The following is a 54,112-nucleotide window of genomic DNA, read 5'->3' as shown; positions in this document are numbered from 1 at the left end:
CGCGCCACCTGCTGGCATGTATCTAATTTCAGGGTCTTGGCCTAAGTGACCAATGAGAATTACCTTGTTTACACCTTTACTTGCCATTTATGCCGCCTTTTTAAGTTCGCTAATTCTTATTCCAGTTAGTCGCTTGCACTCTTCTTGGTGAGTACCGCTTAATTCATTCCATACTTTTTTGTACTCATTCATGATCGCAAGTTCGCTAGTTGCTTCATGCAAAAAGCCTGTGTAATCACTTAATATTTGCTCTGGTGTTCTCGGTGCTACGTTATGCACCTCTGCGTCAGCATCAACCGCTGTTTCCTCTGTCGGTATGCAAAACGCTTGAAAGGCTGCGTATTTATATGCAATAGACATTGCTTTGTTTGTGGCCTTATCTCCGCTATCCATAGCTTCACCATAAGTCATGACTGTGTGTTTGCTGCCATCCGTGACAGATACAAAATCAAACTCAGCTTTGACGGTTACGTAAAATAATGGAGTTCCTTTTTGGCTAAGGCGTTCACATACCGACCGCTCAGTACAGCGAGTTAAGATAAGTAATCCGTGCTTAACTAATGCAGGAGCTAAGGCGTTATAAACCGCATCAATACCCCTAAACGCATAATTTACACCGCCGCCTTTGGGTTTTTCCTTGCTAATGCCTTTTTCTGCCAGCTCCTTGGCAACATTACTTATTGCTTGTATACCTCACTCATAATTACCTCCGAAAATTAGTCACCCACAACCCTACCACCTAATGGCAACTCTGTGACGCCACGATAAGGGTCAAAGTTATCTTTGAATAAATGCCTTGCGTATCGCTCCAAGTCAGCCTGTCTTCGTTGCGCTTGAATGTGTTCAGGTAGAGGAGGGTAGAATTGAGACATTTCTAAGTTTTGACTTTTAACTAGTGCGGCATGAGCTAATTCTAGTGTTGAAATCCTTTCAACTGGTTGAATTTCATTGCCCGTTAAGTCACGTACTCTTCGCCTTTCGATATCTTCATCAATCATTGATGAAGCATATTTCAGGGCAGCATCCTTGCTTTTATGACTAGGGAATGCCGGTGTTAAATACTTACCCATATTCACCTCTCATCCACTTGTTAGGCACTGATTGAGGCTGAATACCAAGGCTTTCCATGCGATAGTATTCAGCTTCTTCCTCACGCTCCCTGCGTCGTTTCTCGGCATCCTGCCTTTGCTTGAGTTCATAATCTGAAATTCTCATGCCGCGTCCTTACGTGAATGCATACGCTCCACGAGTATCAACTTGACGTAAAATGCGATTTGTCTTTTCGCATTGCTGTTTAAATTTCCAATCAGCAAACAGTAATTCGACTTGTTGCTCAGTCATTTCAGACTCGCGAAGTAGGGTGAATATTTTCTGTTTTGCGTGTTTCTGCTTTGCGTTCATGTTGTACTCCGTATGCTGTTTTTAGTGTTTCGTTTGCTTCGCTCCATCCGTTCTCATCCTTGAGATAACGTGCAATTCCAGCTTGCTGTTGAGCTAAACAAAGTTTGTATTTATCAATATTCATGCTTACCTCTGGATGTGCGAAATCATCACTTATCGATTGATAGCGATTGTTATTGAAAGTGTTCTGGTGTTGGTGCGGTGGGTTACTGCTGACCGAGGGCTTTTGCGATGACGGCGTCAGTGATGTCTAAATTGTCGCCACTGTCCTGTTTGTAGCTTGCAACTATGTTTCGTAGTCGAATGAGCTCACTTAATAACTCTGGTGCTGCTGCGATTAGATGGGCGTTGGCTTCATGTTCATCCTCGTAAACATCATTTGGAAGCCCATGATGGGAATAATTAACTAAGGCAACATGTTTACTTTCAGAATTAATGCCGGTCATACTCCATTCATCAATCACCCACGGCCCTGGCGTTCCTTTAAATTCCATATCACCCCCTAGCCTTTAATATTGCATATGCTTCATTAAAAACATCTTTATCTACCCACAAAACCAAAGCTTCTTCATCTAAATCAGCATCAGTAACAAAAGAGACTGTCGTGTTATCAGTGCTTTCTTTTATAGCAGTTATAGTCTTTGATAAAAGCTGGAAAGATATATTTTCACTTCCGATTTCATTAATTAAGTCAGATATAGAAATCATTTATTACTCCTAGCCTTTAACATTGCATCTGCCATTTGGTAAGCATCATGAGCTAAATCATCAAAGTCATATCCACAATTAGGATTAGATTTAGCAGCTTGCATATACTTAGCAGCGAAATAGTCTCGCAAATTCATACCTTCCTGCGCTACAAACTGCATATCTGGATGCCCGCTTGCAGGAAAAGCCGCGCCACCTGCTTTATCTGTCATACTCCCTCCGTTATTAACTAAACACGATGCTACTTGCTGTTTGATAGGTCGTAAAACACGCCGTAGGTTATCTCTTCAAAGCAGTCTGGAATACTTGGTTGTTTATCCATACCTCTTTCATGATTTGGTATGGCGCAAATAAGAAAGCTTTTATCTGTTTGTGGATATCCGACAATCGTCTCTAGCATTCTCATGCCAGCGCCGCTTCCATGTTGACTAATAGAACAGCATTGAATATCGAACTTATTGATGATGTAGTCTCTAAAAGATAGTAAATCTTTGAGCTTCTTATTGAGTTCATCTTTCGCTGAGTCTAGTGCGGCGTTAAACTCTTTACCTTTCTTCGAGTTAGCTTTGGCTCGAATAACTTTTAACTCGCTAGTTCGCTGAGATTCTTTAACTGCAAAATCGAATTCTTTATCTACTGCAAAAGCAAATGCGCGAATTGTTGTTCCATTTTCACCCCATGAATTACTAAAGCTAACTCCTTTAGCCCCAACGCTTTCAATGGCTTCATTGAGAAGCACCTGCCGTTTAGCTTGGATTTCGTCGGTTTCTTTTTTGATTTGCTCGGTAGCTTCTTTGCTAATTTTATAAAATCGATAATCCCTTGCTTCCATCTCTATCTCCTATCTATTAATCAACTCACCACAGCCCACCTTGATGGACTGTAATTAGTTAACTGTGCCTGCTTTTAACCACGTCAGGCGAGGTGGTTTCCTTCCTTTCCACAGTCAAGGAAAATTGATATATTGATTATTCCACAGTCAAAATAAGGAATGTTTTAAATGGCAAATTACTTCATAAGAATTGAAATTTATGATGCAGGAATTGAGCAATACGAAGGGCTTCATGAATCAATGCAAACGCTAAATATGCTTAAGTACGTAAATGGCTCAAGTATACTTGATGCAAGAGCGCTTCCTGATGGGTGTTATTTTGGTTCCTCAGCTCTTACCACTGAAGATATTCGCAATACAGTTGTGACAATAGCTAGAGTTTTTTCCTCTAAGGAACCATCCGTGTTCGTTGCTCAAGTTAGTAACTGGGCTGCTAATCTGCACCGATTAAGTGACCCGAATTATCAGTAGGGCTTATGCCAACCTGACCACTTCCACATAGTTCAGGTTTAGGTTCTTCACTTTCCAAGGTCACAAATGCTTTTCTAACTCTGTGACCTAATTCTAAAATTTCATCACGAGTTAATTTAAAGTTGTGTCGATAGCTGTCTATCAGCATGGTGGACAGAACCTCACGAGCTGCCCGTTGCGATTCTTCGGTTAGGTTGGCGAATGTTGGATTAAAGATGCTATCCGTTGCCAATTTAGCAGCATCCAGCGCTCTAATTTCTTCCGTTTTTACCTTTAGCACATCAGCAAGACCTTTCATTGCTGAGATTGTTTCTTTTTCTACCTGTTCGATATTCATTTTCTATCTCCTATTTAACGTGCCGTAACACTTCCATCACTCATAATCGGCTTGCGTAGCCGTGGTTGCTTGCGTGTGTCTATGCTCTAGCCGTTACTTCGCCAGACTCTAATAACGTTCCTGACTTACGATATTTAGCCGAGTAAATACTAGAATTTGGTAAGCAGGTATTATCTGCTGAGTCATAAACTTTAGTGCTGCGAATTGAAATTGCTTTTTCAACTCGGTTTACCTTTACTGTCTCAATAGCTGGTAATATTGAATTCAGTTTCAATTCAATTTCCTGCCTTGCTAAAGCTTCAGCTTTTCTTCTTGCGTGACGTCTATTTGCAGAAGTGCCGCGCAAAAACTCAGGCTTGCGTGATTTTTTCACTGTGATAGTTGCCATATATCCTCCAAACAATCGGTTTTAGTGAGCACAGGGAATCGAAACCCTATATTATTTCTGCTTATACATGGATTAATCCCCATGTCGGGGCGGGACTCTCTGGTGTGAGTGAACACCCTGCGCTCATTAAAACCTTCTGAGAAGGTTGTCGCTTTATCAGCGACTCCATTCTGATAGCTAAACTAAATTGCTATCAACGTTGTTAAAGAACTAGGCGTATATTTCATGTTGCTTGCCTTCGATGTGATAATAATATGCATTTTACGCAAATGCGTCAAGCGCATATTTGAAAATAAATATATGCGCATATAGCGTTTTCACGCATACTCATGATTTTGTTTATAAATTAATTTTATTTATTTTCTTGATGAGTGAGGAAAATCACACTGGCGGGGAATTGCGGGCACAAAAAAGCCCTCGCGGGGAGGGTTGGGTGTAGGTAATTTTTGAGTTTTTTTCAATTAAAGGTTAAACTTAATAGTATTATTTGGTGGGTACATTGGTTAACTTATTTATATTATTATGAAAAATGCAACAGAAATTAAAATTTTATTAAGGAATTGGATTGCTACTAGCGGGTATTTCGATTTTCATGATAATGACGTCTTAATTGACGAGTTGTGTTTTTATGAGAAAAAAAATAGAGCTGACGTTGTTTATGCTAATGGTAAGCTTACAGGGTTTGAAATAAAATCAGAATCAGATTCATTGGCTCGGTGGGGTAATCAGCATGATGCCTATTTGAGGTTATTTGATTCTGTATGGTTATGCTGCCATCATAAGCACGCATTAAAAGCTATCGAGTTATCAGAAAAAAATGTAGGCATATTAATCTTAGATAATTATGGACAAAATATAACCATACTTAGGGAGGCTAAGGTAAATAAATTTATTGATAAGTTTGAGGTTATATCTCTTTTGTGGCGAGCTGAGCTTGATGAGCTTTGTGCCGAGAACAATCTAAAAATAAACAGAAAAGAAAGAATAAATGAAGCTAGGCATAGGGTTTTATCCGAGCTTCATTTTGATCTTATTAAGAATAAAGCTTTATCTTGTATAAAAAATAGATACAGAGAAAAGGATTATTCTTCATCATCATAATCACCACGGGGAGATTCACTATCTGCGCTTAGGTTTAGTATTCTAAGTATTTCCTCAATGTGTATGTTTGTTTTATATCCATTCCAAGTTCCGCTGTGCCCGTATCCATCACTCGATGCTGATATTTTAACAATATTTTTTGTTCCCCAGCAAAAATCATCAAAAAAAGCATTGGATACTATATTTCTAGCTATATCTTTATAGACAGAATATTCTTTATCTCCGCCGGATTTTATTTGATGCCAAATTCCGTCATTAAAATATGTGGCGCTAGGGATTATTTTCATACCTAAAATGAATTCACTGGGTGCCTGCGGAGAGCTAGCGGAGAAATCACCATAGATTAAATTGATAGGTGTTTTATTTTGATTGATAGCATTTAATTGCCATACCAGATCAGTACATGAAGAAGTTATCCATGTATCTTTTTCTGTTGGCTTCGTGTGTGGGAAAGATGAACTCAACAGTATAACTCGCTTCACCCCTCTTTTGTTTATTGTATCTAGCGCGCTATCAATAACCTCACTGTTTGGTAGTGGTAGGTTGTATATTGATCCATAGTTAAGAACGACAATAATATTTTCATTGTCAGCAAATAAACATAGCAAAATATCAAGGATACTTAGATTATTTTCGATTCTTGGGTCTAAAACAATGGCGACAGTTTTGTAAGATGATTTTAGATTCATTAGTAGCTGTATGATATTCTTAAGATCATCATTTCTATTCCAGCTTACCGAGGGGATGAGATTTTCGTTAATTTCATATATCTTTCTATAGAAATCTATTTTCCTACTAAAGCTATCCGATTGGTCAGTTAACCCATGATATTCATTATATTCCGATACAGAATCAGCCTCTACCCTTGAGGCATCAACAATAAATTCATCCCCATCCCAATTAGGGATAAAGCCATCGACTAACTGGTCTCTTTTTACCTCTCCAGTTTTTGGTGAAAAAACCGTTCCAGTAGTTAGTATTATTGGAATAACGCGTTTTTTACTTTCAGGATATAACTCAGCTAAAGCCTTCAAGTCATTTAGCCCATTTTTTATACATGGTGCATATATCTTATTCATAACATCTTCCTTTTTTACATAAAAATCACATTCCCTAGTTGTTTAATTTCATTATTATTTTTCTTGTTATTAGCTTTGGTTGACAAAATCGCGTCAACCAAATTTCAATTTTACTGTTGTTTTGTCAACCACACCCTAAAACGTGTCGTCAGGCCACTGAGACTTCACTTAATCAATGGCGGCACTAAGCTTAGCTTTGTTTCACGTTCCCATTTATCAATATACTTAGTGGGCTTAACAATAGCGGCTACATAATGCATCTTATCAATTTGGCTCGGATCTAGTGTTATAGGCTTATGTGCATTGTTTATACTAGTGAATTGATAATCACCATCTCGAGTTTTATTGAATATCTTGATCATATTGTGCCCTTCGAAGGTACGAACAAAAACTTCATCGCCAGGCCTTACGCCGGTATTAGGCTCAACCACTACATATTCACCAGATTGAATTCTAGGCCACATGCTATCGCCTTTAACCTTCAATCCATAAGCATCCTTATCATCGCTGTAAATCTTTAGCCAGCCGTTGTGCTCTTCCATCATGTCTACTGCGCCATCGATACCTAAAATAGCCTCACCGATAACCTTAACTATGCCAGATGGCATTTCACCGATGTATTCAATTTCGTCTGGTTTTACTGGATCTTCAGTAAATAAATCAGCAACCGTGACTCCTAGGGCTGACGCTATTTTCACTAGCGTGTTTTCTGAATAGCCTTGCTTATTGGTTTCTAGGCGAGAGATATTGCCCACATCACTACCAATAGCTGTGGCTAGTTCAAGGATTGTCATCCCTTTGCTTTTTCGTATTTCGCGAATTCTAGTTCCTATTTTCATGCCTTAATTCAACTTTATTTATGCGTATTACACAAAGCGTATTGCGCATATTTTTACTTGTGATAATATGCGTGTAGCGCATCTAAAAGGAGTGAGATATGCAAACACCATTAAGAAAAATTCGCTTAGAAGAGCAGCTAACAATTTCTGAAGTTGCCAACGCCATCAATTGTGATGTTGGCAACTTGAGCAGATTAGAGCGAGGAACTCAGGCTGCTTCATTAGAATTAGCAGAAAGATTAGCGAGATTCTACGGCGATAAAATTACAGAAATGCAAATTCTGTATCCAAAAAGATATATGTAAAAAAACTGTTCTTTAACAATCGCAGGGTTATTTACTGCTACGGAGTCGCTGATAAAGCGACAGATTTACCAAGCAATACACACTCACAGGATCGTGAGCAACGGACTAACTACGTCAAAAGGAATTTAACAAATGGACACAACAAAAAATATCAAAATCACATGTAAACCAGAAACACTCGAAACCTATTTCTTTCAAATGATGTTTAAAGATGGAAATGACGGGTTCGCTAAAGCAATGGGCATTCACCCGAGTTCAGCAAGTAGAGAGAAGAGTCGCATATTCAGCTTGGCTTGTAAGGCTATAGCTCGTTATGGCTTACCTACTGAAGCTGTATCAATGCCTGAGAATTCTAGAAGCGTAGTGATTGAAGGTGACTATGCAGAACGGTTAATTCAGGCGCTGGAAAGAAAGGGGAAGGTAAAAAGAAATGCCTCAAATCTGGCACAAGATGAGGCTCAATTGAATCTAATTTAAAAAAACTAATTATCGGGAGTAATTATACATGAGAAACAAATTTAATTACAGCGCTGTGCATAAAAACGTCATGCGTGATCGGGCTAATCGCTCGGTCACTGAGCAGGGAGCTAAGGCGCTCAGGTCAGCATTGGAAGATGCAAAATTACGGCTTGAGCATCGTCAGGAAGTAATCGGAGGGAAACGGCATGAGTAACGTTGCATACGCTGATTTTAGCAACCAACGACAGCAAGAGAGGCCGAAAGTGGCAAACCTTGAAGATGGCTATACCAGAATTGCGAATGACCTTCTTGAGGCTGCTATGTCGTCTGATTTGACAGCTAGGCAATTAAAAGTATTTCTGGCGATAGTTAGAAAAACATACGGGTTTAGTAAAAAACTGGACCGCATAACAAATACTCAAATAGCATCAATGACAGGCATTCATCACACTCATGTATGCAAGGCCAAAAATGAAATGATAGCTATGAATATTGTTATTTCATCTGGTAATCAAATAGGAATTAATAAGTCGTTCAATGAGTGGAAATTTGATATTAGCCAAGTTAGCGAAACATTAGCTAAATCAGCTAATGAAAGATTAGCTAAAGTAGCTAACGAGGATAAGCCAAGTCAGCTAAACACAAAAGAAACTCTTTCAAAAGAAAAGAAAGAAAGTAATACACCCCTTACCCCTCAAGAGGTGAAAGGGGGAGAATTGACTAAGCCTTCTAAACGAAAATCTCAACCAGTTAACTACGACGAATATCTCAATGCCTACAACGAGGAAGTTGGAGATAGATTACCTCATGCTGTTGAGGCCAACGAGAAACGTAAAACTCGGATCAGGAAAATAATCAAAAACCTCGCAACGCAAAATGTTGATGGGTGGCGGGCCTATGTTCGAGCCTTTGTGAGAATGGCTAAGCCATTTTATTTTGGTGAAAACAATACAGGATGGACCGCAGACATTGATTATTTACTGAGAGACACAACCCTGACAGGGGTTCGTGAAGGGAAATTTGCTGACAGGGGATTCTAATGGTCAACAATCAAATCGAAGCAAGCGTAATTGGTGGCTTGCTGAAAGACGGATTAACACTCAACGCATCAGATGTACTCGCCACTTTAAAACCAGAAGCATTCGGTTCTCATTTCTACCGAGAAACCTACAAAGTTATTCAGAAGCAAGCCAAAACTCGCGGTATGATTGATTTAATGATGGTTGCCGAGGCAATGGGTGACAAACATTTCGCTGACATCATGGAAGCCGCCAAGAACTGCCCAAGCGCAGCAAACTTGAAAGGCTACGCTACGATGGTGACTGATAACCACAATCGACGTGAAATGATTAGCTTGATGGACCAACACCGTCACATTATCGAATCTGGCACGATTGACGCAGCCGCTGAAGCAATGGACCAGCTCATCAAAAAGGCCAATGAACTACGGGCCGCTAACGATGAAATTAAACCAGTACACACCAAGGACCTGATAGCCGATTTTACGGAAGTGTTAGAACAGCGCTTAACCAATGGCGATGAATCCGACACGCTGAAAACTGGTATCCCTGAACTTGATGAAATTACTGGCGGTATCAACACAGTGGATCTCGTTATCGTTGCGGCCCGTCCTGCAATGGGTAAAACCGAGTTTGCATTACGAGTAACCGAAGGCGTGGCTTCACAAGTCGATAAAAAAACGGGCCATAAGAAGGGCGTTCTGATTTTCTCAATGGAAATGAGTTCACGCCAAATCATGGAGCGTCAAATTGCTGGGGCATCGGGCCTATCAGTTTCATCACTGAGAAACCCTGCAAAAATGGATGATGAAGGATGGGCCAGAGTTTCAAATGGTATCGGTAGGGTCCAAGATTTGGATGTATGGGTTGTCGATGCAAGTAAACTCGACGTGGACCAAATAAGGGCCATAGCAAAACGCCACAAACAACAATATCCATCACTAGCATTAATTCTTGTTGATTACTTGGGCCTGATAGAGAAACCGAAAGCAGAGCGTAACGACTTGGCGATTGGTTATATCTCATCAAACCTCAAGGGAATGGCTAAAGAGCTACTAACCCCAGTTATCTCACTCAGCCAACTCTCACGCGATGTTGAGAGGCGACCAAACAAACGGCCCGTTAATGGTGACTTGCGCGACTCAGGAAGCATTGAGCAGGACGCAGACTCTATCATCATGCTTTACCGTGATGCGGTTTATAACGAGAACTCATCAGCGTCCCCATATGCTGAAATTATCGTGACAAAAAACCGATTCGGCAAAACAGGGACCGTATACCAGCGATTTAAGAATGGTCACTTTATGGATGTGGACCAGATGGAAGCCGCTAACGCTTGCCTACAAAGCAGCGAACCTCAACAACGCCGATTCCAAGGCGCAGACGTGTAACACACCAAATCATAAGGACTTCTAGATGAGATGGAGAAGGAAAATTTATTCACCAAGTGCAAGCAGCTAACCGAGGAAAACAGGGAGCTAAAAACCGAAAGGATTATCTCAAGAATTAAAATATCAAACCAACGATTAGAAATTGAATCACTCCAGCGAGAACTGGAAATTAAAAACTTCGATGTTTCTTGCATCCCACCGATACAAATCACCTCACAAGTTACTGAATGGCTTTCTGAGTACGGAATGCCGTGGGAAGTGTTTTATTGCGACAAATGCAAAAGTTGGTTTACTGAGCTAGATACTTTATTTCCTTGGGGTATTGATAACAGCGGTTGCAAGTGTGACCAACAAGAGGATTGAGTGATGAAAGGAACAACGTTAACAGAGCTGAATGACGCATACGAAAATCAAGCGATGACATTAGCTCAAAGAACATACAGCGCAGCAGGCTGGAAAGGGTATGACATATTCTTTTGTGAGCTAGCAATTAACAAAAAGAAGCTAATTCCACGCGGCAAGACATTCATTCGATTATTAACTTTATGCAAACAGGCTGATTTTTATGACTAAAGGAACAGACTATAAAACTCTGATGTGGGCTTATGTGAATGAGTCTAGAAATCGCAAGAGAAAATATCTTAAGCAATGCAAAGATTATAACCGCAAATTTAACAGCAACTATCGCAGTGAAAAAGTATTGAAAAAGTTGCTACGTCTTGATTTTCAGAGCTTAACGGGAGGCATCTAATGCAGGGAACTAATTGGGTTAAGTGTAGTGATTCACTGCCAAATATGGATACGCCAGTATTCGCTGGATGGTTTTGGAATGGCAAGTTTGTATTTGGTAGATTCGTCAGATGTGAAGAACACGGTGATGAAGGCTGGATTTGGCTATGGTCTATTTGCACAGGGGATTATTTAAGTGATGAAGGTGATTGGCTGTTAGACGATGATTACTCAATGATAACGCACTGGATGCCCTTGCCACTCCCACCAATGCCAGAGGGTGAATGATGGAATCACCACTTGCACGAATGATTAAGCAGCAGGTATTCGACGCTAACGTTGACAGGCTAGTAGAACTCAATGATGAGCAATGGGATTTCATACTGAATGACCAAGACGAACGCGCATGGTCTGGCGGTAACTACTACGGTCACGATTATGACGAATGGGAAATTTACATCGCCTACGATATCAAATATGTGAAAACAGGATTACGGGAGCCGTTGTTATGAGCGAACTCAAGAAATGCCCGTTTTGCGGGGACGCAGCATACATTCAAAACTGGAGCATAAAAGCTCTTGGGCGCGATAGGTTTTCGGTTGCATGTAACCGATGTGAAGTGGCAACTTCAGTATATAGCACAAAACAGGAAGCAATCGCAGCATGGAACAGGAGAGCTAACAGTGAGTGATGGAATCATACATATCAGCCGCTATCGAATGTATCGGCTCAGATTAAATGACGGTCGATATATTTACATGTCATGGCATCCGTATTGCGGTCCTACTATTTTCAAAGACAAATACGAAACACGATGGATTGAAAATTGGTACGAAGATGAGCAAATTGTTGATGCTGTAAACTGGTTCGTTAGCCGAGGTAAGAAAGCATAGGAGGTTAACTTGGAAATAGAAATGGTCAAATGCGCCAATGGCATATTTGCACCAGCATTCGAACACGACCTACCACGTTTAACAAAATTCAAAAATGGCGAGATGTACACCTTCAGCGCCAAGCTCACAAGAAACCCCGCTTTTCATCGAAAGATGTTCGTATTCTTCAAGTTCTGTTTCGACCACTGGTGCGCAAATAAAGCGGGACTCGACTGTATGGACGAGCATAGCCAATTTGAGCGCTTCAGGAAGGATTTGACGATACTTGCAGGATTTTATGAGCAAACGGTAAGGCTAAACTGCGATGTGCGTACAGAGGCTAAGAGCCTGTCATTTGCCAATATGGATTCAGATGAATTCGAACGCTGTTACAAAGCCATGATTAACGCAGCAATAAAACACATTTTCAGAGGATGCAATGAAATCACTGAGAATCGGTTACTGACATTCTTTTGAGGAGCAGCAAGAGAGATGAACAAACACAAAATTGCATTGACTGGGCTTGCTCTGTTAATGGTTTCAATGGCAGCACAAACGGCATCATGGGCTATCAATCATAGCCGAAGTTGGTACAGCTACCCCACATCAACCAAGCACATCACAGGTCACGCAAAGATAAACAGAGCAGCCAAGAAGCGGAGGGCGAGAAAGTGAGTAAATGGAAGAAGCTAAAACTCAACTGGAAAAGTTATCTAATAGCCTACTCAGTCACCACATTATGGATTTTGTTTGTACTCCCGTTTTATGGGTTGATTATTTTGCTGGCTCAAACCTTCTCACGGATTGGTGATTTTTTCTGGAGCCTAGATTCTAGATATAGGTCAGTGCTTAAAATGGTTGATAAATGGTTAATTAAAGTAACTAAATTAAGGGGGTGTGATGATTAGAACTCGACACGTAATTCTATTCTTTTCGATTGTTACTTTAGCGATGGGGTTTATGTATGGCTAACTTACGCAAAGAAGCAAAAGGCAGAGAATGCCAAGTCAGAATACCTGGAGTGTGTAACGGCAATTCTGAAACCGTAGTGGGCGCTCATTATCGAATGTCTGGATTATGTGGCACAGGATGCAAGCCTAGCGATTTATTTATAGCGTGGGCATGTGGCGCTTGTCATGACGAAATAGACCGCAGAACGCGAATCACGGACGCTGAATACGCAAAGCAATGTCACCTAGAGGGGGTTATTCGAACTCAGGCCATATTGCAAAGTGAGGGGAAGATTAAGGCATGAATGAATATCACCTCAAATTACCGTGGCCACCGAGCAATAATACCTACTGGCGACACTGTAGAGGCAGGCACTACATATCACCAAAAGGCACAAGCTACCGAAAACAAGTAACAGATTACATAGAGCAGCAAAACCTAGATATCAAAACCACTTCCCGCATCAAAATAGTCATCACAGCAAATCCCCCAGACAAACGAAAAAGAGACCTCGATAACTTGCCTAAAGCTGTTTTCGATTCGCTTACTCACGCCAATTTTTGGGATGACGACGAGCAGATAGATGATTTCCGAATAAGGCGCGGAGAGAGAATTAAAGACGGCTCCTTGGATATCACAATATGGGAGATAGGCGATGCAGACTGAAATAACAACTATTCCAGCGTTACTTGTCAAGACGCACGGAAATATGAGCGAAGTAGCAAGACGACTCAATTGCAATAGGGCAACAGTCAAGAAATATTCTGGTGATGTATTTAGTTTTGACCACGCGATTATAAATGGTCGACTGATGACTAAGTATAAACATGCGAAGGGGGCTAAATGAGAAACGATGAACCGTTTTATTTACTCGCTCATTATTCAAGTAAAAACGAACTGCGGCGCGTGTGGGGCTCTGGAAGAAAGAATGCACTAGAAAGCAAAAGAGCATGGGTTCGTTATATGTTGATGACTTGGGGTAAGGTTTATGGTGGCGATGATTATGCAGAAGGTGGTGAGTGTAGTGTAATCGGTCGACTCATGATCCGTTCTGATTGGAGTGAAAACGAAGGGAAAAGGATTATTGGTGTTGTTAATGATTTACATAAGATGGGGTACAGGGGGGATGAGTTATTTAAAAAATCACATGAAATACTCAATCCAAAAGCAAGTATAAGCGACCTCATCGCTCTCGCCAAAGAATCAGATGATGCCGCTTTCATTGAATCAGTAATTAACAAGACATTCAAACTAAACAATCCAATCCGTCACGTAGCAATTAAACGTTATTGCGACTGCAAATACACGCAAAAGATGGCTCGTGAATTAACCTTCAAGAAAAAGATAAGCATACAGCAAAGCACAAGGCGCATTGAATGGGCTTTGGATTTACTGGAAGAAGAGCTTTTCTATGCAATTAAACGCGAAGAGGAGAATATAGTTAATGTAAAATAACAATAAAATAGAAAATATTTCTAATATCTATTGCAATTGCGAAATTTACATGTATAGTTTGTGATAAGCTCACGGCATTAAAACACAGAGCGGTTAACAAGTTCAAAATAGAGCCTCACTTCGGTGGGGTTTTTTATTGGGTGAATTCCAACCACCAAAAGATATTTGGTAGTTCAAAGTATCCTGTAGCCATAGAGTATTGTTAGCGCAATACAGCCAGACTGAGCTATATCAGTCACCCATTCAAGAGGTCGCCTAGTGCGGCCTTTTTTCGTATACGCCGCCACAGAATCAATCACCCTCGTTATCAATTAACACAAGAGCTGTGCGCGGCTATCTATTAACTAAAACACAGGTGTTATATATGCCAAGTACCGCAGCTGGTGCTATCGTCGGCGCAGCAGGCGGTGGTGCAATCGGATTAATGACAGGAAGCTTTGACTACGGTGTAATTACAGGTGCAATTATTGGCGCAACTGTTGCAGTCATAGCCTCAAAAGATAACAACAAGAAAAAGGTTCTGTTATTTATCTTATCGTTTTTAACTGGCGTTCTTATCTCTGAATCAGTAGAGCGAATAATTGTAGCTGAGACGGGTTATGAGATAGGTAAAACATTAACTGCCATTCTGGTTTCAGCATTATTCATTTCATTGCTTCTCATTATTGCAAGTAGCGAAACGCTAACAAAGGCCATTAGATGGCTACCAAGACTCATTGAGAATAATTTCTCCGTATTGATGAGCACCTTAACTGAAAAGTGGAGGGGCAAGAAATGAGTTATCAGGAGATTATCAACTATGCGAATGTAGTCGTGTTAATTCTCATGGCCATTCGTGTATTTCTATGCAATTACGCTCGCCACAGAGATTCATTTATCGGCATGGTGCTTATCTGGCTTTGTATATGGCAAAGCTACCAATTAATAAAGCCTAATGATTTCGATACGAGCTTATCTAACTTACTCGGTGATGTGTTCATCTGCGTTTTGGTTTTTGCAGCTAAAGGCAACATCATGCAGGTATTCAAGAAGGTGAAAAATGAGCAACTTCAAATTCAGCCAGAGAAGCGAAAATAACCTTAAAGGCGTCAACCCTGATTTAGTAAAAGTTATTCGCCGCACACTGGAAATAACACCTGTCGATTTTATTGTCATTGAAGGTCTACGAACTCAAGAGCGACAAAAGCAGCTGGTTGCAGAAAAGAAATCACAAACTATGCACAGTCGCCACTTAACAGGTCATGCAGTAGACATTATTCCAGTGAATACTAAATGGCAGATTGATGAGTTTAAACCGCTACTGAAAGCGGTCAAGCAAGCCTCGGATGAGTTGGGTATTAAATTACGATTTGGTATCAACTGGAAGAATGACCCATCACTACCAATTGAAACTAAGTTCATTGATGCGCCTCACGTTGAGATTCCAGCATGACAACGCTAGCTAAAGTCTTGGCTGGTGCATGCGCTATCTTAGCTTTCTGGCTTTGGTGGGTAATGGGTAGTTATGGTGACCTGAAAGGTGATTACTCAACACTGAAGGATAAATTCAGCGAGCAAGTGGCTATCACCGCAGACTACGAAAAGCGCATCAACTCCCTTCACGAACTCGACACCAAACATACAACGGAGCTCACAAATGCAAAGAGTGAAATTGACCAGTTGCGTATTGCTGCTGAGCGTAATCCTGAGCGGGTGTACATCAGAGCCAGTTGTCCGAAAGGCGAAAGCAATACCACCTCCGGCTTGGATGATGGAGCAGCCGCCAGACCTACTGACTCCGCTATCGGAAATTATTGGTTACTCAGGCAACGAATCGCAGAGTCCAAGCAAATGATACTTGGCTTGCAGGATTACATTAGAACGGAGTGTTTACGATGAATGAAGCAAAACCACAAGATGGTAGTAAAGTGCAAGGCTATAAGAAGTTAAGCGATGAGGATATTGGCAATATGAATAAGCTAAAAGGGATTAGTCGACAATTTATTGCGCAATTAGACTCCCTTTCTGTGGATGACTCCGTAGACCATCGCTGGCTATCAATCGCTAAAACTGAAATGCAAAAAGCTTGCATGTCTGCTTGTCGCGCTGTTGCTAAACCTGATGATGATTGCTAGCCGACAAGAAAGCAATACGGGAAATTGAACAACAACGACAGGTGATGAAATAAAAAAAGCCCGGCGAGATTAACGGGCTAAGCGAGAAAAGTACAATGATTGAGTTACCGAATGTCACTATACAAATAAGGTATTTCCGCATCCAAACAAAAAGTATCTTTTTTAATATCAAAAAGATATAAACTTTAAATTCAAATGATTGAGAGCGAAACAAAGATAAAACAATGGTTTAACTAACTATAACTAATAAAATGATTTAGTAAGTAATAATCGAACAACAACGAGCCTCGCAATAGCGGGGCTTTTTAATGCATAACCCCGACAAGGTAAGCGTCGCATTGTCGCTGTCTCATATGTTAGCTGTGACCCATCTTCCTTTTGTGGGTAGCGCATTCTGAGAATCAAAAACAATGAATCCGGAATTAATTCATAGCGTAGTAGCAACGTCAGCTATCGGAGAAGAAACGGCGTGACTATGGAGAGACATAACCACTCACACAAGCAAGGTGAAACAATGAAAGAAATTACACCCAAGCAACAATTGGCATTAGAAATATATCGGATGGTTGGCAGAGACTCATCAGCTACACAGGCAGCGATGGAGTTTATTGGCGATAGTCAAATCAAAGCTGAATTATTCAAAGATATGTATAACGCCAGCCAGACTGAATCTCAATTCTTAGCACGTGCGCAAAAAGCAGTGCGAGAAGTAAGCCAAATACTTGACCTGTTCGCAGAATAGTTAATTACACAGCTCATTTACGAGTGGGCTGGATAATTGATTAAAGGGGGATATATGGCAGATGAATTAAATGAGCAACAAACAAGATTCTGCCAAGAGTACATTGTCGATTTAAACGGTACTCAGGCAGCAATTAGGGCTGGGTATAGTGAAAAGTCAGCCGCACAGATAGCAAGTGAAAACCTTAGAAAACCTCATATTAGAGCGCACATAAAGAAGTTAGCAGCAGAGCGTAATGAGGCTGTTGGTCTAAGTTCTCAGTTTGTCATCGAGGGAATAATTAAAAATATTCGTCGGTGCGAACAAGGCGAGAAGGTTACTTATCCAAATGGGGATCCTGTTCTGCATGAAACAGACGATGGAGAGTTAAACGCTGTTTATCGTTATGACTCATCAGCAGTGTTGAAAGGCTATGAGCTTCTAGGCAAGCACCTCAAACTATTCACTGACAAGGTAGAGCATTCTGGCTCAATTGAAACAATGTCAGACGAGGAATTAAATGCAAAGTTGGCGAGGCTAATAAATGGATCAGTTAAATCGTGACCAGAAACTAGAGCTTATCGCTTTACTAGAAGAAAAATCCCGCCGCGCAAATGTTTACCGATACAAAACATATTACGAAACTCGCTACCCTTGGCAAAAGAAATTCATTGCACTAAGTATAGAATATTCACAAGTGGCATTGATTGCAGCTAACCGAGTCGGAAAGACTGACACAGCTACCTATATCGACGCTATTCATGCAATGGGTGATTATCCTGATGATTGGGAGGGGTATAAGTTCGAACATGCTCCTCTTATCTGGTGTCTTGGCTACTCTGGTGAAAAGTGTAGAGACTTATTACAAGCGCCTATCATTGGCAGGAAAACAGATAATGGCTGGCAAGGTGGGTTAATACCTAGTGAGTTAATTGTCGATACTGAGCCAATGGCTGGTACGCCTAACGCTGTTCGTTCTGTATACATCAGACATAAATCAGGCGACTTAGCAAAAATTCAATTCTGGTCATACTCACAAGGCCAGCATGCATTGATGGGTGACAGCGTTGATTGGTTCCATATCGATGAAGAGCCAAAAGACCCCACTATCTATCCACAGGTTTTAACTCGTACCGCAACAGGAGATAAAGGTCGCGGTGGTCGTGGCATTCTGACGTTTACACCAGAGAACGGTAGAACTGATTTAGTTATCGGCTTTATGGATACCCCATCATCTGCTCAAACGTGTATGAATGTTGGCTGGGATGATGCTCCACACTTGAGCGAGAAGGTAAAAGAGGATTTGCTGGCTTCGTTCCCGCCTCACCAGCGTGACATGCGAACCAAAGGGATTCCGATGCTTGGTCATGGTCGTATATATGACTTTGGCGAAGAGTTTGTAACGTGCGACCCATTCCCTATCCCTGAGCATTGGGCTGTCATTGATGGCATGGACTTTGGTTGGGATCACCCTCAAGCGCACATACAGCTAGCTATCGATTTAGATAATGATGCCTATTACGTTACTAGGGCATGGAAGGCTAGTAAGACTTCACCTGCTGAAGCGTGGGGGGCTGTAAATAAGTGGGCTAAAGATATTCCTACCGCGTGGCCTCAAGATGGATTGCAAACTGAAAAAGGGTCTGGGTTACAGCAAAAAGAATATTACGAAGATGCAGGTTTTAAGATGCTTAATGATCCTGCTCAGTGGCCTGATAAATCCCGCTCTGTTGAGGCTGGTCTATTTGAAATATACGACTTAATGAGAACAGGGCGATTTAAAGTTTTCCGTGGGTTGCGTGATTGGTTTGAAGAATACAACTTCTATCACCGCGACGAGAAAGGAAAGATTGTTAAAACTCGTGACGACTTACTTGATGCCACTCGATACGCCTACATGATGCGAAGGTTTGCAAAACGCTTTGGTGAGATAGGAAAAGTTAAGCAACGAGTAATTCCCGCACCGATTAGGCCGATTAGGAGATAATAATGGTCGATAGAAACGAGCGGCTTGAGAAAATACTTCGCAAATTCGACCTCGATTACTCTGCATCTGAAAATGCCAGAACGGAGGCGAGAAACGATTTATTCTTTAGTCGCGTTAGTCAGTGGGATGATTGGCTTGAAAGCTACGTCACATTGCAATACCGAGGTCAGTTTGATGTAGTGCGCCCAATGGTGCGTAAGCTCGTCGCTGAGATGCGCAAGAATCCTATTGAGGTTCAGTATCGACCAAAGGATAACGCGCCAGCTGATGCCGCTGATATTCTTATGGGCATGTATCGAACTGACATGCGAAACAATAGCTCAAAGATTGCCGTTAACGTGGCAGTAAGAGAGCAAATCGAATGTGGTTACGGTGCTTGGCGACTCGTCACTGAGTATGAGGATGATAACCCAACTAGCAATAATCAGATTATCCGACGAGTTCCGATGCATGAGTCTTGCACTCACGTTATCTGGGATTGCAACGCCAAGGCAATGGATAAGTCTGACGCGAAGAATTGCACGATCATTCACGCGATGAATATTGATGGATGGGAGGCATTCGCTGAGCAGTACGGGCTAGACCCTGAAATTCAGCCATCATTCCAATCACCTAACAATGATTTATTGTTCACTTGGTCGAGTGGAAAAACAATTCATGTCGCTGAATATTACGAGGTTGAGGAAAAGAAAGAGTTAGTGTTTGTCTATCGTGACCCGTTAACTAATGATCTCCAAACATACTCGGCAAAAGAAGCGAAAGAAAAAATTGATGAACTGGCAAATGCTGGTTATCAGAAAGTAGGTGAGCGCAGAGTTAAAAAGCGCAGAGTCTATAAGTCAATCATCACTAACACGGGCATTCTGAAAGATAAAATGCCAATAGCTGGCGAGCACATACCGATTGTTCCTGTATATGGCGAATGGTCATTCTTTGATGATAATGAGTTATACGAAGGCGTAGTTAGGTTATCGAAAGATGCTCAAAGGCTGCGTAACTTTATTTTATCCAAGTCTGCCGACACCGCTGCTAAGTCACCAAAGAAGAAGCCTTTCTTTTTCCCTGAGCAGATAGCAGGGTATGAGCACATGTTTAGTGGTGAGGATGACTATCCTTACTATCTACTCAATCGAACTGATGAAAATAATGCTGATCTGCCTCCTTCTCCTGTTGCGTATATGGAGAATGCTGAGGTTTCACAAGCCGACGCGCTACTCCTAGAAGTTGCAACAGAAGCAGCCAAATCAACCGCTCGTGTAGGTGTTGATACTGAGGCGGCTAATGGACAAGTGGCGTTTGATACTGTCAATCAGCTTAATAGCCGTATCGACTTAGAAACGTATGTGTTTCAGGATAACTTAGCTATCGCAATGCGCCGTGATGGTGAAATTTACGCATCAATCGCAGCTGAGATATACGACACCAACCGAACAGTAACAACAACCGCCGAGGATGGAGGGGAGAATCAGATTGAGCTAATGCAGGAAGAATTAGATTTCCGCAAAGGCGAAATGATTGTTCGCAATGATATCCGAGGAAAGTACGAAACATTTACTGATGTGGGCCCATCTTTCCAATCGCAAAAAGATGCTGCTAGGGCTGAGATAGGCGAGCTTATCGTTAAAGTTCCAGTAGAGCATCCAATGTGGAATGTCATGATGCTTACGTATGCAAACATGATGGAAGGTAAAGGCGTTGAATACATCAGGGATTATGCCAACAAGGAATTGATTGTTAATGGCTTGAAGAAACCAGAAACCGAGGAAGAACAGCAATGGTTAATGGAAGCTCAGCAAGCAGCACAAAGCAATCAAGATCCTAATGCTATGTTGGCTCAGGCGCAAATCATCGCGGCTCAAGCAGAGCAAACCAAAGCCAATAACGAAACAGCACAAACTCAAATCAAAGCATTTACCGCTCAGCAAGATGCAATGGAATCTCAAGCCAATACGGTCTACAAGCTAGCTCAGGCTAGGAATATAGATGAATCGGCAGTAAGAGAGGCCATTAAACTTCTGAACGAGGTTGCACAGCAGCAACAACAAAACATTCCTACCGACAATATCGTCGAGAATAATCCTCAAACCATGTAAGAGAGTTAAATATCATGAGCACAACCACCGAAATTCAGAATCAGTCTGAAGAATTAATCCTGTCTGGCGATCAGGCGGCGGCATCCGCAGATGGCTTAGTTATCGATAATGCCAACGGTAACGCAAGGCAAGAAGAAGGCTTCGACATTGTACTGAAAGACGATGAGCAACCGCAGGAAGGCAAGCCTAGCAATAACGCAATACAAGCGGCTAAACGTATCGCTCGCAAACGTCAGCGAGAAATTGAGCAGCAAGTAAAAGCAATTGAAAGCGGCGAGCTTCCTGAGCACCTACGTGTTAATCCTGAGTTACCAGCACAGCCTAATATGGATGATTACTTATCCGATGAGGGTCTGGCTAAATACAACTATGACACTCACAGAGCTACAGCCGCATTTAATGCAGACATGCAGAAGTGGCAAATGGATGCTCTTGATGCAAGAAGTAAAGCGGTTGCATCACAGGGTCGTAAAACTCAGGAATATGCACAACAAAGTCAACAAATCGCTAACGCAATGAAGGCGCACTATGATGCGGCTGAAAAACTCAACTTACCTGACTATCAGGAAAAGGAAGATTCTGCATTGCAAGTATTGCCACAAGGTGTTTATGAAGCAGTCGCAACAAACTTCCCAGAGAAGTCAGCCGCCATCATTTACTACCTCGGGTCTAACCCTGATAAAGCGCAAGAATTGTTTAGCAAAAACCCTGTTCAGGTCACTATCGAACTAACTCGATTAGCTGATCGTTTAACTCTCAAGCCTCGCGGTACACAACGCTCATCAGCCCCACCTGCCGACGAACCAATTAACGGTGATGTTTCAGCGGCAAATGTCGCAGCATTGCAAAAGCAAATGGACGACGCAGCAAATAAAGGCGATGTGCAAAAGTACCGAGCTATCAAGGCTAAATTACAAGGAATTAAATAATGTCTTTAAATGAAGGTCAGATCATCACCTATATGGTGGATGAAGTAGTAAACACTATCGAAAATAACTGCCCCATGGCTCAGCGTGTAGGTAAATATACTCCTCCTGCTGGCGACATGCAGCGCTCTCAAAATACTGTCTGGATGCCAGTAGAGCAAGAAGCCCCTACTCAACAGGGTTGGGATTTAACCAATAAAGAAACAGGCATCTTGGAGTTGTCTGTCAAATGTAACATGGGCGTTCCAGATAATGACTTCTTTGGTTTACGCGCCGATGATGTTCGTGATGAGACATCTATACGTCGTCGTATTCGTGCGTCTGGCTTAAAGCTGGCTAATAACGTTGAGACTTCTATTGCTAAACAGGCCGCTGATACCGCATCTCTGGTTATTGCTGATGCTGGAGATCTGTCAAATGGGGCGGACTCTTGGGGGTTCGTATCTCAAGCTGAATCCCTTATATTCGCTCGTGAGTTAAACCGTAATGAAGGACTGAGTTACTTCTTTAACTCTGACGATTACCTCAAGGCTGGTTATAACTTGGTAGGCAAAGACTTATACGGACGCATTCAGGAAGAGGCTTACAAGTCAGGAACAATTCAAAAGCAAGTTGCTGGGTTTGAAGATGTTCTCCGTTCACCTAAATTGCCAACGTTGTTAGCGGCAACTGTTACAGGTGTAACAGTTGATGGTGCGCAGAAGTTCAAACCTGAAGCATGGAAAGAAGATGTTGACGGAAATCGTGAAAACGTTGATAACCGCACAGCAGTAGTTAAAGTTAGTGACGGAACGGCATTTAAGCGAGGCGATAAAATCAGCTTTGCGGGCGTTAAGTTCATCTCTCAGATGGCAAAAGACTTACTAACACAAGATGCAACATTTGCGGTCGTTGGCGTTGATGGCAATAACATCACTATCATGCCTAAACCAATTGCACTTGATGACGCAGCACTGAAGCCTGAAGAGAGAGCATATGCAAACGTCAACACGTCACTAGCAGCTGGTGCGGCAATTAGCGTCCTTAACATTAAAACGTCTAAGACAAATATCTTCTGGGCTGATGACTCAATTACCTTGTTATCTCAACCTATCCCGCTTAACCACGCATTATTTAGCGGAATGAAAACACAGTCATTCAGTATCGACTCTGTTGGCCTGAATGGTGTTGTAGCGTATCAAGGTGATATCTCAACACTAGAAGGTAAGTGCCGTATTGCTGTTTGGTACTCAGCTTGCACTAAACGACCTGAAGCGGTTGGCGTTGGTCTTACTGGTCAGGCTTAGTCTGGTAATTAGTTAAGGGGGGGGGCTTTGGCTCCCTTTATTTTTTGGAGATGAAACATGAGCACCATGCTTTATAAAGCCAATGGGGATGTAAAAATCTGGGGTATGAATCTTCAGATCGCCACTGTCAACGATGATGAAATTGAAGATTATCTAAATGATGGTTGGCATAAAAACCCAAATGATACACAAATCTTGCCAGAGCCAGAGCCAGAGCCAGAGCCAGAGCCAGAGCCAGAGCCAGAGCCAGAGCCAGCAAAGAAACCCGCTACCAAGAAAAAGGCGGTGAAAGATGCAGATAACAACGAAGGGTGAGTTAGTCATTGCGGCGCTGCGTAAACTCGGTGTCGCATCCGATGCCACGCTAACAGATATCGAACCGCAATCATTAGAGGACGGAGTAGTTGATTTAGAGTCAATGATGTATGAGTGGTTTGAAGATGGCGCGGGCATTCATACTGGTTATAAATTCGCTGAGGAAGACATACCAATCGACCAAGGTGATGAACACAGATTATATAAGCAAGCTATTAACGCAGTTATCTACAACCTAGCCACCCGCATTGCCCCTGATTATCAAATCACACCGCTTGATAAAGTCATTGCAACTGCTCGCTATGGCAAAGAAAGACTAATGCGTAGTTGTGCAATGAAACGAGCAAAAGAAGCCAGAGCGCATTATCCAAATGGCTTCCCTATTGGTTCTGGTAATCGCCTAGCAACCATGAACGGATATCGATTCTTCCATAGGAGTAAACCACATGCCAAGGATTCAGATCCCTCTTGCTAGAGGTTTACGCAAAGACCCGAACACGGCTGATTACATCGATGGATTGCCAGTGAATATGTTAGCAACACCGAAAGAAGTATTGAATGCCGCTGGTTATCTCCGATCATTCCCTGCGCTGGTAAAGCTTCGTGATGCTGACGGTATTTCACGAGGCGTTCAATTTAATACGAAAAATAGCATTGTGTACCGCGTGTGTGGCGGCAAGTTGTATCAAGGCGCAAATGCTATCGGTGATATTCAAGGTAAAGATAGAGTATCACTGGCGCATTCTGGCGTGAGTCAGTCGGTTGCTTTTGGCGGTAAATTAAAACTTTATCGTTACGATGGTGAAGTTAAAGAGTTAACTAACTGGCCAGAAGAGGAAGTGGTCAAAGAAGGCTACACTCGCGATGTTAAAAAGTGGACTCACAAAGCTGGTAATGATGATTTCGTATCATTGACTAAAGATGATATCGACGGCTCACTAACTCTGAAGATAACCCCAAAGGCATCAGACGGTGTTGTAGGTGAAGTTATTGAGATACCCGAGTATCAATTTGGCGTTAAAAAGTCACAGGATAAACCTGAAACAGAAAAGCCATATTTAACCGATATTATCGTTAATGGCCTGAAGCGTACAGGGAATAAACTCACGATTGAATACAAGTTCAATTACGACAAAACAATCCCTGACAACACGGTTAAACCAACTGATACGGCTGAATTTGTAATGACTCAGGAAGTATTAGAAGTCGTCAATAAATACCCACAGTATGATTTAGGCGAGGTGATTGATGTTGCCAGAAACCGTGGGCGCTATATCTGGCTGCAAAAGGGTGGCGCTCGTTTCGGCATAACCGATATTGAGGACGAATCAAAGCCTGATAGGTACACACCTTTTTACACGGCAGAGTCGCAGCCTGACGGTATAATTTCTGTCAGTTCTTGGCGTGATATGGTTATCTGCTTTGGCGCTTCAACTATCGAATACTTTTCATTAACTGGTTCAACTTCTGCAACTCAACCAATTTATGCAATGCAGCCATCATACATGGTTCAAATGGGTATCGCTGGTCGTGACACTAAATGCAAGTTTGGTGATTCATACGCATTTATCAGTAACCCTGCAAATGGTGCTCCGTCCGTTTATTTGCTTGGCTCAGGTACTGCTAGCGCAATATCGACAGCAAGCATTGATAAAATTATCCGCAGCTATACTGCCGATGAGTTATCAGGTGCTGTCATGGAGTCGGTTAAGTTTGATGGTCACGAGCTGGCTATCATCCATTTACCACGCCATACGCTTTGCTTTGATGGCACTGGCAGCCAGCAATATCCGCAATGGTGCATCCTGAAAACTGGTCTATACGATGAGCCGTACCGAGCTATCGATTTCATATATGAAGATAATCAGATAACAGTTGGCGATAAAAAGTCTGGCCTAGTTGGCAAGTTAGCTTTCGATAAATCCTCGCAGTATGACCAACAAGCCGAGCATATTTTATATACGCCAATGGTGAAAGCGGATAATGCGCGTATTTTCGACCTAGAACTTGAAGCGTCAACAGGTGTTGCCCAAATCGCTGATCGCCTATTTCTATCTGCAACTACTGACGGAATAAACTTCGGCAGGGAACAAATGATAGACCAAAACGCTCCGTTCCGTTACGACATGCGCGCTATCTGGCGCAGGGTTGGCAGGGTGAGAAAGAATATTGGTTTCAAGATTCGCGTTATCACTAAGTCACCTGTAACGCTCAGTGACCTATCGATGAGGGTTGAATGATGGCTAATGAAAATCTATCAACGCCCATTGAAGTTCAAGCGGCCTATATCGTTCCAGAAATACTGCCGAGCAACTTTGGCGCAGTATACACTCGCATTGTTCTTAGTGGCGCTGAGGATATGGCAAAGGTTGCAGGACGTGCGAATGAGGCTGGCAACGAAGCATATCAAGCTCAGTTACGAAATGATGAGCAAGATATCATCCTTGACGACCACGAACAGCGCATAAAGTCAGCAGAGGAAACATTAGAGCAGCACGAAGCACAGCTTCAGAATCACGAAACTCGAATCACTGCCGCAGAAGAAAAGATTGTTGAGCATGAGATACGGATTAACGAAGCAGAATTACGCATAAACGACCACGAGACGCGATTAACGACAGCAGAGAGTGATATTACATACCTCACGGAAAAGGTCTCTGAAATCGACGCCGATTACGTCTCATTGGGTCGTGAAACTACGCAAATTTTAGCTTCTCCGATTTCTGTCAAAGATTCTTACTCTGTTAACGGTGTTCAGGTAGTCGGTGCTCGTGTTACTGGCTTTACTGCTTCCACTGGTATGGCTTCGAAATCTGGCTTCAATGCTAACAAAACCTACAGCATTGGCTCGACATATGACCAGTTAGAAATTCAGGCTCTAGCATCGGCTCTCACTGAAACTCGTAAATCCCTTAAAGCGCTGGAAGATATGGCGCGGGCTCATGGATTAATCGATTGAGGTAATCATGATCACATTCAAACCAACGCGAAATATCGATTTGATTGAGCATGTAGCGAACATACCTGACATTCAAGCTGGAACGGCAAACGGGAATTATTTTAGCTACAACAGCCAAGAGATTTACTTTGAGGTCGGTGTTCATAATGAGTTTGCAGGAATAATTAGAGCTATAGAGGTTCAGCCTAAATCTTACGAGTGTCATGCAATGTTTTTAGAAAATATGCGCGGTTTCAGTCGTGATATAGGAATTTCCTTTTGGTCTTATTTCTTCGCTAACTATCCGGTTGAGTGCGTTTTATCTATGGCGTCCGACAAGTTTAGAAAGGGGAAATTCTACTGCGCTTCGATTGGATTAAGGCGTCGAGGTGTCATCCCTAAATTCTTTGATGGTAAGACTGATGTAACTATTTACTCAGCAACCAGAGAAGAGATATTCGAATTCATCAGCAAAGAACGGAGATAATTATGTCTGGCTATGTATTTAAATTAGCAAGAAAACTGGCTGGTGAAGAACCGGCATTTTATGAAGGTGGTGGTAAAGGTGGCGGTGGTAGTAGTGGTGCAGGAGAACAGGCCGCAGCAACTAAATACGCAGCAGACCTGCAAAACCAACAATTTGAACGAGTCATGAATGGGCTAGCTCCATTTACTCCGCTTGCTGGCCAGTATATTAATCAGCTTAAAAACCTATCATCTCCCGAAGGTGCTGCTCAGGCTCTTGGGCAATATTACAACTCTCAACAATTCAATGATTACGCAAATCAAGCGCGTTACCAAAACCTAGCATCGGCTGAAGCAATGGGCGGCTTAGGTTCTACAGCCACCAGTAATAGCTTAGCTTCAATTGCTCCTGCGCTCGGTGAAAGCTGGCTGAATGGTCAAATGAACAACTATAACAACCTAGCAAATATTGGACTTGGCGCACTTCAAGGTCAAGCGAACGCAGGGCAGACATACGCGAATAATGCTGGCCAGTTGTCTCAACAAAATGCTGCCCTTGCCGCTGCTAACGCTAATAGACCGTCAGGTATGCAGCAAGCAGTAACTGGTGGTTTAGGTGGTGGCGCTCTTGGATATGGAATTGCTAGCGCTCTAGGTACTTCAACACCTTGGGGAATGGGTATTGGAGCTGGATTAGGTATTTTAGGGAGTATCTTCTAATGGCGACTTGGAACCAGAATATTAATAGTGGTGGTTTTTTAGGAGGTATAGGCCAAGTTAACGACAATGCGCCTAGAGCTAGCGATATTAATCCCACTCTAGGCCTTATCAGAGAAAACAACGACCTTCAACGCTCTGGCGCTAATAATTGGGGGTTGCAGGCCATGCAGGGCTTGGCTGGTATAGCTTCTATGTATCAGCAAGATCAGCAGCAACAAAGGCTATCTGAGTTCCAAGGTAAATGGGGGCAGGCCATGGCTAATAACGATACTGGTGCCATGCGTGGTCTATTTGCTGAATACCCTGAAATGAGAGAGCAAATTACTGGCGGTATGGATGGGATTAATGATGATGTCAAGCAGTCAATAGGTAACTTAGCACTTGGTTATAATGCCGCTATCTCAGGTGGTAATGTTGAAAGCTTCGTTCGGGAGAATGCAGATGAAATGCGTAAATTTGGCTTTGACCCGCAAGTTGCTTTTAAAATGGCTACAGAAAATCCTGCTGCTGCAAAAGAATATGCCTTGGCTTTAGGAATGAGGGCATCAACGCCTGAGAAGTTTATGGATATGATGGATGCCCAAGCTAATCGCGGGGTGACAATGAGAGGGCAAGATATAGGTGCTGAAACAGCTCGCCGAGGTCAAGATATTGGTGCTGCTACTGCGAGGCGTGGGCAAGACATATCAGCACAAAATTCCATCCGTTCTGCTAATGCTCAGGCCGCAGCTCCTTCATCAGTTAGGGAGTATGAGTATTTGCAGTCACTATCACCTGAGCAGCGTAAGCAATTTATGCAGCTAAAAGGGAAGGGTGGAGATGAGATGCAACAGGCTCAGTTATCAAATGGTCAGACAGTAATGATTGATCCAAAAGCTCAGGGTGCTGGCGAGTCTAAGTATTATAAGGGGTATGACGCTAACGGTAATGTGGTAACTATTCCTGTCAATGCACTATCATCAGTGTCTGATTCATCTGGATCTGCAACAAAAAATATAATGAATAAGGATATTGGTTTAATTCTTAATTCTAGCCCAACTGAAACAGCTCCGCTCACTGGTATAACTGGAGGGACAGGAAGCCCAGCCATTACAGCTGATGTAATGAGTAGAATTAAAGACCCTAAAACAAGAGAAATTTTTAATGCTGCCAACAGAATTCAAGGGAACATGCAGAATCAGGGTATCGGTGCTGCAAGGGCTATGGGCGCAAGCGGAATAAACACCGAGGCAGAAGCTAAGAGATTCTTCCAGTCAATGCCACAGATAGACTACTCAAGCAGGGATGCAATGATTACATCTGTTAAGGACATAAAAAACTATACAGATGAATATAACTCTAGAAATACTGCAAATCTTGGTGGAAGTAAATCTCAGCAACAGCAAGCTCCACAAGCAGCAATACAAGCTTTGCAGCAAAACCCATCATTAGCGCCCCAGTTCAGAGCTAAGTACGGATACCTACCATAGGAATAAATTCAATGGCTAACTTCTTTGATCAATTTGACAGTCAATCAGAATCAGGCGAAGAGGCTAATTTTTTCGACCAATTTGATAGTGAGACAAACGAGCAATCTAAATTGACTGAAGAGCCTCAGCAACAAAATAATTATATTAGCGGGATGGTAAACACGAATAGGCAATTAGCAGAAGGGATCAATCGTAGCGGTCAACAAGGGAAGGATTTCAGAGATAACGTTATTGATGCTGTAACAGGTGAAAGCAAGATGACACCTGAAATACAGGGATTAAATAGCGTTATGTCATCACCTGAAATTCAATCATTAACTGGTGATTCGTTCAAAGCTAACTGGGCGCAACTTTTTGGTAATGATGAAGATTTCATGCTCACTCTTCGTAATATGGGTGGGAAAATGTCATCGGACGAAAAAGGAAACGTCATTGTTGATTTGCCATCTGGTAAATATGCGCTGAATAAGCCTGGTCTTGATGGTGATGATATCATTCCGTTTGTTGCTAATGCGTTAGCGTTTACTCCGGCCGCTAGAGCGGAAACTATTTGGGGTTCTGGTCTGGCTTCCGCTGCTACTGATGTAGGCCTGCAAGGTTCAGTTAGTGCCGCAGGTGGCACTGATGTAGACCCATTACAAACAGCAATATCTGGCGGCATTGGTGTTGGTGGTAAAATAATTGAACGTGGTATCAGTGGATTATCCAGAGCCGCTAGTGGTGAAATAGCACCAGAAACCCAACAATTGCTAAGAAATGCCGAACAGAACGGTATAGATGTACTAACTACTGATGTATTGCCACCAAGAACAGCAGTAGGACGTCAAATGCAGCAAGCTGGCGAGCAAAGCATAGGCGGAACGGGAAATCGTAGGGCTATACAGGCTGAGCAAAGGGAAAATTTTGTTGAATCTGTTCCTCAAATGATTGAACAAGAGTTCGGTATTTACGCTCCGCATGTCATGCAAGGTGAAGTTAGGGCTGGCTTGAGAGCAGCTAAAGATCAACATGGTGGAGTAATAAACAGAATAACCGAACAAATGGCTGATGCTGTTGTTACCCCAACTAGGTCTATACCTGCCATTGATGGTGCCATGCAGCAACTAGCAAACGGATTAGCCCCTAACGGCGCAGCGATGCAGATATTAAATACACTGAGGGATCGTGTCGCCAATGGAGCTAGTTTTGCAGAAATTAGAAACCTAAGAACCGAATTAAGGCAAAGTTTGCAGGGTGATAATCTGGCTATGCCAACCTCATTAGAGGCGGCATATAATAGGATTAATACCGCTTTAACTGGGGATATGAATAGCGCTGTTGGTAAAACCCTTGGCGCTAATACTTTAAACCAACTTCGCCATGCAAATAATGAATACAGGAATATAGCAAGAGGGATAGAAAAAACAGGTTTGAAAAACGCGCTCGAAAAAGGTGATGTAACTCCTGAACTAATGGATAATCTAGTATATAGTAAGCGACCTAGTGATATAGCTCGTATATATGGCATGGTTAATGAAAACGGTAGAAACCAACTTAGGGCAGCGTATTTAACAAAAGCTTATGAGAAAGCCAATGGGTCACCTCAAAGAATGATCACCCAATTAGACCAGCTCATCAATCAGTCAAACGGTCAAATATTTAATACAGTATTCAACCCAAGGCAGCGTCAAATGATTGAGGGCATGCGTGATGTTCTTGAGGCAACTAGAAGGGCTGGAACGGCAAATCAGGTTACTCAAACTGGTATGGCTCTGTTAACCCCTGCGAGAACAGCAGCAACGTTATTAACTGGAGGTGCTTCACTTGGTATTGAAGTTGGAACAGGGATGATAGCCAGAATGTACGAATCACCAAGAATCCGCAATATGTTGCTTAGGTTGCATAATACACCTAGAGGAAGCACAGCTAGAGACAGAGCGATAACTAATATCATCAATACTCTAACTGCGTCAGGGCAGTCTAGTAGCAGAGATTAATCACTTGAACATGTACCAACCACATCCCCAACAAGTGATGTGGTTCCTGTGACCAATTTGTGATTATTAACTACTTTTGAGTAAAGGACTTTGTTTTGATCTGTTATAGACCAAGTCTCAATGGTGGACGTATCCCCATTGACATAGAAGCCTATCATTGATGATGTAGATATAGGCATATATTCAAGACCACCTCCGCCTAGTTCATTATTTACCATCTTCAGCTCGGCTTTATCTTTATTTATATTGATTTGGAAAACACTTTTTGCCATCCCATTTTTTTCATATAAGTAATCACTCTGCTCAAATGCGCTGTATCCGTTTAAGTTAGTAACGACCCAGCACTGTGCATTAACGTACACAGGGGTCACGGCAACTAGTGCCAATAGATATTTTTTCACCATCACCTCACTGATAATTATTTTTTATCATTATAGAGCTTAATGAGCATTTCTACGACTGACTTTTTAAGCTCTTCGGCTTGTTCGTTGGCCACACGTTCGGCATCACTACGATAGCCAATAATGGGCGTTGGTGTATCGAGGTACTGGTCAACTATATAGGTTAACTCAGCATTGAGTGAGCGGCCATTTAGCTTAGCTCTTTGTCTTAGTTTTTCTTTCTTTTCAGCATTATACCTAAAGCTGAATACTGAATCTTCACGTGCCATTTTACTCACCATTGGTCTTTAGGGTGGGTTGGCATCTTATAATCTACTGTATTTATTTACAATAACGTCACCGTGATGTCATTGCGGTGCGACTACTCACGCTTGGAGAAAGCAATGTCAGATATTATCCCTAATGTCGTCGTCTCGATGCCTTCGCAACAATTCACTCTCGCAAGGAAATTCCAAGCGGCGAGTAATGGCAAAATTTATATTGGTAAGATTGATACCGATCCAACCATTCCAGAAAATCAAATCCAAGTTTATTTGGAAAATGAGGACGGCAGCACAATCCCTGTCGCTCAACCGCTAATCATCAATCAAGCTGGCTTCCCTGTTTACAATGGACAGATTGCCAAGTTTGTGACAGTAGAAGGTCACAGTATGGCTGTTTATGACAGCTACGGAGCGCAGCAATTTTATTACCCTAATGTGCTGAAGTATGACCCTGATCAGTTTAAATATAGATTAGAGGAAGGTGATGGCTACAAAAACATAGGCTCATTCAGTTCAATTAGTGAGTTAAGACAATACAATGCATCTTCGCTAAACACTGGCTCGAGAGTGCTTGTTGATTCGTATATTGAGAGCAAAGGTTATGGCGGCGGTTTCTTTCGTTATGATGCGGATAATACGGATGCTGATGATGGAGTTATGATTATAGCCCCTACCAGTGGAGTGGGGCGATTTGTACGAGAAGTACTGGATAATCAACTGTACATTTCTTATGAAATTGCCGGAGCTGATATCACTGGCATAGAGCCATCCGAGGATGCAATAGTACGCGCTCATTCAGTAGCGAATAGCCTTGGCGTGCAGCTAAAACAAAATCGCGGTAAGTTTCGTATATCTAAATCCGTTGAAGTCAGTGTAAAAACGGATGTTGACTTGAAAGGCTCAGAGTTCGTTTTCGATGATAACTTGAATATTAATAAGGTGTTCAACGTTAAGCCGACTGTTAATCTAATCGAAGCGAATGTTAATAACCAAAATTTTGTCAATGGGAATACTGTTGTTCCTGAGTTGGCTATTTACGAAAACGCTGTCGTATCAATTAACTCGAAAGATATTGATATTTACAGAAATGGTGATAGAAACTCGCCAGTTTATAAGCGAGATATTGTCGAAGTCAGAAAGGGTGGCACACTAAGTCATCCACTAATCTATACAATGACAACACAAGTTTCAGTTGTTGTTAATCAACTTGAAAAAAGCAAATTAATATTTAATGCGCCATCTATCACCATCGGAAACTCACTGATTGCATCATTCGTCTACTCAACGCGCAATGATGTAACTGTTAACGCAAGCGGAGTTAAAAGAACAGATGATAGCATCGTTAACCGTATTATCACTTACTTTGAACCACACAACTGTAGAGACAATGTCTTAGATGCAATTGCAGTTGATAACAGCAACCACTTTGAAACCGCAAGTGCTTATGGAATTTCAGGCGGATCAGTGATACGTCAAGGTGCTAGAAACTATCACGGTGCTGGGGATTGGGGGTTAATGGACGGTAACACTATTCGCGATGGCTTCGCTACTGACATTACAGCCGCGCGAGTCGGTGTTCACGCGCAGGCTTTTAACTTCACTGCTGAGCGTTGCACTCTTAAAGAAAAAGCGATTCAAATTTCAGGCAGAGGCACATTAAAAGTAAGTGATTGTAAAAAGTTTTGCGTCGGTGTGGGTGGTACATCTGGGTACGTGAATACACTAATTGATTTACGTGCTGATTACGGGTCTGAGTGGGTTGGGGATATCATTGTTGACAATCCTGAGCTCAACTGTGGGGATTTAGCACTAACGGATGCGGAAACGGGTATTGTTCGCTTGCACGCAGATAATATCGATTTTGGACGAGAAGTCTTTTATCCACGAAGAATTATCATTAACGGCGGTTCACTAACAGCATCTACGAATAGCAACGCAGCACCTAATTTAAATGTTGTTGAGCTATTCAGATATCCAACGAGTCAAACGACATTTAGTCGCAAACTGCCACAGTTCATTAAAATTGTCGATTTAAATGTCAGAATACCCGCGGGCTCTGGCGTTGTAAGAATTAACCCCGTCCGCTTACCTGGTCAAGCTACGACAGGATTTTACGGGGATATGTCTGTTGAAGTCACTGGAAACATCTTCCCATCCTCAATCCCAACAGCAGTTATTGCAAGAACGGGTATTACATTAAACGTTGATATTGCAGATATATATCAAGCAACAACGGGGTATACAGCTAACTTCACTTTCAATAACTCAATAGTTGATGCTGTTTTCGTTAGCCCATCGAGCTTTAGTTTGACGCTAAATAGCTGTGACACTCTGAATGTTGATGGCTACACGGGAGAGGGTAGAAACGGAAAAGGAATAGTGTGTCACAACGCATCAAGAATACGCGCTGGGAGATACTCAGGCGGCGGTGTTACTCACATGTATCTTAATTCTCTATTCAAAGCGGGCGCAGGAAACATTGAGTTGTCGGGAGGAATAGCGAGAGCCTCGGGGAATTCAATAGAAAAAAATGCACAGATAAGCTTCGCGGTAGGAGATACAAAAGAGCGTTTGGTTTACGGTTACTACAACGGAAGCAAGTTTGAACCGACAGCTTAACAAACTGTGCCGAAATTGTGACACAAAAATGAGAGGGGATTTCCCCTCTTTTTCATTCGAAATGGAGGGGTAAGTTATTGAAGTGTTTAGAATGAAATGTAGTATTTTGTTGTATAATAAATAAGCTGATAATAGTCTAATTAATTGATAGTTAGGTGTTTTTATTGTTTTTGTAACCTAATGGACTGATATGAGTAATCAAGTAGTACTCCTTTACCCAGTGGGTTCTTGATATGTGAATTGTACTGTAAATGCATGGGTAACATTTACTTTCAATTGTTTTTCAACTACATGGATACTTATTGCCGTGCTAAACGACCTAATTCAGGCGTAAAATCCTCATTACTTCGCCATGGGTTAATATCAAGCCCTCCACGGCGAGTATAACGTGCATAAACACTTAATTTATCGGGTTTACACAGTTGTGTAATATCATTAAAAATACGTTCAACACATTGTTCATGAAACTCATTATGATGGCGAAATGAAATTAAATAACGTAATAGGGCTTCACGATTAATTTTCGCACCGCAATAGTGAATTTGTACTGAGCCCCAATCAGGTTGATTAGTAATTAAACAATTTGATTTTAACAAATGGCTAACTAAGGTTTCTTCGACGATATCTTCTTGCGTACTATTTGTTAAGTAGTCACGGTTAAATTCATAATTATTGATATCAATTTCCTGATCATCAATACATATCCCTTGCAATGGTTGGATAGGTTGATGGGAAAAATCATCCAATTTATAAAGTGTAACGCTAACCTTACCATTAGCACAGCGGCTTAAATCATTTTGCAAAACGCTTCGCACATTTTCCCAAGTTTCAAAGCATGTTTGGTTAAAGCTGTTGAGATATAGCTTAAAACTTTTGGATTCAATAAGGTTTTCACTATGGGCATCAACACTGATTGAACCAATCGCAACTTGAGGGACACCACGTTGGTTTAGCCAAGAAAGCTCGTACATTGTCCAGATATCTGCACCATGAAAGGGAAGAGCATCGGCGTAGATCGCTAAAGGAGAGCGATTTAGGCTGCGAGGAACGGCTTGGAGTAATGTTGCATCATATTGGTCATGATAAGCCGTTTTTTTCCCTAACGTTAAATTATCAAGTGCGGGATTATTCTGGTAGTGTGACATATTGGTCCTTGTACTTCATAAACGAGAATGAGGTTAAAAGGCAGAAACTGGTACATTTTATTCGCCCGTAAACTTCTGCCATAATACCATTTATCCACCTTGTTGACGTCTTTCAATTTAACGCAGCTATAAAACCATATAAATATGAATACAACACTTTCTGTCGCATTGCATAACTTTACTGAGAAATATGTTTCTCAATGGCAACAACAAACTGGTTTACCGCCCGCTTCAACGGATTTATATGGTATTCCATCCCCTTGTATTGTTCGCACTGGCGAAAACTGGGTGTATTGGGAGCCTCAAACATTTCCAATTAAGGGTGCAACCCTGGATAAAGTCGCTACTGCATTAGATATCAATTTGCAAAGTGATATCCACACTTTTTATACCACTCAGTTAGCTGGTGATATGAAAGCGACATTTCGTGATATTACCCTTAATTTAGTGCAAGTTTGGAATGAGGATGACTTTATTCGCTTACAGGAAAATTTAATTGGCCATTTGGTCACTCAAAAGCGTTTAAAGCTGCCGCCAACGTTGTTTATTGCAACCTTAGATTCTGAACTTGAAATGATATCAATGTGTAATCTTAGTGGTGAAATAATCCTAGAAAAATTTGGTAGTAAAGAAAGACGAGTACTTTCTTCGAATTTAACCTGTTTTCTTGAAGAGCTGACTGTCATTGTGGAGCCAAAGGGGTAAGCATTTTATTACAACTTGGTGTAGGTAAAAGCTTACAATTAAGTTAAGCAATATCTTAAAGTTTTTTTCTTTTATAAGAATGATAATTATTTAACTTTTTATTTCATGGCGTTACTACCGTACGTGATATTTCATTTAATATTATTGAATTATTGCAAGCCATACTAGGTTGTTTTAGTAAGCGGTTTCATACATTCTTATCTCGCTGGACAGGGTAAGTCAGTTTAGCTTTTTATACCTAATTATAGGGTGTAAAAATTTTTAAAAGTAAGGCGAGGGATTGCTAAATAGGTTAAAACACCTATTAATATGCTTTTATTCAACAGGATGTTGAGTGACAGGATGTCATTTTGCAGGATGCATAAGTCCTAAAGCGTAAGCCAGTCAACCAAGGTTGACTGGCTTTTTTCCTGATAAATATTATAGAGTTAATAATAGGCTTTATTGGTTATGGTTCTTCAAGGCATTTTTATTAACGGCTAGTTATCATTTACATTCTTGCTAACGTAAGGCCTGCGAACGAAATATTAATGGCTGTTATGCTGGGAGTTTTTAGTTAATGACATAATAATTTCTTGGGTCATTGCATCGCGCAGCGCTTCGCGACGGCGAAACTCAGCTCGGCGTTGGCTTTTGACTGATTCTATATCGCGTACAGGCTCTTGAATTGGCAATTGGAACCAGCCGTCTGCGGTTTGCGTCCCATTGCACTCTAACCAAAAAGTATCATAACTTGATTTTAAATGTTGGCTCTTAATATGGCATTGGTTAGAAACGCCTAATATTGATTTTACATGGAAAAAAGTAGCGACAGCATAAACTGCGGACATTAATAAATTCTTAGGTCTCATACCGTGCATTTGTTTAGTAATTAACCTAACTTGGTCAACACTTTGCTCGGTTGAAGGCCCTTGTAAGGAGCATACATAAAGTTGGCCTTCAGGGCCGAAAGAAAAACTCATTAAATAGATCTCATCACCTGTTTCATTTTTCAGGTGTAGAGTGAGGTCACCTTCTCTTGGGTATTGTGAATATATTAAGGTTAATTGAGCAAAATCCCCTGATTTTAACTCAATATTAGCCACAACAAGCCCTTCACGTTTATCACAAAACATGGCTTCGATAGCTTCAGGTTTAAATGTTGTTTCAACTAAATTAAGTGTATAGCTAGCCGTAAGCAACTTTTGCTTTCCAGTCCAAGCCTTATGAAGGTATTTATTAATCGGTCGTTCAATGAAATGAGGAACACCTTCAATTGCCGCCGAAAATTGAGCACAACGGTAGTTTTGGCACATTACCTGATAGTGTTTATATTGCTCAGTAGGAAGTTTAGTAATACGAATTTTTCTTTTTAATTCAACATATTTTGAGTTAAAAGCTCGCCAAACTTTATTTTCCTTACGCCACTGCTTTAGTAATCCCATAGATAAACCATTTTATTGTTAATTATTTTGTTTGCATTAAATTGAAAAACATTTGATTTTACTTTTATCAATCGAAACAAATCATCAACGAAACTTATCAAGTTAAGTCGAGCAGATAATTAAGCAGAAAATAATGGTATAGAGATATCAATAAACTTGTATTTCCTCGTTTTTAACCCCATTTATCCGACAGAATTGTGATGAAAAATAAAGTATATTTGCTTTGTGATAATTAAATAGGTTTAAGCATGAATATTGAACAACGCATTATTGAAAAACTTTGTCATCTAGAAGAGGAAATGAAATTAAAATCCCTTTGGAATGAACAGCCACCAAGTCCTGAAGCTTTTAAAAGTGTTGAACCCTTTTGTATTGATACAATGGAAGCTTCGGAATGGTTACAATGGGTTTTGATCCCTCGCTTGCAGATACTGATTGAGCAAAAAGCGGTATTGCCGACAAGCTTTGCAGTTGCCCCTTATTTTGAAGAGGCTTATAAGCATGACGAAGAAGAGCGTTATACATTGGTTATTCATCACTTGCGTGAGCTAGACGGCCTTTTTTCAGCGAAAACGAGCGGGTGAATAATTAATGCTGGAAATCATTTATCACGATGAGTATATGGTTGCGGTGAATAAACCGGCAGGTATGCTAGTGCATCGCAGTTGGTTAGATAGCAAAGAAACGGTGTTTGTCATGCAAACGCTGCGAGATCAAATTGGGCAATATGTGTATCCCATTCATCGGCTTGATAGGCCTACATCAGGTATATTGCTTTTTGCGTTGTCGAGTGAGGTTGCAAGGCTGTTAGCTGCACAGTTTGAAAGCCACCAGTTAGAAAAAGTATATCATGCTATCGTTCGTGGCTATTTAACCGAAGAGCAAACCATCGATTATCCACTCTTGGAAGAGTTAGATAAAATTGCGGATAAACACGCGTCTCGTGAGCCCGTTTTACAGGAATGTATTACTCATTGTAAGCCAATCGCCACCGTTGAATGCCCTATTGCTATCGGGCGCTACGACACATCTAGGTTCAGCTTGGTTGAATTAAGGCCGGAAACAGGCCGTAAGCATCAACTAAGAAGGCACATGTCTCACCTTCGTCATCCTATTATTGGCGATAGTAAACATGGTGATTTGCGGCAGAACCGGGGAGTTAATGCGAATTTTTCAGTATCACGACTGATGTTGCATGCCAGTTTATTAAATTTAAATCACCCGATAACAAAAGAAAATATATCACTAGTTGCGCCGTGGGACACACAATGGTTGTCATTAATTGAACAATTTGGGTGGTCAGATAAGGTTGTAAAGTTAGGAATAAACGTTATTAATTCGTCAAATGAATAAGAAATAGAGGGGGTGTTATGTCAAAAATAGGCATTTTTGTTGGAACTGTCTATGGTAACTCTTTGGCTGTTGCAGAAACGGCACAAGAAATTTTAGAACAGCAAGGGCATGAAGTGGTTGTCTTTGACGAACCTACCTTGAATGATTGGCAACACTACAATTCAGGTGAAGAAATTGCCTTAATTGTGACTTCATCTACAGGCCAAGGGGATTTGCCCGATACTATAGCGCCGTTGTTTAGTGAAATTAACGATGTTGTTGGTTATCAACCTGATTTACGTTACGGCCTAATTGCTTTAGGTGATAGCAGTTATGAAAGTTTTTGCGGGGCTGGGGTCCGTTTTGATGAACTATTAGCCGAACAATCAGCTACACGTATTGGTGATATTTTATTTATTGATGCAATTGAAGTGGACACGCCAGAAGAATATGCGAAGAGTTGGATTGAAGCTTGGGCTGAGCTACTTTAAATGCCTGCACCGTGGGATTACCCATATTTATAATAAATAGCGGTAATGCTACGGCGCAGTATATAATCACTTCGCCTGTAAATTATTTACGGGTAAGTTTTTCGAGGTCAGCTTCAATTTCTGCAATTTTATTTGAAACAACATGTTCTAAATGGCGTAAGTCATCAAGAATTTTGTGTTTTAAATCAATATCAGTTTGCTCTGTTTGGCAAATTTGGTCTAGTTCTTCAATCGCATAACGTAGGTTAGTATTGATCTCGTTAATTTCTTTGAAATTATTACCGCCATCGGCAATCGTTTTACGTTGGCGTGGGTATTTGAATTTTACGCTTTTAGCGAAAAACTCCCCTTTATCTTTGCGAAAATAGATTTTTAAAATGTCATTATTCGCTTCTTGACGCAAGGAATAGCGGTCAATGTCTTGGGGGTTACTGATGCCTAAACTTTTCAAATTATCGTACATGTTAGCTCGCTTTACTGTAGGAACAGAGTCGGTAAACAAAGTGATAGTGTGAGCAAGGCCGTAACAATATCGGTCTATTTCCCTTTATGGTACTACTGGTTTAAAGACGTAGGTTGGAAATACCCTATTACGTCATTTTGCAATAGCATCATTATAATGAAAAATAAAATAATACAGTTTTATTGATGGTAAACGGCAAAAGTCACGGACATATTATGCGCGATTTCTTGAAATTGACAAACTTCTCTTTGCAATTAATGCGCTCAGATGAACCACAAAATGAAATATTAACGAAAGTGTATTGAATATGGCCACCCGATTTGCATACAAGGTATGCGCTTCGGGATAGCTTCATGTTTAACCTAATTACTATGAAATGATTACAAAAACTGAGTAATAGGTTTTTAGATGGTAAGTAGTGGCTGATAGGAATTATTCATCAATACTTCTTAATAATTCATTGATCCCTACTTTACCCCGTGTTTTCTCGTCGACCTTTTTAACAATAACAGCACAGTAAAGGCTATAGCTACCGTCTTTGGAAGGCAAGTTACCGGAAACAACGACAGACCCCGCAGGTACACGACCGTAAAAGATTTCGCCAGTTTCGCGATCATAAATTTTTGTGCTTTGTCCCAGATAAACCCCCATTGAAATAACGGAGCCTTCTTCAACAATCACACCCTCAACCACTTCTGAGCGAGCACCAATAAAGCAGTTATCTTCAATTATTGTCGGGTTTGCTTGTAATGGTTCTAAAACACCACCAATGCCAACGCCGCCAGATAAGTGAACATTTTTACCAATTTGCGCACAAGAGCCGACTGTCGCCCATGTATCAACCATGGTGCCTTCATCAACATAAGCCCCTATGTTGACGTATGATGGCATTAAGACGCTATTTTTAGCAATGTAAGCCCCTTTACGTACAGCGGCTGGTGGAACAACGCGAAAACCTTCTTTTTCGAAGCGAGCTTGGTCGTAGTCGGCAAATTTCATTGGGACTTTATCGAAATAACGGCTTTCAGCGCCATCAATGACTTGGTTATCTTGAATACGAAATGATAACAACACGGCTTTTTTGAGCCATTGATGTGTAACCCAAACACCAGCAATTTTTTCTGCGACACGTAATTTACCGCTATCAAGTAATGCAATAGTCTCTAAAACGGCTTGTTTTACTGGGATAGAGACGGTATTTGGTGTAATACTGCTTCTATCTTCGAATGCTTGTTCAATGATCGCCTGTAAATGCTGCATTGATTGTATTTTCCTCTTGAATGACATGAAAGTAAGCGTTGACCGCAATAATGCGATGAGCGCTATATTTTATCCTTCGATTTTAGGGCTTCTGTCAACCTTTCTGATAACTCTTGTTGCATATTTTTACTTAAGGCTTGGTGCTCTTTATCTGCTAACACAAAGAAATCTTCAACTTTTTCGCCAATAGTGGTGATCCGTGCGCCATATAGCGAAATTTCCATTTGAGCAAAAACATGCCCAATTCGCGCTAATAACCCTGGTTGATCTAAGGCAAATAATTCCATATAGGTACGGCGATCATTCGTTGAATGTAAAAAATTGACTTTTGTTGGAACCGTAAAATGACGTAATTTAGATGGAATAGTGCGTGGTTTTGGTAGCGAAATTTCAGGTTGTTGCACCGCTAGCAACAACATTTTACGGATATGTTCATATCTATCTTTCGACAATGCATTCCCGTTAGGCTCTAACACCACAAAAGTATCCATTGCCATATTATCTTTATTAGTAAAGATCTGCGCACTGTGAATACTTAAATTACGCCTATCAAGTTCACTAGCAACAGCTGCAAATAAATGGGGTTTATCATGGCACCAAATAAAAATTTCAGTGCCACCATGTTTAGGTTGGGTGCTTATCAGGACAAGCGGTTGGCTTAAATCATGCGCTAGCAAATGTTTGGCGTGCCAAGCCAGTTGTGATGGGGTGTGACGCAAAAAATAGTCGGCGTGACAACGGGACCAAAGCGCTTGCAATTTTTCTTCGTGAATAGGGGACTGCCGTAATAATGATAAAGCTTGATAACGGTGATGGCGGATACGTTGGCGCAAATCAGGCGTGCTTTGCATCCCTTGATTTAACTGGTGTTCAGTGGATAAAAATAACTCGCGGATTAAACTTTGTTTCCAGCTATTCCATAATGTGCTGTTGGTCGCGCAAATATCAGCGACGGTCAAGCACATTAAATAATTAAGACGCGAAACTGTTTTTACTTCAGCTGCAAACTGCTTAATGATATCGGGGTCTTGAATGTCACGCCTTTGAGCGGTTACTGACATCAGTAAGTGGTTTTTTACTAACCAAGCGGCAAGACCTGCTTCCTTGCTCGAAAAACCATGTAATAAGGCGAAGTCATACACAAATTCGGCTCCAAGATCAGAATGATCTCCTGAACGCCCTTTAGCAATATCATGGAAAATAGCGGCTAGCCGTAAAATCTCAGGTTGAAGTAATTTAGGGTAAACACTGACACAAAGCGGGTGATCGCGGCGATTTTCTTCTAGGGTAAAACTATCAATTTTTTGCAAGACGCGAATTGTGTGTTCATCGACGGTATAAGCATGGAATAGGTCGAATTGCATTTGGCCAACAATATTGCTCCAAAGAGGCGTATAAGCGCTTAGGACACTGTGAAGGTGCATAGGGACAAACGCACCTTTGATTGCTCTTGGATGGCATAATATTTTTAGGAATAGTTTTCGTGCTTCTGGCAGTTCACAGAGCGGCTTCACAAGATTTCGTCGCGCAAAACGTAATTGCCGTAATGTGGTTGAGTAAATCCCTGTAATATTGGGATAGCGGGCCATTTGGTAGAACATTTTTAAGATAGTAGCAGGCTGGTTAATGAATAGGTCATCATCAATCATATCAATTAACGAGCCACGAAGCTGGAATTGAGAATCAATAGGACGAGGCTTTTCATCGGGGTTGAGGGTCAAAATGGCTTCATCAAATAGTTGTAATAACATTTGATTTAGTTCTCTAACGCGCCGAGTGACACGATAAAAATCTTTCATCATTCGCTCAACAGGTTGGTTTTTATCACCTTGATAACCCAATAGATTGGCTACACTAAACTGGCGGTCAAATAACAGTCTATTATCATGGCGTTTAACCACTAAGTGTAAGGCGAAGCGAATTTTCCATAAAAAGACTAAACATTCTTTGAGTTCTTGGTGTTCCTCTTCGGTTAAAAAACCAAAACCCACCATTTCATCGACGGTTGTTGCCCCAAAGTGACGCCTACCTACCCATAGTAAGGTATGTATATCCCGCAAGCCACCAGGGCTGCTTTTAATATCAGGTTCTAAGTTGTAGCTAGTGCTATGGTAGCGTTGATGGCGTTCTTGTTGTTCTTCAATTTTAGCGGCAAAAAAGACAGCGGAAGGCCAAAATTCATCACTGAAAATCGTTTTTTGTAACTGTAAAAAGAGGGCAATGTCACCACAAATTAGCCTTGATTCAATTAAATTTGTTGCGGTTGTGAGGTCTGCATTGCCGGCTTCAATACATTCAGATAAAGAACGAACGCTATGACCAATATCAAAGCGAAGATCCCACAATAAAGTAATAAATTGCCCAATTTGAGCTGCTAATGTCTCAGGTAGTGGCTCTTTACTTAACACTAAGATATCAATATCAGAAAGTGGGTGCAGCTCATGACGGCCATAGCCACCAACCGCAATCAGTGACATCCCTGACTGTTTTTCAAATTTAAATGATTGCCAGAGACGAGTCAGTAAAGCATCGAGGTAGTCACTGCGAATATGAACTAGGTCAACGACATCTTTACCTTGGTTGAATGCTTCCTCTAGCCAATGATCAAAATCATCGACATGTTGCCTTAAGGCACTGAGTTCAAGGTCGTGGGGACCAAATTGGTTTGGTGAGAGATAGGGAGTAGGAAGTGCCGTCATCTTTATCTTTCCGTAGTGATATCGATAGAAAAACTTATATCAGCTTACGGTTTTTTAGTAAAAATGAACAGAAAAAGAACCCCCTAATGTGAGGGGGCCTTCTTGGAATTAGGCGTTAACCAGAACCGCTGAGATAAATGGCTCTTCTTCTTTACGTAATGTTAAGATTTCACAACCGTTATCAGTAACGACTAAAGTGTGTTCATACTGTGCTGACCAACCTCGGTCTTTGGTTTTGACTGTCCAACCATCTTTCATGGTACGGATGCGGTGATCGCCAGTATTAACCATAGGTTCGATGGTAAATGCCATGCCTTTTTGTAGCACCACTCCACTATCATCAGCATCATAATGTAGAACTTGTGGTTCTTCATGGAACCCTTCGCCAATACCATGGCCACAATATTCACGTACAACTGAAAAGTCTTGTTTTTCAACAAACTCTTGGATGGCCTTTCCTAGGGTGCGTAAGCGAATACCCGGTTTAACCAGACGTAGGGCTAAGTACAGGCTATCTAATGTGACTTGGCAAAGACGCTCGCCTTGGATAGTCGGTTTCCCAACAATGAACATTTTAGACGTATCACCGTGGAAACCATTTTTGATCACCGTAACATCGATATTAACGATATCACCATCTTTTAAAATTTTATCTTCACTAGGAATTCCATGACAAATGACATCATTGACGGAAATACAAACGGATTTAGGGAAACCGTGATAGTTAAGACAGGCAGGGATAGCTTGCTGCGTTTCAACGATGTGTTGATGACAGAGGCGGTCCAATTCACCAGTGCTGACGCCCGGCACAACATGTGGCGCAATCATTTCTAACACTTCCGCTGCTAGCCTACCCGCAACACGCATTTTCTGAATATCTTCTTCAGTTTTGATAATAATAGCCATGAGTTTAATCCATTCATGCCACATATATTAATGGCATGTTTAATAAAGGGGGGTGAAAATAGGTTTGGTACCTTTTTTACATCAATAACACTTATGGTAACAGCCACCGCATTTCCTGCCAACTAGCTATCGATAGGAACCGATAGATTAAGTGTTTTTTAGATAGGTGAGTAGGGCGCTGAGGCTATACGAACCTAAGTGTTTTATAGCACAAAATGCACAGTAATGATGAAGATATCTTGAACGAAGAAATAACACCGATAGAAAATAAGATTTTTACTCTACCAGCGTTTTTACCCTGCCCAAATAGCGTCTATAATTGATTAAATGGGAATATCATATTTCCCGAGTGAACCGCTTTTTAATCAATCTGCTTTTTTGTCATTTTTGTTAGCGAAAAAAACAACAAAAGTTGGCTTCTAAGTTGGATTTATGGTATAAAGCGCGCCGGCAATCCATATTATTTCTTCTCACTTTTTTGTGCATCAATGAATGCTGCTCAAATGTTGTTAGTCGGATAGAAAATTGGATATGCGATAAACTTAAACTCAATTGTGTAATAACACACACAAATCGACACGTGCTCCGGGGTGCTCTTATGCGTTTAAACGCAGCCATAGAGTCGGTAGCATGGGATTTGTGGAGGCATAACCCCAATTACTTATATACAGAGGTATTAAATGGCAACTGTTTCCATGCGCGATATGTTACAAGCGGGCGTACACTTTGGTCACCAGACTCGTTACTGGAACCCAAAAATGAAACCTTTCATTTTCGGCGCTCGTAACAAAGTTCATATCATCAACCTGGAAAAGACTGTTCCAATGTTCAACGAAGCTTTGGCTGAGTTAACTAAAATTGCTTCTCGTAAAGGCAAAATTCTGTTTGTCGGTACTAAACGTGCTGCAAGCGAAGCCGTTCAAGAAGCTGCTAACAGCTGTGATCAGTATTTCGTTAACCACCGTTGGTTAGGTGGGATGCTGACTAACTGGAAAACTGTTCGTCAGTCAATCAAACGTCTGAAAGATTTAGAAGTTCAGTCGCAAGACGGTACTTTCGATAAACTGACCAAGAAAGAAGCGCTGATGCGTACTCGTGAACTTGGTAAGTTAGAAAACAGCTTAGGCGGTATCAAAGATATGGGCGGTTTACCTGACGCTCTGTTCGTTATCGATGCAGACCACGAACACATTGCTATCAAAGAAGCAAACAATCTGGGTATCCCAGTATTTGCTATCGTAGATACTAACTCTGATCCAGATGGTATCGATTTCGTTATCCCTGGTAACGATGATGCAATCCGTGCAATCAAACTGTATCTGGGCGCTGTAGCAAGCACCGTTCGTGAAGGCCGTTCACAAGATCTGGCTGTTCAAGCAGAAGAAAGCTTAGTAGAAGCTGAATAATAAGGCTTAAGTCCTTATTTATAGGTATTGCTATACAGGTACTGCTATATGTTAGAAGGGGCCTGATAAAGGCCCCTTTTATATATGAATCAGAACTATCCACGTGAGGAAGACTCTCACGGGGAATATCGAGGAATAAATAACATGTCTGGAATTACCGCTGCATTGGTAAAAGAACTGCGTGAACGTACTGGCGCAGGTATGATGGAATGTAAAAAAGCACTTGTTGAAGCTAATGGCGACATCGAATTAGCGATCGATAACATGCGTAAATCAGGTCAAGCAAAAGCGGCTAAAAAAGCAGGTCGTGTTGCAGCTGAAGGTGTTATCCTGACCGAAGTTTTCAACGATGGCAAAACAGGCGCTCTGATCGAGCTGAACTGTGAAACTGACTTCGTTGCTAAAGATGCTGGTTTCTTAGCATTTGGTAAAGAAGTTTTAGCATCTGTTGTTGCGGACAAAAATGCAGATATCGAAGCGCTGAAAGCAAAATTCGAAGAAGCTCGTACAACTTTAGTTGCTAAAATCGGTGAAAATATCAATATCCGTCGTGTTGATATTCTGGAAGGCGCACAAGTAGGTAGCTACCTGCACGGTGCTCGTATTGGTGTTTTAGTCGCTGGCGAAGGCGCAGATGAAGAATTACTAAAACACATTGCTATGCACATCGCTGCAAGCAAACCTGAATATGTGACTCCAGATGATGTACCTGCGGATGTTGTTGCTCATGAGCATCAAATCCAGTTAGACATCGCAATGCAATCTGGTAAACCACGCGAAATCGCTGAAAAAATGGTTACTGGTCGCATGAACAAATTCACTGGCGAAATCTCTTTGACTGGCCAGCCTTTCGTAATGGACCCAAGCAAATCTGTTGGTGACTTACTGAAAGAAAAAGGTGCTACTGTTTCTAACTTCATCCGTTATGAAGTTGGTGAAGGTATCGAAAAAGTTGAAACTGACTTTGCAGCAGAAGTTGCTGCAATGAGCAAGTAAGCAACTTAAGGGCCGCCGATTGGCGGCTCTGTTTTATACACGTTATATTTCAAGCTGTATTAGCCTTGTTTTACGACTGCAAACGGAGAATAACTCCGCCCTCGGAGCCGTTGACATAACAGCAACATGTAGCTCGAACTATTTAGTGTATAACTGTCGTATTCTAATTTTAAATTTAGGTACGTAGAAAACCATTATTCTACGTGTGTTACCCCAATAAATAATCTGTTAGGACAGAACACCATGGCAACCAATGCAAAACCCGTTTATCAACGTATTCTGCTTAAATTAAGTGGCGAAGCCTTACAAGGTGCAGAAGGTTTTGGTATCGATGCTAGCGTTTTAGATCGTATGGCTCAGGAAATTAAAGAACTCATAGAACTGGGTATACAGGTCGGTGTGGTTATTGGCGGTGGTAACCTGTTTCGTGGTGCTGGTTTGGCACAAGCTGGCATGAACCGTGTTGTCGGCGACCACATGGGGATGTTAGCGACAGTGATGAACGGGCTCGCTATGCGTGATGCGTTACACCGTGCATATGTGAATGCAAGGTTAATGTCTGCAATTCCACTAAACGGTGTCTGTGATAATTATAGCTGGGCTGAAGCAATCAGCTTATTACGCCACGGCCGTGTTGTTATTTTTTCTGCCGGAACAGGGAATCCATTTTTTACAACGGACTCAGCGGCATGTCTACGTGGGATTGAAATTGAAGCGGATGTGGTATTAAAAGCCACTAAAGTTGATGGTGTATATTCAGCAGATCCAGCTAAAGACCCTGAAGCAGTTCTTTATGAAACCCTGAGCTATCAAGATGTTCTGGAACGTGAACTTAAAGTGATGGACTTAGCTGCCTTCACTCTGGCGCGCGATCATAACTTACCTATTCGTGTTTTTAACATGAATAAGCCGGGCGCTTTACGCCGTGCCGTAATGGGTGAAAATGAAGGTACCCTGATTTCTCACAATTAATACTCAGAGACATAACCTGAGTTTAAATGTATTATCTAACATAAATTCAGACTATTTAAGCGAGGTCGCATCGCGGCCTTTAATAACCAGTTCTTAAGGGTTGAAAACGTGATTAATGAAATCCAAAAAGATGCTCAAGACCGTATGGAAAAGAGCCTAGAAGCATTTAAAAACCAAATTAGCAAAGTCCGTACAGGCCGTGCGTCTCCAAGCCTCTTAGATGGCATCACTGTTGAATATTACGGTTCAGCAACACCTCTACGTCAGTTAGCTAACGTGACGGTTGAGGACTCCCGTACATTAGCAATTTCTGTTTTTGACCGTAGCATGTCACCGGCTATTGAAAAAGCGATTATGGCTTCTGATTTAGGTTTGAACCCTTCATCGGCAGGTACAGTTATCCGTGTTCCACTTCCTCCATTAACGGAAGAACGCCGTAAAGACTTAATCAAAGTGGTTCGTGGTGAAGCAGAACAAGGCCGTATCGCAGTTCGCAACGTTCGCCGTGATGCTAACGATAAAGTCAAAGCTTTACTGAAAGATAAAGAAATTAGTGAAGATGACGAGCGCCGTTCACAGGATGAAATCCAAAAGCTGACTGATAGCTACATCAAGAAAGTTGATGAGTCATTAGCGCAAAAAGAAACGGAATTGATGGAGTTTTAATCCATCTTGATATAAAGCCACCAAAGCATACCGTAAAAAGTATGTGTTAGTGTGGCTTTATTGTTTTCATATCTATTAAAAAATCCTTTCTAACCTCTAAGCTGATATAATCTCAGTATTGATTTAATACAGAGTAACCAATCACTATGAAACGTCTGACAATCCTAGGTTCCACAGGCTCAATTGGTACAAATACACTTTCTGTTGTTCGCCAAAACCCCGAAAAATTTCAAATTCTTGCTTTAGTCGCAGGGCAAAACGTTGCTGAAATGGCTAAACAATGCCTTGAGTTTAATCCGAAATATGTATCAATGGCGGATGAGTCTTCAGCCAAAGCATTACGGGCTATTTTGACTGAAAATAACAATAAAACGGAAGTGTTGTCAGGAAACCAAGCTGCAATTGAGCTCGCAGGGCTTGACGATGCTGACCAAGTTATGTCAGCGATTACTGGTGTGGCGGGCTTACTTCCTACTTTAGCCGCGATCAGAAAAGGCAAAAGAATATTATTAGCGAATAAAGAGTCTCTGATTACGAGTGGCCGTTTATTCTTTAATGAGATTCGTCAACACAATGCGACAGTTTTTCCTATTGATAGTGAGCATAACGCTATTTTTCAAAGCTTACCTGAAGTTATTCAGCTTAATTTAGGGTTTGCTGATCTATCTGCTTCTGGTATATCAAGTATTGTTTTAACTGGCTCAGGCGGCCCTTTTAGAGATACCCCATTATCTCATTTTGATAACGTGACACCTGATGAAGCCTGCAATCACCCGAATTGGTCGATGGGAAGAAAAATTTCAGTAGATTCGGCGACAATGATGAATAAAGGGCTAGAATATATTGAAGCTTGTTATTTCTTCAATGCGAGTGCTGAGCAGATGGAGGTCATTATTCACCCTCAGTCAGTTATCCATTCAATGGTACGGTATAAAGATGGCAGTGTGATTGCTCAATTGGGTACGCCTGATATGCGCACACCAATTTCATATAGTATGGCTTATCCTCAACGTATAATGTCTGGTGCAGAACCTCTCGATTTTGCCACTCTTTCATCATTAACGTTTGTTCAGCCAGACTATCAACGTTATCCTTGTTTGAAGTTAGCTATAGATGCTTGCCATGAAGGCCAAGCGGCAACAACTGCATTAAATGCAGCAAATGAAGTGGCCGTTGCCGCTTTCCTTAACGGTAAAATTCGTTTTACAGATATAGCAAAAATTAACCACAAAGTACTAGATGCACAAGTTTTTTCTGAACCAGTTTCTATTGATGAGGTCTTAGAAATCGATGAGCAAGCCCGCAAAAATGCGGTAAAAATAATCGCTCAGGCAGTTTAACCTCAGTATGTGATTTATTTAGTTGCTGATAGCCACATTATATCTTTAATATGTGATGTGTTTAAAAAAAGAAAGATAACATAGTATTTTGTAGCGAATTAAGGATGTGTCTTATCAGCAAACTTAATAATAGTGGTTATTATTGGGCTGTATTTTTAAAGCAGTACTCACAAGGATTAACATTTAATGAACTCTAGTGGTGAAAATCTCTCTGATTCGATGATACCTAAGCATGTCGCTATCATTATGGATGGTAATGGGCGATGGGCTAAACAGAGAGGAAAACTCAGAATTACAGGTCATAAGGCAGGTGTTGAATCTGTTCGTAATTCAGTGCGTTTTGCGGTAAAAAATAAAATTAGCTCCCTTACACTGTATGCATTTAGTAGTGAAAACTGGAGACGGCCAGAAAAAGAAGTGAGTTCTTTGATGGAATTATTTGTTTTTGCTCTCGACAATGAAGTTAAAAACCTGCATAAAAACAATGTAAAATTAAAGGTTATCGGTGATGTAAGTCGTTTTAGTGATCGTCTCAAAAAAAGAATCGATAAGGCAGAGGCACTCACGCAAAACAATACAGGTTTGAAACTGAATATTGCCGCAAATTACGGTGGCCGTTGGGATATAACCAACAGTGTGAAACAGGTATTTTCGAAAGTACAAAATGGTGAACTCTCTATTGATGATATCAATGAAGAAACCATTAATAGTGAAATTTGTATGCATGATCAAGAAAATGTCGATTTGGTTATAAGAACAGGAGGGGAGCATCGCATCAGCAACTTCCTGTTATGGCAAGTCGCTTATGCGGAATTTTATTTCACCAACGTTTTGTGGCCAGATTTTGATGAAATGGTGTTTCAGGATGCAGTTGATGCTTTTAGTAAGCGCGAGCGTCGTTATGGTGGAGCTGAATCAGATGATGAACTCGTCAAATAATAGGGGAAAGATGTGCTGAAATACCGTTTACTTACTGCAATAGTATTAATACCAATCGTTATTGCAGCTTTGTTTTTGCTTTCTCCAGCAAATTTTGGTTTTGTCGTGATTGCAGTTTGTGCATTAGGTGCTTGGGAATGGGCGCAGTTCGCAGGCTGGCATTCGCAAGTTAAACGTATAGGGCTAGCTATTGTTTTTGCAATAATATTGCTTGCGGTTCAATTAGCTGTTCCTGATATAACATCATTTTCCTCTGAGCCGATGATCCTCTACGGCTTGTGGGCCGGTCTGGCATGGTGGGTTGTCGCAATTCTTTTAGTCGTGACTTATCCTGCATCGGCATCGTGGGGTAAATCGGTCATTGTCCGCTTGCTGTTCGGTGCATTAACTATTATTCCATTTTATTGCGGCATGATGGTACTTAGAACTATTGGTTATCAAAGTGATACATCCTTTGGTGCATGGTGGTTATTGTACGTTATGTTACTTGTTTGGGGAGCTGATTCAGGTGCTTATGCATTTGGCCGCACCATTGGGCGGAATAAAATGGCGCCGAAAGTTTCTCCTGGGAAAACATGGGAAGGTTTAATTGGGGGCTTGATTACCGCAGGGGTGATATCGTGGTTGTTTAGCACATTTGCACCAATCCCTGTGATGCCTGATTATTTGCTAGTGACTTCGATTATTGTTGTTGTAGTATCTGTGTTTGGTGACCTAACAGAAAGTATGTTTAAACGTCAATCAGGTATTAAAGACAGTAGCCACTTAATTCCGGGGCATGGCGGTATTCTTGACCGAATTGATAGCCTGACAGCAGCGATTCCAGTTTTTGCTGGGCTAAATTTGTTAGTTTTTAACGGTTTTGGTCTTTAGGAAGATAAATGGGATTTATTTGGAGCTTAGCGGCGTTTATTATTGCGATTGGTGTGCTGATTACAGTACATGAATTTGGGCACTTTTGGGTTGCTCGCCGTTGTGGTGTTTATGTTGAGCGTTTCTCCATTGGTTTTGGGAAAACGTTATGGCGTAAGGTAGATAAACAGGGTACTGAGTTTGTATTAGCAATGATCCCGCTAGGGGGCTATGTCAAAATGCTTGATGAGCGAGTTGGCGAAGTTTCTCCTGAGCGTCGGCACCAAGCATTTAACAATAAAACGGTTGGGCAGCGGGCTGCCATTGTTAGTGCAGGGCCAATTGCGAACTTTTTACTTGCTATTGTTGTCTACTGGGTAGTATTTATGATTGGTGTTCCTTCGGTGAAACCAATTATTGAGGATGTAAAAAGCGGTTCTATCGCCGCCATAGCAAATTTTGAACCAAAAATGGAACTAAAAGCCATTGATGGTATCGAAACACCTGATTGGAATTCAGTGCGTTTGGCATTGGTCGGTAAAATTGGTGACCGTGAATTAACGGCTCAAGTATTGCCACAGGGCTACAGTGAGCCGATTACAAAAACGGTTGATTTAACCAATTGGCAATTTGATCCAGAAAAACAAGACCCGATACTGTCTATTGGCATTATGCCAGTATCTGTGAGAATTGACCCTGTTATTCAAAAAGTCACTGAAGGTTTGGCTGGTGAACGTGCGGGTTTACAGCCGGGTGATAGAATTGTTAGTGTTAACGGGGAAGCATTGGGTCTTTGGAATCCAGTGACGCGTATTATTCGTAATAACCCTGGAATACCATTGAAACTTGAGGTAGAGCGGTCACAACATTTGATCCCTCTCACTCTAACCCCTGACAGCCAAAATGGTCAGCGTGGTGAAAAAATTGGGTTTGCGGGCGTTGAACTTTCAGTGTTACCGTTAGCGGATGAATATAAAATGGTACAGCAGTATGGGCCATTTTCTGCGTTTTACCAAGCCAGTGATAAAACGTGGCAGTTAATGAAATTAACGGTCAACATGATGGGTAAACTGGTTGTTGGGGATGTCAAACTCAATAACTTAAGCGGTCCGATATCTATCGCAAAAGGTGCGGGGGTATCAGCCGAATCAGGCTTGGTGTATTATTTGATGTTTATTGCGCTTATTAGCGTCAATTTAGGTATCATCAATCTGTTTCCACTGCCTGTTTTAGATGGGGGGCACTTGCTCTTCTTGTTAATTGAAAAAATTAAAGGAAGTCCAGTGTCTGAGCGAGTACAAGACTTTAGTTTTCGGATAGGTGCAATGGCATTGATTCTGTTAATGGGACTTGCACTTTTTAATGATTTCTCTCGCTTCTAATTTTTATAAGCTGGGGACCAGTAAGGAATACGCATAACAACGATGGCGATGAAAAAGTTGCTCATAGCGTCGCTGCTTTTCAGCAGCGCCACTGCATACAGTTCAGACGGATTCGTAGTTAAAGACATTCGTTTCGAAGGTCTACAACGCGTCGCCGTTGGTGCAGCATTATTGAACATGCCAGTTAGGGTCGGTGATTCGGTTGATAACGAAGATATCAGTCGTTCGATTCGTTCCCTATTTTCAACCGGTAACTTCGAAGATGTTAGGGTCCTGCGTGATGGAAACACGCTGATCGTTCAAGTTAAAGAGCGCCCAACTATCGCAAGTATCACTTTTACAGGTAATAAATCTGTCAAAGATGACATGCTTAAGCAGAACTTGGAAGCTTCAAATATCCGTGTTGGTGAGGCGCTTGACCGCACAACAATTGCGAATATTGAAAAAGGCTTAGAAGACTTTTACTACAGTGTAGGTAAATATAACGCGACAGTAAAAGCGGTT

72 protein-coding genes (2 of these 72 cut by a window edge) are annotated in these 54,112 nt (G+C 41.4%); 51 read left to right on the top strand and 21 right to left on the bottom strand.

What is annotated here, in order from left to right; genetic code table 11:
* The 9 genes from ssb to ABE954_RS17135 all read right to left on the bottom strand — a co-directional run.
* On the bottom strand, positions 1–87 hold the 5' portion of the coding sequence (gene ssb, locus ABE954_RS17175; protein WP_371025626.1) for a single-stranded DNA-binding protein. The gene continues 372 nt to the left of window position 1, outside the view; the window shows 87 of its 459 coding nt (coding positions 1–87); it begins with the start codon at positions 85–87; its stop codon lies beyond the left edge, outside the window.
* On the bottom strand, positions 88–690 hold the full coding sequence (locus tag ABE954_RS17170) for an ERF family protein (protein WP_371025907.1): 603 nt from the start codon (positions 688–690) through the stop codon (positions 88–90). It abuts the gene before it with no gap.
* A gap of 26 nt (positions 691–716) precedes the next feature.
* Positions 717–1,070 (bottom strand): hypothetical protein, encoded by a 354-nt coding sequence (locus ABE954_RS17165; RefSeq protein ID WP_371025576.1) that lies wholly within the window; start codon positions 1,068–1,070, stop codon positions 717–719.
* Positions 1,063–1,215, bottom strand: coding sequence for a hypothetical protein (locus ABE954_RS17160; RefSeq protein ID WP_371025625.1), 153 nt, complete (start codon positions 1,213–1,215; stop codon positions 1,063–1,065). The genes ABE954_RS17165 and ABE954_RS17160 overlap by 8 nt, the downstream gene beginning before the upstream one ends.
* A gap of 9 nt (positions 1,216–1,224) precedes the next feature.
* A complete protein-coding gene (locus ABE954_RS17155) occupies positions 1,225–1,401 on the bottom strand; it encodes a hypothetical protein (protein WP_371025624.1) in 177 nt (58 codons plus the stop codon).
* Between the two features lie 206 nt (positions 1,402–1,607).
* Positions 1,608–1,895: a hypothetical protein gene (locus tag ABE954_RS17150; protein ID WP_371025623.1), complete on the bottom strand. Its 288-nt coding sequence runs from the start codon at positions 1,893–1,895 to the stop codon at positions 1,608–1,610.
* Position 1,896: 1 nt separating this feature from the next.
* Positions 1,897–2,109 carry a hypothetical protein gene (locus ABE954_RS17145; protein ID WP_129467332.1) on the bottom strand — a complete coding sequence of 71 codons (213 nt, stop codon included), beginning with the start codon at positions 2,107–2,109 and terminating at the stop codon, positions 1,897–1,899.
* Positions 2,106–2,321 (bottom strand): hypothetical protein, encoded by a 216-nt coding sequence (locus ABE954_RS17140; RefSeq protein ID WP_371025622.1) that lies wholly within the window; start codon positions 2,319–2,321, stop codon positions 2,106–2,108. Before ABE954_RS17140 ends, ABE954_RS17145 begins: the two co-directional genes overlap by 4 nt.
* Before the next feature lie 29 nt (positions 2,322–2,350).
* Complete coding sequence (locus tag ABE954_RS17135; RefSeq protein WP_371025621.1) at positions 2,351–2,941, bottom strand: DUF5420 family protein; 591 nt, start codon at positions 2,939–2,941, stop codon at positions 2,351–2,353.
* Positions 2,942–3,109: 168 nt separating this feature from the next.
* Here ABE954_RS17135 and ABE954_RS17130 point away from each other — a divergent pair, with 168 nt between their 5' ends.
* On the top strand, positions 3,110–3,412 hold the full coding sequence (locus tag ABE954_RS17130) for a hypothetical protein (RefSeq protein WP_272683450.1): 303 nt from the start codon (positions 3,110–3,112) through the stop codon (positions 3,410–3,412).
* Here the strand turns inward: ABE954_RS17130 and ABE954_RS17125 are convergent.
* Together ABE954_RS17125 and ABE954_RS17120 are read right to left on the bottom strand one after the other, a co-directional pair.
* Positions 3,375–3,749, bottom strand: a complete 375-nt coding sequence (locus ABE954_RS17125) for a hypothetical protein (RefSeq protein WP_371025620.1) — start codon at positions 3,747–3,749, stop codon at positions 3,375–3,377. The genes ABE954_RS17130 and ABE954_RS17125 overlap by 38 nt on opposite strands.
* Positions 3,750–3,828: 79 nt before the next feature.
* Entirely contained in the window at positions 3,829–4,137 is a 309-nt protein-coding gene (locus ABE954_RS17120; protein ID WP_371025619.1) for a hypothetical protein, read from the bottom strand.
* Between the two features lie 522 nt (positions 4,138–4,659).
* Here ABE954_RS17120 and ABE954_RS17115 point away from each other — a divergent pair.
* Positions 4,660–5,238: a sce7726 family protein gene (locus tag ABE954_RS17115; protein ID WP_221078510.1), complete on the top strand. Its 579-nt coding sequence runs from the start codon at positions 4,660–4,662 to the stop codon at positions 5,236–5,238.
* Here the strand turns inward: ABE954_RS17115 and ABE954_RS17110 are convergent.
* Positions 5,220–6,317: a hypothetical protein gene (locus ABE954_RS17110; protein ID WP_272686313.1), complete on the bottom strand. Its 1,098-nt coding sequence runs from the start codon at positions 6,315–6,317 to the stop codon at positions 5,220–5,222. The two genes, ABE954_RS17115 and ABE954_RS17110, sit on opposite strands and share 19 nt — an antisense overlap.
* 164 nt (positions 6,318–6,481) lie before the next feature.
* Positions 6,482–7,156: an XRE family transcriptional regulator gene (locus ABE954_RS17105; protein ID WP_371025618.1), complete on the bottom strand. Its 675-nt coding sequence runs from the start codon at positions 7,154–7,156 to the stop codon at positions 6,482–6,484.
* A gap of 98 nt (positions 7,157–7,254) precedes the next feature.
* Between ABE954_RS17105 and ABE954_RS17100 the strand changes: the two genes are divergently transcribed.
* The 35 genes from ABE954_RS17100 (at position 7,255) to ABE954_RS16930 (ending at position 31,347) form a co-directional block, all read left to right on the top strand.
* Positions 7,255–7,461, top strand: a complete 207-nt coding sequence (locus ABE954_RS17100; protein WP_105881154.1) for a helix-turn-helix transcriptional regulator — start codon at positions 7,255–7,257, stop codon at positions 7,459–7,461.
* Positions 7,462–7,593: 132 nt separating this feature from the next.
* Complete coding sequence (locus ABE954_RS17095) at positions 7,594–7,938, top strand: hypothetical protein (protein WP_371025617.1); 345 nt, start codon at positions 7,594–7,596, stop codon at positions 7,936–7,938.
* Positions 7,939–8,126: 188 nt separating this feature from the next.
* Positions 8,127–8,960, top strand: a complete 834-nt coding sequence (locus ABE954_RS17090; RefSeq protein WP_371025569.1) for a replication protein — start codon at positions 8,127–8,129, stop codon at positions 8,958–8,960.
* Complete coding sequence (locus ABE954_RS17085; protein ID WP_371025616.1) at positions 8,960–10,330, top strand: replicative DNA helicase; 1,371 nt, start codon at positions 8,960–8,962, stop codon at positions 10,328–10,330. The genes ABE954_RS17090 and ABE954_RS17085 overlap by 1 nt, the downstream gene beginning before the upstream one ends.
* Before the next feature lie 30 nt (positions 10,331–10,360).
* On the top strand, positions 10,361–10,693 hold the full coding sequence (locus tag ABE954_RS17080; RefSeq protein ID WP_371025615.1) for a hypothetical protein: 333 nt from the start codon (positions 10,361–10,363) through the stop codon (positions 10,691–10,693).
* Between the two features lie 3 nt (positions 10,694–10,696).
* Positions 10,697–10,903: a hypothetical protein gene (locus ABE954_RS17075; RefSeq protein ID WP_371025614.1), complete on the top strand. Its 207-nt coding sequence runs from the start codon at positions 10,697–10,699 to the stop codon at positions 10,901–10,903.
* Between the two features lie 177 nt (positions 10,904–11,080).
* Complete coding sequence (locus ABE954_RS17070; protein WP_371025613.1) at positions 11,081–11,347, top strand: DUF551 domain-containing protein; 267 nt, start codon at positions 11,081–11,083, stop codon at positions 11,345–11,347.
* Positions 11,344–11,571, top strand: coding sequence for a hypothetical protein (locus ABE954_RS17065; RefSeq protein WP_272677581.1), 228 nt, complete (start codon positions 11,344–11,346; stop codon positions 11,569–11,571). The genes ABE954_RS17070 and ABE954_RS17065 overlap by 4 nt, the downstream gene beginning before the upstream one ends.
* Complete coding sequence (locus ABE954_RS17060) at positions 11,505–11,750, top strand: Lar family restriction alleviation protein (protein WP_371025612.1); 246 nt, start codon at positions 11,505–11,507, stop codon at positions 11,748–11,750. Before ABE954_RS17065 ends, ABE954_RS17060 begins: the two co-directional genes overlap by 67 nt.
* A 211-nt stretch (positions 11,751–11,961) precedes the next feature.
* Positions 11,962–12,408, top strand: coding sequence for a DUF1367 family protein (locus tag ABE954_RS17055; protein ID WP_371025611.1), 447 nt, complete (start codon positions 11,962–11,964; stop codon positions 12,406–12,408).
* A gap of 15 nt (positions 12,409–12,423) precedes the next feature.
* On the top strand, positions 12,424–12,606 hold the full coding sequence (locus tag ABE954_RS17050; RefSeq protein WP_371025610.1) for a hypothetical protein: 183 nt from the start codon (positions 12,424–12,426) through the stop codon (positions 12,604–12,606).
* Positions 12,607–12,610: 4 nt separating this feature from the next.
* Positions 12,611–12,742, top strand: coding sequence for a hypothetical protein (locus ABE954_RS17045; RefSeq protein ID WP_371025609.1), 132 nt, complete (start codon positions 12,611–12,613; stop codon positions 12,740–12,742).
* A 153-nt stretch (positions 12,743–12,895) separates the two neighbouring features.
* The gene (locus ABE954_RS17040; protein WP_210815435.1) at positions 12,896–13,186 is read left to right on the top strand and encodes a DUF1364 domain-containing protein; all 291 of its coding nucleotides are present in this window, start codon (positions 12,896–12,898) and stop codon (positions 13,184–13,186) included.
* Positions 13,183–13,548 carry a RusA family crossover junction endodeoxyribonuclease gene (locus ABE954_RS17035; protein ID WP_210815436.1) on the top strand — a complete coding sequence of 122 codons (366 nt, stop codon included), beginning with the start codon at positions 13,183–13,185 and terminating at the stop codon, positions 13,546–13,548. The genes ABE954_RS17040 and ABE954_RS17035 overlap by 4 nt, the downstream gene beginning before the upstream one ends.
* Entirely contained in the window at positions 13,538–13,729 is a 192-nt protein-coding gene (locus ABE954_RS17030) for a protein ninH (RefSeq protein WP_198861224.1), read from the top strand. Before ABE954_RS17035 ends, ABE954_RS17030 begins: the two co-directional genes overlap by 11 nt.
* Entirely contained in the window at positions 13,726–14,337 is a 612-nt protein-coding gene (locus ABE954_RS17025; protein WP_230233087.1) for a hypothetical protein, read from the top strand. Before ABE954_RS17030 ends, ABE954_RS17025 begins: the two co-directional genes overlap by 4 nt.
* A 364-nt stretch (positions 14,338–14,701) precedes the next feature.
* Positions 14,702–15,115, top strand: coding sequence for a putative holin (locus ABE954_RS17020; RefSeq protein ID WP_071548375.1), 414 nt, complete (start codon positions 14,702–14,704; stop codon positions 15,113–15,115).
* A complete protein-coding gene (locus ABE954_RS17015; protein WP_371025608.1) occupies positions 15,112–15,414 on the top strand; it encodes a hypothetical protein in 303 nt (100 codons plus the stop codon). The genes ABE954_RS17020 and ABE954_RS17015 overlap by 4 nt, the downstream gene beginning before the upstream one ends.
* Entirely contained in the window at positions 15,377–15,769 is a 393-nt protein-coding gene (locus ABE954_RS17010; protein WP_371025607.1) for a M15 family metallopeptidase, read from the top strand. The genes ABE954_RS17015 and ABE954_RS17010 overlap by 38 nt, the downstream gene beginning before the upstream one ends.
* A complete protein-coding gene (locus ABE954_RS17005; protein WP_371025606.1) occupies positions 15,766–16,215 on the top strand; it encodes a lysis protein in 450 nt (149 codons plus the stop codon). The genes ABE954_RS17010 and ABE954_RS17005 overlap by 4 nt, the downstream gene beginning before the upstream one ends.
* Entirely contained in the window at positions 16,212–16,451 is a 240-nt protein-coding gene (locus ABE954_RS17000; RefSeq protein WP_371025605.1) for a hypothetical protein, read from the top strand. The genes ABE954_RS17005 and ABE954_RS17000 overlap by 4 nt, the downstream gene beginning before the upstream one ends.
* A gap of 475 nt (positions 16,452–16,926) precedes the next feature.
* Entirely contained in the window at positions 16,927–17,193 is a 267-nt protein-coding gene (locus ABE954_RS16995) for a DUF2560 family protein (protein WP_371025604.1), read from the top strand.
* A gap of 54 nt (positions 17,194–17,247) precedes the next feature.
* Entirely contained in the window at positions 17,248–17,736 is a 489-nt protein-coding gene (locus ABE954_RS16990) for a terminase small subunit (RefSeq protein WP_099659842.1), read from the top strand.
* The gene (locus ABE954_RS16985; RefSeq protein ID WP_371025603.1) at positions 17,717–19,159 is read left to right on the top strand and encodes a terminase large subunit domain-containing protein; all 1,443 of its coding nucleotides are present in this window, start codon (positions 17,717–17,719) and stop codon (positions 19,157–19,159) included. Before ABE954_RS16990 ends, ABE954_RS16985 begins: the two co-directional genes overlap by 20 nt.
* Positions 19,160–19,161: 2 nt before the next feature.
* On the top strand, positions 19,162–21,252 hold the full coding sequence (locus ABE954_RS16980) for a portal protein (RefSeq protein ID WP_371025602.1): 2,091 nt from the start codon (positions 19,162–19,164) through the stop codon (positions 21,250–21,252).
* 14 nt (positions 21,253–21,266) lie between these two features.
* Positions 21,267–22,181, top strand: coding sequence for a scaffolding protein (locus ABE954_RS16975; protein WP_371025601.1), 915 nt, complete (start codon positions 21,267–21,269; stop codon positions 22,179–22,181).
* Positions 22,181–23,464, top strand: a complete 1,284-nt coding sequence (locus tag ABE954_RS16970) for a P22 phage major capsid protein family protein (protein WP_371025600.1) — start codon at positions 22,181–22,183, stop codon at positions 23,462–23,464. The genes ABE954_RS16975 and ABE954_RS16970 overlap by 1 nt, the downstream gene beginning before the upstream one ends.
* Before the next feature lie 57 nt (positions 23,465–23,521).
* Positions 23,522–23,779, top strand: coding sequence for a hypothetical protein (locus ABE954_RS16965; RefSeq protein WP_371025599.1), 258 nt, complete (start codon positions 23,522–23,524; stop codon positions 23,777–23,779).
* Positions 23,757–24,254 carry a packaged DNA stabilization gp4 family protein gene (locus ABE954_RS16960; RefSeq protein ID WP_371025598.1) on the top strand — a complete coding sequence of 166 codons (498 nt, stop codon included), beginning with the start codon at positions 23,757–23,759 and terminating at the stop codon, positions 24,252–24,254. The genes ABE954_RS16965 and ABE954_RS16960 overlap by 23 nt, the downstream gene beginning before the upstream one ends.
* Entirely contained in the window at positions 24,226–26,019 is a 1,794-nt protein-coding gene (locus tag ABE954_RS16955) for a packaged DNA stabilization protein (RefSeq protein WP_371025597.1), read from the top strand. The genes ABE954_RS16960 and ABE954_RS16955 overlap by 29 nt, the downstream gene beginning before the upstream one ends.
* Positions 26,016–26,738, top strand: coding sequence for a phage tail protein (locus ABE954_RS16950; RefSeq protein ID WP_371025596.1), 723 nt, complete (start codon positions 26,016–26,018; stop codon positions 26,736–26,738). Before ABE954_RS16955 ends, ABE954_RS16950 begins: the two co-directional genes overlap by 4 nt.
* Before the next feature lie 7 nt (positions 26,739–26,745).
* Positions 26,746–27,204, top strand: a complete 459-nt coding sequence (locus ABE954_RS16945; protein WP_180312464.1) for a DUF2824 family protein — start codon at positions 26,746–26,748, stop codon at positions 27,202–27,204.
* A 2-nt stretch (positions 27,205–27,206) separates the two neighbouring features.
* Positions 27,207–27,902 carry a DNA transfer protein gene (locus ABE954_RS16940; protein ID WP_322958116.1) on the top strand — a complete coding sequence of 232 codons (696 nt, stop codon included), beginning with the start codon at positions 27,207–27,209 and terminating at the stop codon, positions 27,900–27,902.
* Positions 27,902–29,371: a phage DNA ejection protein gene (locus ABE954_RS16935; RefSeq protein WP_371025595.1), complete on the top strand. Its 1,470-nt coding sequence runs from the start codon at positions 27,902–27,904 to the stop codon at positions 29,369–29,371. The genes ABE954_RS16940 and ABE954_RS16935 overlap by 1 nt, the downstream gene beginning before the upstream one ends.
* 11 nt (positions 29,372–29,382) lie before the next feature.
* Entirely contained in the window at positions 29,383–31,347 is a 1,965-nt protein-coding gene (locus ABE954_RS16930; protein ID WP_371025594.1) for a hypothetical protein, read from the top strand.
* Here the strand turns inward: ABE954_RS16930 and ABE954_RS16925 are convergent.
* Both ABE954_RS16925 and ABE954_RS16920 read right to left on the bottom strand, forming a co-directional pair.
* Positions 31,344–31,751, bottom strand: a complete 408-nt coding sequence (locus ABE954_RS16925; RefSeq protein WP_164561100.1) for a hypothetical protein — start codon at positions 31,749–31,751, stop codon at positions 31,344–31,346. The genes ABE954_RS16930 and ABE954_RS16925 overlap by 4 nt on opposite strands.
* Positions 31,752–31,765: 14 nt before the next feature.
* On the bottom strand, positions 31,766–32,017 hold the full coding sequence (locus tag ABE954_RS16920; RefSeq protein ID WP_180312468.1) for an Arc family DNA-binding protein: 252 nt from the start codon (positions 32,015–32,017) through the stop codon (positions 31,766–31,768).
* 114 nt (positions 32,018–32,131) lie between these two features.
* Between ABE954_RS16920 and ABE954_RS16915 the strand changes: the two genes are divergently transcribed.
* Complete coding sequence (locus tag ABE954_RS16915; RefSeq protein ID WP_371025593.1) at positions 32,132–34,630, top strand: phage tailspike protein; 2,499 nt, start codon at positions 32,132–32,134, stop codon at positions 34,628–34,630.
* Between the two features lie 299 nt (positions 34,631–34,929).
* Here the strand turns inward: ABE954_RS16915 and queF are convergent, their stop codons facing one another.
* On the bottom strand, positions 34,930–35,775 hold the full coding sequence (queF, locus tag ABE954_RS16910) for an NADPH-dependent 7-cyano-7-deazaguanine reductase QueF (protein ID WP_129466376.1): 846 nt from the start codon (positions 35,773–35,775) through the stop codon (positions 34,930–34,932).
* A 144-nt stretch (positions 35,776–35,919) separates the two neighbouring features.
* Here queF and syd point away from each other — a divergent pair, with 144 nt between their 5' ends.
* Complete coding sequence (syd, locus tag ABE954_RS16905; protein ID WP_042848996.1) at positions 35,920–36,480, top strand: SecY-interacting protein; 561 nt, start codon at positions 35,920–35,922, stop codon at positions 36,478–36,480.
* Between the two features lie 527 nt (positions 36,481–37,007).
* Here syd and ABE954_RS16900 read toward each other — a convergent pair.
* Positions 37,008–37,904 carry a DUF535 family protein gene (locus ABE954_RS16900; protein ID WP_042848995.1) on the bottom strand — a complete coding sequence of 299 codons (897 nt, stop codon included), beginning with the start codon at positions 37,902–37,904 and terminating at the stop codon, positions 37,008–37,010.
* Between the two features lie 248 nt (positions 37,905–38,152).
* On the opposite strand from ABE954_RS16900, the gene ABE954_RS16895 reads away from it, so the two are divergent.
* From ABE954_RS16895 to ABE954_RS16885, 3 genes are read left to right on the top strand one after another with little or no spacing between them, the layout of a single operon-like run.
* Entirely contained in the window at positions 38,153–38,488 is a 336-nt protein-coding gene (locus tag ABE954_RS16895) for a YqcC family protein (protein ID WP_042848994.1), read from the top strand.
* Positions 38,489–38,495: 7 nt separating this feature from the next.
* Positions 38,496–39,257, top strand: a complete 762-nt coding sequence (gene truC, locus ABE954_RS16890) for a tRNA pseudouridine(65) synthase TruC (RefSeq protein ID WP_042848993.1) — start codon at positions 38,496–38,498, stop codon at positions 39,255–39,257.
* Between the two features lie 17 nt (positions 39,258–39,274).
* Positions 39,275–39,727 carry a flavodoxin gene (locus tag ABE954_RS16885; protein WP_042848992.1) on the top strand — a complete coding sequence of 151 codons (453 nt, stop codon included), beginning with the start codon at positions 39,275–39,277 and terminating at the stop codon, positions 39,725–39,727.
* Positions 39,728–39,809: 82 nt separating this feature from the next.
* Here the strand turns inward: ABE954_RS16885 and ABE954_RS16880 are convergent, their stop codons facing one another.
* The 4 genes from ABE954_RS16880 to map all read right to left on the bottom strand — a co-directional run bounded on the left by ABE954_RS16880 (position 39,810) and on the right by map (position 45,055).
* A complete protein-coding gene (locus ABE954_RS16880) occupies positions 39,810–40,190 on the bottom strand; it encodes a DUF3461 family protein (protein ID WP_042848991.1) in 381 nt (126 codons plus the stop codon).
* Positions 40,191–40,622: 432 nt separating this feature from the next.
* Entirely contained in the window at positions 40,623–41,450 is an 828-nt protein-coding gene (gene dapD, locus ABE954_RS16875) for a 2,3,4,5-tetrahydropyridine-2,6-dicarboxylate N-succinyltransferase (protein WP_042848990.1), read from the bottom strand.
* A 62-nt stretch (positions 41,451–41,512) separates the two neighbouring features.
* Positions 41,513–44,149: a bifunctional uridylyltransferase/uridylyl-removing protein GlnD gene (glnD, locus tag ABE954_RS16870; protein WP_166687071.1), complete on the bottom strand. Its 2,637-nt coding sequence runs from the start codon at positions 44,147–44,149 to the stop codon at positions 41,513–41,515.
* A 108-nt stretch (positions 44,150–44,257) separates the two neighbouring features.
* The gene (gene map, locus ABE954_RS16865) at positions 44,258–45,055 is read right to left on the bottom strand and encodes a type I methionyl aminopeptidase (protein WP_042848988.1); all 798 of its coding nucleotides are present in this window, start codon (positions 45,053–45,055) and stop codon (positions 44,258–44,260) included.
* 680 nt (positions 45,056–45,735) lie between these two features.
* On the opposite strand from map, the gene rpsB reads away from it, so the two are divergent.
* From rpsB to bamA, 9 genes are all read left to right on the top strand, one after another.
* Positions 45,736–46,461, top strand: coding sequence for a 30S ribosomal protein S2 (gene rpsB / locus ABE954_RS16860; RefSeq protein WP_004257504.1), 726 nt, complete (start codon positions 45,736–45,738; stop codon positions 46,459–46,461).
* Between the two features lie 144 nt (positions 46,462–46,605).
* Entirely contained in the window at positions 46,606–47,457 is an 852-nt protein-coding gene (tsf, locus tag ABE954_RS16855; RefSeq protein ID WP_042848987.1) for a translation elongation factor Ts, read from the top strand.
* Between the two features lie 243 nt (positions 47,458–47,700).
* Positions 47,701–48,429 carry a UMP kinase gene (gene pyrH / locus ABE954_RS16850; RefSeq protein ID WP_042848986.1) on the top strand — a complete coding sequence of 243 codons (729 nt, stop codon included), beginning with the start codon at positions 47,701–47,703 and terminating at the stop codon, positions 48,427–48,429.
* A gap of 108 nt (positions 48,430–48,537) precedes the next feature.
* Positions 48,538–49,095, top strand: a complete 558-nt coding sequence (gene frr, locus ABE954_RS16845; protein ID WP_042848985.1) for a ribosome recycling factor — start codon at positions 48,538–48,540, stop codon at positions 49,093–49,095.
* A gap of 146 nt (positions 49,096–49,241) precedes the next feature.
* Positions 49,242–50,435 (top strand): 1-deoxy-D-xylulose-5-phosphate reductoisomerase, encoded by a 1,194-nt coding sequence (ispC, locus tag ABE954_RS16840; protein WP_042848984.1) that lies wholly within the window; start codon positions 49,242–49,244, stop codon positions 50,433–50,435.
* Between the two features lie 186 nt (positions 50,436–50,621).
* The gene (uppS, locus tag ABE954_RS16835) at positions 50,622–51,374 is read left to right on the top strand and encodes a polyprenyl diphosphate synthase (RefSeq protein ID WP_042848983.1); all 753 of its coding nucleotides are present in this window, start codon (positions 50,622–50,624) and stop codon (positions 51,372–51,374) included.
* Positions 51,375–51,386: 12 nt separating this feature from the next.
* On the top strand, positions 51,387–52,247 hold the full coding sequence (gene cdsA, locus ABE954_RS16830; RefSeq protein WP_042848982.1) for a phosphatidate cytidylyltransferase: 861 nt from the start codon (positions 51,387–51,389) through the stop codon (positions 52,245–52,247).
* A gap of 8 nt (positions 52,248–52,255) precedes the next feature.
* Complete coding sequence (gene rseP, locus ABE954_RS16825; RefSeq protein ID WP_042848981.1) at positions 52,256–53,608, top strand: sigma E protease regulator RseP; 1,353 nt, start codon at positions 52,256–52,258, stop codon at positions 53,606–53,608.
* A gap of 42 nt (positions 53,609–53,650) precedes the next feature.
* A protein-coding gene (gene bamA, locus ABE954_RS16820) for an outer membrane protein assembly factor BamA (RefSeq protein ID WP_042848980.1) crosses the window boundary here: on the top strand, positions 53,651–54,112 show its beginning. 1,953 nt of this gene lie beyond the right edge of the window; the window shows 462 of its 2,415 coding nt (coding positions 1–462); it begins with the start codon at positions 53,651–53,653; its stop codon lies beyond the right edge, outside the window.

This window comes from Providencia sp. TYF-12 (assembly GCF_041344805.1).
In the GTDB taxonomy this organism is placed as follows: Bacteria; Pseudomonadota; Gammaproteobacteria; order Enterobacterales; family Enterobacteriaceae; genus Providencia; species Providencia huashanensis.
Note: the sequence above shows the minus strand (reverse complement) of the source record. Positions and strands in the feature narration are given on the sequence as shown.

Bases quoted from the DNA above. Each gene is read 5' to 3' on its own strand.
- ABE954_RS17045 (WP_371025609.1), top strand. From the start codon at position 12,611: ATGGAAGAAGCTAAAACTCAACTGGAAAAGTTATCTAATAGCCTACTC.
- ABE954_RS16965 (WP_371025599.1), top strand. From the start codon at position 23,522: ATGAGCACCATGCTTTATAAAGCCAATGGGGATGTAAAAATCTGGGGT.
- ABE954_RS17005 (WP_371025606.1), top strand. From the start codon at position 15,766: ATGACAACGCTAGCTAAAGTCTTGGCTGGTGCATGCGCTATCTTAGCT.
- ispC (WP_042848984.1), top strand. From the start codon at position 49,242: ATGAAACGTCTGACAATCCTAGGTTCCACAGGCTCAATTGGTACAAAT.
- ABE954_RS16885 (WP_042848992.1), top strand. From the start codon at position 39,275: ATGTCAAAAATAGGCATTTTTGTTGGAACTGTCTATGGTAACTCTTTG.
- ABE954_RS17040 (WP_210815435.1), top strand. From the start codon at position 12,896: ATGGCTAACTTACGCAAAGAAGCAAAAGGCAGAGAATGCCAAGTCAGA.
- ABE954_RS17140 (WP_371025622.1), bottom strand. From the start codon at position 2,321: ATGACAGATAAAGCAGGTGGCGCGGCTTTTCCTGCAAGCGGGCATCCA.
- ABE954_RS17065 (WP_272677581.1), top strand. From the start codon at position 11,344: ATGATGGAATCACCACTTGCACGAATGATTAAGCAGCAGGTATTCGAC.
- ABE954_RS17165 (WP_371025576.1), bottom strand. From the start codon at position 1,070: ATGGGTAAGTATTTAACACCGGCATTCCCTAGTCATAAAAGCAAGGAT.
- ABE954_RS17145 (WP_129467332.1), bottom strand. From the start codon at position 2,109: ATGATTTCTATATCTGACTTAATTAATGAAATCGGAAGTGAAAATATA.
- pyrH (WP_042848986.1), top strand. From the start codon at position 47,701: ATGGCAACCAATGCAAAACCCGTTTATCAACGTATTCTGCTTAAATTA.
- ABE954_RS17070 (WP_371025613.1), top strand. From the start codon at position 11,081: ATGCAGGGAACTAATTGGGTTAAGTGTAGTGATTCACTGCCAAATATG.
- ABE954_RS17115 (WP_221078510.1), top strand. From the start codon at position 4,660: ATGAAAAATGCAACAGAAATTAAAATTTTATTAAGGAATTGGATTGCT.
- ABE954_RS17020 (WP_071548375.1), top strand. From the start codon at position 14,702: ATGCCAAGTACCGCAGCTGGTGCTATCGTCGGCGCAGCAGGCGGTGGT.
- ABE954_RS16915 (WP_371025593.1), top strand. From the start codon at position 32,132: ATGTCAGATATTATCCCTAATGTCGTCGTCTCGATGCCTTCGCAACAA.
- ABE954_RS17030 (WP_198861224.1), top strand. From the start codon at position 13,538: ATGCAGACTGAAATAACAACTATTCCAGCGTTACTTGTCAAGACGCAC.
- rseP (WP_042848981.1), top strand. From the start codon at position 52,256: ATGGGATTTATTTGGAGCTTAGCGGCGTTTATTATTGCGATTGGTGTG.
- ABE954_RS16960 (WP_371025598.1), top strand. From the start codon at position 23,757: ATGCAGATAACAACGAAGGGTGAGTTAGTCATTGCGGCGCTGCGTAAA.
- tsf (WP_042848987.1), top strand. From the start codon at position 46,606: ATGTCTGGAATTACCGCTGCATTGGTAAAAGAACTGCGTGAACGTACT.
- ABE954_RS17120 (WP_371025619.1), bottom strand. From the start codon at position 4,137: ATGGCAACTATCACAGTGAAAAAATCACGCAAGCCTGAGTTTTTGCGC.
- ABE954_RS17150 (WP_371025623.1), bottom strand. From the start codon at position 1,895: ATGGAATTTAAAGGAACGCCAGGGCCGTGGGTGATTGATGAATGGAGT.
- ABE954_RS17080 (WP_371025615.1), top strand. From the start codon at position 10,361: ATGGAGAAGGAAAATTTATTCACCAAGTGCAAGCAGCTAACCGAGGAA.
- ABE954_RS16895 (WP_042848994.1), top strand. From the start codon at position 38,153: ATGAATATTGAACAACGCATTATTGAAAAACTTTGTCATCTAGAAGAG.
- ABE954_RS16950 (WP_371025596.1), top strand. From the start codon at position 26,016: ATGATGGCTAATGAAAATCTATCAACGCCCATTGAAGTTCAAGCGGCC.
- uppS (WP_042848983.1), top strand. From the start codon at position 50,622: ATGAACTCTAGTGGTGAAAATCTCTCTGATTCGATGATACCTAAGCAT.
- ABE954_RS17100 (WP_105881154.1), top strand. From the start codon at position 7,255: ATGCAAACACCATTAAGAAAAATTCGCTTAGAAGAGCAGCTAACAATT.
- ABE954_RS17060 (WP_371025612.1), top strand. From the start codon at position 11,505: ATGGGAAATTTACATCGCCTACGATATCAAATATGTGAAAACAGGATT.
- ABE954_RS17110 (WP_272686313.1), bottom strand. From the start codon at position 6,317: ATGAATAAGATATATGCACCATGTATAAAAAATGGGCTAAATGACTTG.
- ABE954_RS16945 (WP_180312464.1), top strand. From the start codon at position 26,746: ATGATCACATTCAAACCAACGCGAAATATCGATTTGATTGAGCATGTA.
- ABE954_RS16985 (WP_371025603.1), top strand. From the start codon at position 17,717: ATGGATCAGTTAAATCGTGACCAGAAACTAGAGCTTATCGCTTTACTA.
- ABE954_RS17130 (WP_272683450.1), top strand. From the start codon at position 3,110: ATGGCAAATTACTTCATAAGAATTGAAATTTATGATGCAGGAATTGAG.
- ABE954_RS17105 (WP_371025618.1), bottom strand. From the start codon at position 7,156: ATGAAAATAGGAACTAGAATTCGCGAAATACGAAAAAGCAAAGGGATG.
- ABE954_RS17160 (WP_371025625.1), bottom strand. From the start codon at position 1,215: ATGAGAATTTCAGATTATGAACTCAAGCAAAGGCAGGATGCCGAGAAA.
- ABE954_RS17090 (WP_371025569.1), top strand. From the start codon at position 8,127: ATGAGTAACGTTGCATACGCTGATTTTAGCAACCAACGACAGCAAGAG.
- ABE954_RS17155 (WP_371025624.1), bottom strand. From the start codon at position 1,401: ATGAACGCAAAGCAGAAACACGCAAAACAGAAAATATTCACCCTACTT.
- ABE954_RS17025 (WP_230233087.1), top strand. From the start codon at position 13,726: ATGAGAAACGATGAACCGTTTTATTTACTCGCTCATTATTCAAGTAAA.
- ABE954_RS16880 (WP_042848991.1), bottom strand. From the start codon at position 40,190: ATGTACGATAATTTGAAAAGTTTAGGCATCAGTAACCCCCAAGACATT.
- ABE954_RS16975 (WP_371025601.1), top strand. From the start codon at position 21,267: ATGAGCACAACCACCGAAATTCAGAATCAGTCTGAAGAATTAATCCTG.
- map (WP_042848988.1), bottom strand. From the start codon at position 45,055: ATGGCTATTATTATCAAAACTGAAGAAGATATTCAGAAAATGCGTGTT.
- ABE954_RS16955 (WP_371025597.1), top strand. From the start codon at position 24,226: ATGCCAAGGATTCAGATCCCTCTTGCTAGAGGTTTACGCAAAGACCCG.
- ABE954_RS17000 (WP_371025605.1), top strand. From the start codon at position 16,212: ATGAATGAAGCAAAACCACAAGATGGTAGTAAAGTGCAAGGCTATAAG.
- ABE954_RS17050 (WP_371025610.1), top strand. From the start codon at position 12,424: ATGAACAAACACAAAATTGCATTGACTGGGCTTGCTCTGTTAATGGTT.
- ABE954_RS17135 (WP_371025621.1), bottom strand. From the start codon at position 2,941: ATGGAAGCAAGGGATTATCGATTTTATAAAATTAGCAAAGAAGCTACC.
- ABE954_RS17075 (WP_371025614.1), top strand. From the start codon at position 10,697: ATGAAAGGAACAACGTTAACAGAGCTGAATGACGCATACGAAAATCAA.
- rpsB (WP_004257504.1), top strand. From the start codon at position 45,736: ATGGCAACTGTTTCCATGCGCGATATGTTACAAGCGGGCGTACACTTT.
- ABE954_RS16940 (WP_322958116.1), top strand. From the start codon at position 27,207: ATGTCTGGCTATGTATTTAAATTAGCAAGAAAACTGGCTGGTGAAGAA.
- syd (WP_042848996.1), top strand. From the start codon at position 35,920: ATGAATACAACACTTTCTGTCGCATTGCATAACTTTACTGAGAAATAT.
- queF (WP_129466376.1), bottom strand. From the start codon at position 35,775: ATGTCACACTACCAGAATAATCCCGCACTTGATAATTTAACGTTAGGG.
- ABE954_RS16900 (WP_042848995.1), bottom strand. From the start codon at position 37,904: ATGGGATTACTAAAGCAGTGGCGTAAGGAAAATAAAGTTTGGCGAGCT.
- ABE954_RS16925 (WP_164561100.1), bottom strand. From the start codon at position 31,751: ATGGTGAAAAAATATCTATTGGCACTAGTTGCCGTGACCCCTGTGTAC.
- ABE954_RS17010 (WP_371025607.1), top strand. From the start codon at position 15,377: ATGAGCAACTTCAAATTCAGCCAGAGAAGCGAAAATAACCTTAAAGGC.
- ABE954_RS17095 (WP_371025617.1), top strand. From the start codon at position 7,594: ATGGACACAACAAAAAATATCAAAATCACATGTAAACCAGAAACACTC.
- truC (WP_042848993.1), top strand. From the start codon at position 38,496: ATGCTGGAAATCATTTATCACGATGAGTATATGGTTGCGGTGAATAAA.
- glnD (WP_166687071.1), bottom strand. From the start codon at position 44,149: ATGACGGCACTTCCTACTCCCTATCTCTCACCAAACCAATTTGGTCCC.
- ABE954_RS17035 (WP_210815436.1), top strand. From the start codon at position 13,183: ATGAATGAATATCACCTCAAATTACCGTGGCCACCGAGCAATAATACC.
- dapD (WP_042848990.1), bottom strand. From the start codon at position 41,450: ATGCAGCATTTACAGGCGATCATTGAACAAGCATTCGAAGATAGAAGC.
- ABE954_RS16980 (WP_371025602.1), top strand. From the start codon at position 19,162: ATGGTCGATAGAAACGAGCGGCTTGAGAAAATACTTCGCAAATTCGAC.
- ABE954_RS17085 (WP_371025616.1), top strand. From the start codon at position 8,960: ATGGTCAACAATCAAATCGAAGCAAGCGTAATTGGTGGCTTGCTGAAA.
- ABE954_RS16930 (WP_371025594.1), top strand. From the start codon at position 29,383: ATGGCTAACTTCTTTGATCAATTTGACAGTCAATCAGAATCAGGCGAA.
- ABE954_RS17125 (WP_371025620.1), bottom strand. From the start codon at position 3,749: ATGAATATCGAACAGGTAGAAAAAGAAACAATCTCAGCAATGAAAGGT.
- ABE954_RS16990 (WP_099659842.1), top strand. From the start codon at position 17,248: ATGGCAGATGAATTAAATGAGCAACAAACAAGATTCTGCCAAGAGTAC.
- ABE954_RS16995 (WP_371025604.1), top strand. From the start codon at position 16,927: ATGGAGAGACATAACCACTCACACAAGCAAGGTGAAACAATGAAAGAA.
- ABE954_RS16935 (WP_371025595.1), top strand. From the start codon at position 27,902: ATGGCGACTTGGAACCAGAATATTAATAGTGGTGGTTTTTTAGGAGGT.
- ABE954_RS16920 (WP_180312468.1), bottom strand. From the start codon at position 32,017: ATGGCACGTGAAGATTCAGTATTCAGCTTTAGGTATAATGCTGAAAAG.
- ABE954_RS16970 (WP_371025600.1), top strand. From the start codon at position 22,181: ATGTCTTTAAATGAAGGTCAGATCATCACCTATATGGTGGATGAAGTA.
- ABE954_RS17015 (WP_371025608.1), top strand. From the start codon at position 15,112: ATGAGTTATCAGGAGATTATCAACTATGCGAATGTAGTCGTGTTAATT.